Consider the following 57,671-nt stretch of genomic DNA (forward strand, 5'->3'; position numbering starts at 1 on the left):
CTATTGCCCAAGCTATTGCCAATATGTTCGACCTCATCTTGGTCAACAGCGGGAGTTTCTACCGCGCATTAGCCAAGGCGACACTCGATGCAGGTCTCTGGCCTCCAGATCCGGAGTGTATTCCGTACTGCCTGACAGTCGATCTAGCAGTCGACCGGGGTGTGGTATGCGCAATCAATGACATACCAGTCTCGATGAACGAGCTGAAGGCCCCCGAACCAAGTAATCATGCTTCAACGATTGGTGTGCACGGCGCGGTGCGTACATACGTCAATCAAACCATCCGACAGTACGCCAATTCCCTTTCAGCCGTCGGGCTTATCTGCGAGGGACGAGATACTGGAACCGCCATCTTTCCTGATGCAGATCTCAAGCTCTACTTCACTGCACGGTCCGAAATTCGCGCCGCGCGTATGTCCACCGATACCTATACCTGGGCAGCTGAGCAGATCATAGAGAGAGACCAACGAGACATGTCGCGCGCAGAGTCACCATTGTTGAGCGCCGAAGATGCCGAGCAAGCTGGCTATATAATCATCGATACGAGCGGGCTCGATCAGAGCGAAGTTCTGCAGCGCTCGAGTGCCCTCGTACAACACATTTTGGTCATTTAACACAAGACCCCCTCTAACGAGGGGGTTGTTCTTTTGAATAAACATTTTCCATGATACTGCATGTATTACCCAAGGTAAAAATCTGCTGCAAAATAAAGGAATCCGCAGAGCAATATGATGCTTAAAGCAAAAGAAAAAGCTTGCAAATATCCTGGGGCAAGCTTATATGAGTCTGGCCTATGCCGCATCTTCAAAAATAATAGTTCTATAGTCTCTCTATATAACCATACCATAGTGCCAATAAATCGGGTCACTAAACTGAAGATGCCATACAGCGGCGTGAGTAATATCAGATACCAAGCATCCTTCTTCCCCATTGCAAACCACGTCACAAAATCAAGCATAGCGTACAGTACAAAAACCACTATAAAGATCAATGGATTCACTATCAGAACCGGCAAAGCCGCAATACGTAATGGGTCTATTAACAGATTGAGGAGGTTGTAAAGAGAATCGACTCTCAATCTCCATGCAGTATTTCGACTTAATATCAAACCAATCAGCAAACGAGTATTGGCAGCAAATCCAGGATTCCACCCCAAGCAACGTTGTTTAAAGAGCTGTCCAAGAGTTTCTGGCACCTCGGTCTTCACGGTATCAGGCACATATGTGACGCCACGCGAGCCGATTGAATGATGTATCAATAATGTTCTCTCAAGATCCTCGCCACTAAACTCCCCACTATGGGTATCGACTTGAGCTTTGAGTCGTTTTGTTCGAAACAAGCCGATTGCCCCAGAGATACATAGCACTGTCCCATATGGAGCATGATAATTCTTCCCGATTTGCATACTTTTTAGATACTCATGTCTCTGAATATCCGCCCAAAATCCTTCGCCGGTAGGCACTACATTAAATGCCACTGCATCGTAGCGATCGAGCAACCCGTATGGCAGCGTGCTGTTTTCTAGTCGCATGTCGTCATCCATGATCAAGACATATTTTGTTTTAACATAATCTAATGCGCGATGAATTGCGCCCACTTTCCCCCTATTAAAGCCAAGTTTGAGCACCTTTGCACCACTCTTGAGTGCGATTGTCGAAGTCCCATCCTTCGACGCATCATCGGCAACGATGATTGTTACTCCGGGCAAGCAAGCACGTACAGATTCGATAGTGGGTGCGATCTTATTAGCTCCTTGATGACAAGCAATCACAACCGTGAGATTGCGGTGATCCCTGTCAGAGAATCTTGTATTAATCGGAATCCGTCGAGATATCACAAACAATTCAAAGGATATCTTAATTCCATCAATCAGCAGTGTAAAAATCAGAACACTCGCTAACACTTGTATCAAATCAGTACTACTCCTGAGGCTGCCTGAAACATACCATACATAATATCCCAATAATCAGGAGCATCACTAATGATAAGAGATGGTCATGCGGTGCAAACCGTGAAACTCTACGCATAGCAATATATTCTATACTTCGATCACGACTGGCAGCACAATTGGATTGCGCTTCGTGACCTTGAAGAGATAGTTGGCAATCTCATCACGCATACGCGTCTTGATGATCAGCGAGTTGGCTGGAAGAGCCTTATCTCGCTTATCAAAGATGTTTTGTACGATCTGACGACTGCGCTGCACCAGCTCAACGTTGTCCTTCATGTAGATGAAACCACGCGAGATGATGTCAGGGCTCGTAACAAGCTTGCCGGTCCTCTTATCGACCGTCGCGACCGCCATAAAGACGCCGCTCTCGCTCATTGCCAAGCGATCCTTCAAGACGATCTCTTGCACGTCACCAATCCCCGCGCCATCGATGAGCACTGAGCCAGCCTGTACTTTTGGACCTTCCTTGACCGAACCCTTATCGTCAACCACCAATGTCTGGCCGTCTTCAATCACGAAGACATTACTATCAGCAATACCTTCCGTCAATGCAATTGCCGCATTGTGGAACATATGATGCATCTCACCGTGAATTGGCAGGTAATGCTTCGGTCGAGTAAGCTGAATCATCTCTTTGATTTCTTCGATGCTCGCGTGCCCCGAGGTGTGCATAGTGCCAAGGCCGTCGAGCTCAGCGGTCGCTGGCTGATAGACATATGTACCCCAACGGAAAAGATTGTCGACCATACCCCAGACTGACTTCTCGTTACCAGGAATGATCGAAGCCGAAAGCACGACCACGTCGGTTTCTTTGAGCTTCACGTCGCGGTGGTCGCCAGTGCCCATACGCTGCAAAGCCGAGAAAGTCTCACCTTGCGAACCCGTCGACACTACGACGAGCTGTCCATCCTGATACTTCTCCATGTCCCGAGCCTTGATAAGCAAGCCTGCTGGAATCTTCACATAGCCAAGCTTCACCGACAGCTCAAGGTTATTGAGCATGCTGCGGCCTACGACGACCAGCTTGCGTTTAGCCTTAGCAACCGCATCGATAATGATCTGCATACGCGTAATCTGACTCGAGAAAGCAGCGATAATGACGCGCTTATTGTAGTTGCGCACCAAAATCTCATCAATCGTATCAACGATCTCGCTCTCAGAAGCCGAGCGTCCGGTCTTCTCGCAGCTCGTTGAGTCACACATCAACATCAACACGCCTTCGTCACCGATCTGCTTCAGGCGCTCTTTGTCTGATGGCTTACCATCAACTGGATTCTCTTCGAAGCGCCAGTCACCGGTGTTGATAATCGTCCCAACTGGTGTGCGAATGACGAGCGAGCAAGCATCAGGGATGGAGTGTGTGATGCGCAAGAACTCGATATTAAAGACCCCGAGCTGGATGCGATCGTGCTTATCCTGATCTACGATATGTAGCTCTGGTTTAAATGGCAAACGATATTCTTCGAGTTTGCGCTCGATGAACTTAATCGTAAACTTAGCGGCATAAATCGGTGCCGGAATCTTTGGCAGGAGAAATGGGATTCCCCCAACGTGGTCTTCGTGAGCGTGCGTAATCAGGATACCGCGAATCTTATGCTTACGCTGTTCAAGATACGCTACGTCAGGCACAACGAGGTCTATCCCCGGCTGATCTTCGCCTGGAAACGAAAAGCCCATATCCATGATGATGATGTCATTCTCATACTCGAGAGCCATGATGTTCTTACCGATCTGGTTGAGACCACCAAGCGGGATGATCTTGAGCTTGCCTGCATCGGTCTTACTAACACCAGGGATCGATACGGCCGCCTTAGCAGCACCATTACCGTTTGTATTGAAGCTGCCAGTTACGAATGTTTGTGGACCTTTTGGCATACGCATACGAGGTGGGCGTCCGAGGCCACCGCGTTCTTGACGCTGACCGTTCTTGTTGCCGCCGTTGCCGTTTTGGCTACGGCCTCGCAGCTGGATATTCTGCTGACCGCGACTATTTGAGCCACCTCGACTTTGACCCTGACCGGATTGTCGAGTATTTGTATTACTGCCAGGGGCTTGATTGCGGGCTGGTCGAGGCGCTCGTACTTCTTGCTTCGCAGGAGATGCCTGCACCCTAGTTGATTGTTTTGGCATATCGTCGGCCGAGAGCGGTCGACTGGTTAATTTATCTGGCATTAGTTTTCCTTTCTGGTACTAATTGGTTTTATTGAATAAAAGCTTAAGATAATTTCTGAAGGATATCTGGGATACTGGCAAAATCTTGCTTCAGAGTTTCGCGCATACCGCCATTATAGAGGGCGGCTGCGGGATGATAGAGCGGCAAAAACACTTGTGTGCGCTTCTGGCCTGCATGCGTGTACGTGCGCTTCATGGGTTGACCATGTACGGCACTAATCTTCTTGTCAGGAAAGAACACCGACATCGAGTGGCGACCAAGAAATGCCACAAGCTTAGGCTGAATGATGTCAATCTGCTCTAGGAGGTACGGGAGACAGGCTTTGATTTCGTCAGGAAAAGGATCTCGATTGTTCGGCGGTCGGTATTTCACGATATTTGTGATATAGACTTCTTCGCGAGTCAGCCCGATGGATTCGAGCATTTCTGCGAGAAACTTACCAGATGCGCCAACAAACGGTCGTCCTTGACGATCTTCCTCTGCCCCGGGGGCTTCACCCACAAACATAATGTCTGCTTCTGGGGAACCCTCGCCGGGCACAGGGTTTGTGACTGATTTACATAATTCGGTACATATTTCACACGAGGCTATGCGGGCAGCGATTTCGTCTAGTCGATCAATTTTTGTTTGACTGTGAACTACTTCGTCGCCCGCCATATTGAGCCTATTCGGATTGAGCAGCTTTTTTACTCAAATTGAACCTTCCCTTGTCGTCTTTTTCGACAAGCTTCACCTTTATTTTATCGCCTTCCCTCAATTCATCACTTACTTTTTCGACTCGGTGATCTGCGATTTGACTGATATGTACGAGCCCTTCACGACCGGGCATGAACTCTACGAAGGCTCCAAACTCCATGAGTTTCACGACCGTACCATCATAGATCTTACCGACCTCAGGCTCTGCGGTAATGGCTTCAATCCACTCTTTGGCCTTTTGAGCCTTCTCTGCGTCTTCTGAGTAGATCATCACTAGGCCAGAGTCTTCGATATCAATCTGGGTTTCAGTCTCTTCGGTGATCTTGCGAATAGTCTCACCGCCTTTACCGATCACTTCCTTGATCTTATCTGGATTGATTGTCAACTTAGTGATACGAGGCGCGTATAGTGAGAGTTCAGGTCGCACTTCCGAGAGAATCTTCATCATCTCGCCCATGATATGCGCTCGCCCTTCCTTCGCCTGCGCCAGGGCTGCACGCATAATCTCCACGGTAATACCCTTGACCTTGATATCCATCTGCAACGCAGTAATGCCTTCGCTCGAACCGGCAACCTTGAAGTCCATATCACCGGCAAAATCTTCGGCCCCCTGGATATCAGAGAGAATGATGTATTTTCCTGGGTTTGCATGATCTATAACCAGACCCATCGCAATACCAGAGATTGGACGCTTTAATGGCACACCTGCATCCATCAATGACAGCGTCGAGCCACATACGGAAGCCATACTCGTAGAGCCGTTTGAGCTCAAGATCTCCGATACGACGCGACTCGCGTACGGAAAGTCCTCGATTGACGGAATCATTGGCTCGAGTGCACGTTCGGCCAAAGCGCCATGCCCGATCTCGCGACGACCAGTACCGCGCAATGGTCGCGCCTCACCCGTCGAATACGGTGGGAAATTATAGTGGTGCATGTAGCGCTTGCTCGTATCCTCTTCCATGGTGTCAATCAGCTGTGCGAAGCTCGTCGGTGCCAGCGTCGTCAAAGTCAACGCCTGAGTAGTGCCGCGCGTAAAGATCGCCGAACCATGGGTGCGTGGCAATACACCAGTCGCGCCAGAGATAGGACGGATTTCTGTCGTTTTGCGTTGATCTGGACGCTCGCCATCTTCGAGAATACCCCGTCGAATCTCATTATCGATTGCCTTCGTAAAGGCTTCTTTGACCCGACCAGCTGGGAAGCGTTCTTTGTCATCTTCCATCTCGGCAGGGAGTGGCCCAAACTCTGCAAGCACCATCTCACGAAGTTCGTTAATTGAATCTTGGCGCTTCAAGCCATCAGTGTGACGCACATACTGACCCAGCTTGCCGTCAAGAAACTGCTCGATCTTCTCGGTCAGTTCTTCATCAGCCTTAAAGAGGTCGTACTTCTGAGGCTGTACGCCCATTTCTTGCACCATTTGCTCCTGAAGTTCGATAACTGGCTTCCATGAATCAATCGAAAGCTGTAGAGCTTCGAGCATCGTCTCTTCACTCACCTCTTGCGCAGCGGCTTCCACCATCATAATGGCGTCCTTCGTGCCTGCTACCGTGAGATTGAGTGTACCGTTATCTTGCTCGCTGTTGGTTGGGAATGGCACAAGCTTGCCGTCGATCTGACCGATACGAATACCAGCGACTGGGCCTTCAAATGGCGCACCAGTCAGCATCAGCGCACTAGAGGCAGCGATAATGCCGATGATATCCGGCTCGTGCTCCATATCGACTGAGAGCGGCATGACAACAATCTGGACGTCATTACGATACCCCTTCGGGAAAAGAGGTCGAATCGGACGGTCGATCAATCGAGCAGTCAGAATCGCCTTTTCGCTCGGACGACCTTCGCGCTTGATAAAGCGACTGCCGGAAATCTTGCCGGCAGCATACATGCGCTCTTCGTAATCAATTAAGAGCGGGAAGAAGTCTTGATCTGGCTTTGGCTCTGGTGCAACAACCGCTGAAGCAAATACCACCGTGTCACCGTAGCGCACAGTCACTGCTCCAGTTGCTAAGAAGGCCAGATTACCGGTCTCGATTGTAAGTTTTTTACCTGCAAATTCAGTTTCGTAGGTAGCTTGCTTGCCGCCAAACGGATGGATGATATTCATTTGTATCCTTTTATTCTTTCTCTAAGACTGCACCGACTTTTTGTCAGGTGCCAGAGAACATATGACCAAGGCGTCCATGACGCATGATCCTATCTACTCTTTCACCTGCACACATGTGTGCAATCGCTTAAATTATCAATATCTACAATACGTATTTTACTACAAATCGCAGACGATCGTTAGTTTCTGGGCGCTAAGACGCACTATACGGTGATGAAGTGCAAGGCGGCTTTAAGGAGCGAACCGAATCGTACTCAACAGTACGACGAAGGAGCTCCGCAGAAGCCAACGCTGCAATTCGCACCGTATGTACGTCGATTAACGACGGAGTTTGAGCTTCTTAACGATAGCTTCGTACCGCTCTTGTGAAGACTTCTGCAAGTAGTCAAGCAGGCGACGGCGCTTCGAGACCATAGCCAACAAGCCACGGCGACTGTGGTTGTCTTGCTTGTGCTTTTTCAGGTGATTAGTCAGCTGAGCGATCTTTTCAGTAAAAATCGCAATCTGAACCTCAGCGGAGCCAGTGTCCTTGGCGTGCTGACCATGTTTTTTTACGAGTGCTTTTTTGTCGAGTTGTGCTGTAGTCATAATGTTTAACCAGTATATCAGATAGAGAGAAGATTTTCAAGCCCTACGGCACCCTGAACGCTATACTCCCCTATCTTGGTACGTCGGAGCGCACTCAGATATGCTCCTGTGTCGAGCATTTCTCCTAGATCTCTCGCCAGTGAGCGAATGTATGTTCCGCTCGATACGGCCACCGTCGCCTTGAGAAGCGGATACTCATAATGCACATCTATCCAGCCATACACCTCGACCGGTCGAGACTGGAGCTCTACTGAGGCGCCCTGGCGAGCCAGCTTATACGCGCGCTGGCCCCCTACCTTCATCGCACTATAGATAGGTGGCGTTTGCATAATCCGCCCTGTCAGCTGCTTGATTACCGTCTCTACTTCCTCAGTACTTGGCCGACGAGAGCTCACCGCCGTCATCTCTCCTTCGAGATCATCGGTAGACGAATTAGCCCCGAACGTAATCTCGAGCTCATATTCCTTATCAAGCTTAAGAAACGAATCTACCTGGCAGGTATATTCTTTTCCGACAAGAACTAGCAGTAAACCGGTGGCTAGTGGGTCGAGCGTACCGGCGTGCCCTACTTTCTTGATGCCGGTAAACTTTCGTAAGACGTGTACCGCCCAAAACGAACTCTTCTTGTACGGCTTATCAACTAGCCAGAGGCCAGTAGGTTCAGTCAATGTGCCGCGTTTTATCATGAGTACAAATATTATGCGCTTTTCGCGTCTGGCATGCGAGTTTATTGTGCAATTTGGGCTGGCCGCATAACCTGATCTTGCCCAACTTCGAGGGATCCATCAGATTGTTTCATCTGCTCAGCTGCTGCCTGTAGCTGCTGCAAAGTATCACTTGGGATAGCTTGAGCAACCGTTTTTGGCTCACTCTTTTCTGGAGTTTTTTGTGCACCGTAGAGCACTTTGACGATCTCCTGCTGACGTGCCCCATTACTCATAAGCTGAGCGGCCATCGTGAGCGACTTAGCAGTTGTCGAAGCAGTCGTGAAGCGATTGGTGGCCGACATAATCCCTGCCAAGAGGGCTGTAGCGATTTCGTGGTTCATAAGTCCTGTGCCAATCGAATCAATTGTGCCTATAAGCATCTCGCAGACACTCGTCGCATTCGTATCGAGATAATTGACACTCCCATACTGTTCATTTACACGATGAAAGTCATAATTAATCAGATGAAGACCATCAAACAATGTCGGGTTTTGTTCAAGTAATGCATCAATCTTAGAAATTGACAGCACACCCACCACTACGACTAGGTCGAACTGGAAAGCCCCATACGAGAAACTCGCGTCTTCTGGTTTAAAGTTGCCAGCGTGAGGCGTAATCGTCACGTTGAGCTTATTATCGGCGATATCGTACTTGAGCTTTTCGACTTCAACATGCGCCAGATCAAGCGACACAATGAAGTCGCGTACGCCATCAAGTGAGCGTGATATCTTCCCTGTATCCACAACATTTGCAGACAGTGGTAGCTCATCAGTAATCACTGCATGAGCCTTCTTGCCTGCTGCGGCGAGTGCACTCTGCAACGCAAAAACGCCCATCACCTGATCGAGTGACGGTTGGCGGCCGGTGACAATCAGTACACTTTCTGCCTGCTTAAGAAGCTCCGTAGCTTGCTGCTTAGGGGTTATTTCCGTATTCATAAGTGATAATATTCTTTTAGAGAATAGATTATTGTACCTTATTCAATATATTCTGTCAATAGCATAAGCTTGATCAGATAGGATTCTCGAGAAAACTTTTGACAAATTATCAGGTTTGAGCTATGATACATCGGTCTTATTGCCCGCCCTTATGGCGAGCACCGAATGTTAATCAAGGACTACATATCTTATGCCAATCATCAAATCAGCAATCAAGCGAGTACGTCAGCAAGCGAAGCGTCGTTCCCGAAACTTAGCTGCCAAGCGCCGTATCAAGATTGCCAGCAAGCAGACCCTTAGCGCACTCGAGGCTAAAGACCTCAAGATCGCACAGGAATCGCTCAAGCAGGCTATCTCACAGATCGACAAGGCCGTTAAGAAAGGTACGCTACACAAGAATACCGCTGCGCGCCGTAAGAGCACCCTCACCCGCTCATACAATGGCGTAAGCGAGAAGGCCTACGGAACCGAAGCTGCAACCAAGAAAGCTGCTCCAGCTAAGAAGCCAGCTGCGAAAAAAGCTGCCCCTAAGAAGCCTGCGGCAAAATAGCTCTAAAAACCAAGCGTTAAGCTCAGCACCAGATCAGTCATGGCCTGGTGCGGTTTTTTTATGCCAGACTTCATCGCTACATCAGCATCTAATAATGCTTGGTATGACTGTGCCAGCTGCGCCTCAGTACATCGAGTCGCCTGCTGCTGTGCGCGACTCGCCGCATAGGGCTTCACGCCGCAAGCCGATAATTCTGCCGGTGTCGCTCGGTGATACACCAGCGTCAGTACACGAAAATGCCACTGGAGCATCGCTAGGAGCTGCTGCTCACTCGCACCCCCCTTCATGAGCTCATCGTAAAGTCGAATCGCTCGCTGCGCATCACCTGATTGCACTGTAGCAATCAGATCAAATACAGAGCTCGTAGGATCAGTACTCACAAGCTCTTCGATGTGCGATCGATCTATCGTCCCGCCAGCCACGGTGAGCTTTGTGAGTTCGTGGTGCAACCGCCACTGGCTCATCCCGGCTCGCTTGATGAGCAAATGGGCCGTAGCTCGATCGAGATCTGCGCCAGCTCGCTTCGCCTCCTTGATCAGCCACTGCACGAGCTTGCCCTCGCTCAATGTCTCGTACACCTTCGCTGTAGGTATGGCCGCAAGTGACTTATACAGCTTCGAGCGCCGATCCATGTCACGCCCATCAAGAACCGCGACTGTAGACTCGGGAATTTCTTGTAGTAATGCTAAAAAGTCTTCAATATATGCCTGCGCTTCGACTAATGATCGGACCGTAACAAGACGATGCGAGTAAAACATAGGTAGTGCGAGAAGCTGCTGCTTGAGCGCAGGGAGCGTAATTTGTGTCAAGTCGCAATCTACGGCTTCCAGTGCATCTGCATACTTGCGCCTATACTGATCTCGTAGCTTAGCGATATGCTGAGCGATTGCGTAGTCATTATTGCCACCCAAAAAAACAATCATCGCTTCACCTCTCGCTGGCACTTCGGGCAAATGTGCGTCCCACGCCCTGCTACGCGTAGCTTCAGGATCTGCGTACCACAGCGTTCGCATGCTTGTCCCTCTCGACGGAACACCTTAGCAAACGTCAGGTAGCTCCCCTTCTCGCCCTCCGCATCAACGTAATTTTTGTCACTCGAACCACCAAGCGAAATCGACAGTTGCATCACCTCACGCAGTGCTTCGTACAGTCGCTTGAGCTTCACGGCACTCACTCGCTCAACAAGTGTCGCAGGGTGAATGCGCGCCGCATAAAGACCCTCATCGGCATAAATATTTCCGACTCCTGCCATCACCGACTGGTCCATGATGGCCGCCTTGATGCTCGTACGTTTACGACGCATGAGCCGCTGCCTAAAACTTGCAAAAGTAAAGTCCGGACTCAAAACCTCTGGTCCCAGCTTGGAGATAAAGCTATCCTCGGCTACTTTTTCTGTCTCGACGAGCTTCACCCAACCGAATTTACGCTGGTCATTAAAGAATAGTCTTGAGCCGTCCTCGAAGCCAAAACTTACCCGGGTACTCCTATCTGGAAGCCTGCCGATGAGACTGTCCGTCGGATGCCCTCCCCCAAACCCTTCCCGCGCCCCTGTCTTAGTATGAAAACGAAACACCAGCTGCCCCGTCATCTTGAGGTGGATCAGGAGTGAATAGCCCGTATCGAGACCAATAATTAAACCTTTACCGCGTCGATCGACATCAGTAATCTTAGCGCCAATCATCTGAGCATCGACAATATCTGCATCATTTGGAAAACTCTTCGGTGTCTCGACTTCTACAGAAGTAATAATGAGACCTGGAAGCATCGAAAGAAGCCCAAGTCGAATCGTCTCGACTTCAGGTAGCTCTGGCATATACCCCTCTAGCACTATACATTACTCAAGCTCTCCCCAATTTTTGCCGACCACCTCCCCTACCTCAATTGGCGCTGCAAGCTTAATCACGTGCTCCATAGTGTCCCGCAGAAGCTGCTTTACTTCATCAACCAGCTTCTCATCACATTCGACGATCAGTTCGTCATGAATCTGTAAGATCATATGCGCATCGCCATCCAGCCTTGCTAATTTTGGGGCCAGTCGAATCATCGCGAGCTTCATCATATCGGCAGCTGTACCCTGGAGTGGCATATTCACCGCCTGACGCTCAGCAGCAGATCGAACAATAAAACTACTCGACTTTATATCTGTGCACGGTCGGCGTCTAACAAATAGTGTTTCGGTATACCCTTCTTCATGAGCCTGTTTTTTAAGCTTTTTGATGTATTCTGCTACTCCCTTACGCAGCTCAAAGTACTTATCGATGAAGTCTTTGCTTTCCTCATAGCTCATACCAGTTGCCACCGACAGGCCATGGATATTCATACCGTACAGGACGCCGAAGTTAATTGTTTTCGCACCATAGCGCTGATCCTTCGTCACCTCTTCCGGCTTCACTCCGGCCATTTGTGCCGCGGTCAGAGTATGAATGTCTATACCCGACTGAAAATCTTCGATCATTTGCTTGTCATCCGCCATCGCGGCAGCCAACCGCAACTCGATCTGACTATAGTCTGCCGAGACAAAGACCTTGCCCGTATCGGCTACGAAGCCCTTGCGTATCTCGCGACCCAAAGGGGTGCGCACCGGGATATTCTGCAAGTTTGGATTATTGCTCGATAAGCGCCCAGTCTGCGCAATCGTCTGCTGGTAACTCGTATGTACCCGACCAGTCTTCGGCTGTACGAGTAGTGGCAAGGTGTCGACATATGTGCTCTTGAGCTTCGTGACCTCCCGATAATCAAATATCAAGTCGATTATTGGGTGCTTCCCGCGCAGCTTCTCAAGCTCGCTTGCGGCAGTCGAAGCCCCGCCCGTCTTCACTTTCTTGAGACCTTCACCATCAATCTTGAGCTTATTAAAAAGAACCTCCTTCAGCTGCTGCGTAGAATTGATGTTGAATTCCTCACCCGCGAGGTCATAGATTTGTTCAATTGTCTTCGTGAGTCGTTTATCAAGATCCTTCGAAAACTTTGCAAAGAAATCCGCGTCCAACTTAACTCCTGTCAGCTCGATGTCCCCAAGCACGGGTATGAGTGGCCACTCTAGCTGAGCTGCGACTTCTTCAAGCTTGCCTATAGATTGCAGTTCATTACTCAGCCGCTGATACAAGCGCCAAGCAATATCGGCGTCTTCGGCAGCATACTTAACCGCCTCATAGATTGGCACTTGATCGAAGGTTTTCTGATTTTTCCCGCGCTGACCAATGAGCTCGGTAATCTCGATCATCTCAATCCCCAGCTCTGCGAGCGCCAGACCAGAAAGCGTTTGTGCGCGCCCGAGAGGATTAATTAAGAACGCCGCTACCATTGTGTCGAAGCAAATCCCCTGCATAGTGACGCCAGCACACTTCAGAACCTGATAATCATATTTGATGTTGTGACCAATTTTGCCGATCTCAGGGTCCTCCAGGATAGGTTTGAATGCAGCTATCACCTCAGCAAGAGCTAGCTGCTCCCCATCAGTATGCCCGACCGGAACGTAATATGCCTTGCCTTCCTCCCATGAGAGAGAGATGCCGACTAAATCAGCTGCGATTGGCTCGAGTGAGGTAGTCTCCGTATCAATAGAGAATACTTTGTGCTGCGCAAGCTTCGTCACAAGTTCGTCAAGTTGTTGCTTGGTCGTCACACCTTTGTACTGAGCTGTCTGTAAATGGGTCCGCAACCGCTCATGATCACGCGTATCGACGTTATATATCTCATCAAAAAGATTTTTTTGTTGCCCCACTTCACTCTGTGGCAACTTTGCAATCAGCGAGCGAAACTCTAGCTTATGCAAGAGCTCTATGACCTTATCGCGGTCATAGCGATGAAGGCGTGCTGCCTCGAGCTCAAACTCACACGGCACATCACGGACAATCCGCGATAGCTCGAGTGAACGATAGGCATCATCCCGACCAGCCTCGAGCTTAGCTCGTAGTGCAGGCTTAAGTTCGTCCAAGTGCGCGTAAATACCATCGAGCGTCTTGTACTTCACGACTAGCTCGGCAGCCGTCTTCTCGCCCACACCTTTTACGCCCGGGATGTTATCACTTGAGTCTCCCTTAAGCGCTTTTGTAACTAAGAATTCTTCTGGCGTCACTCCATAACGATCCTTCACGGCAGCCGGGTCATACAGTACCGTATCCGAGAACCCACGCTTGAGTGTGTAGATACTCACATGCTCATCTACAAGCTGGAGCTCATCCATGTCCCCGGTCACGATCACAATTTCATGCTGCCTCTTCAACTGCTCTGCGAGTGTACCGATCACATCATCAGCCTCGTACCCTTCTACGCCAATCACGGGGATCTCAAAGGCCGCCAAAAGATCTTTAGTCACATCAAACTGCGGCACAAGATCCTTGTCGGTTTCCTTGCGTGTGGCTTTATATTTTTCATCGAGATCATGACGGAATGTCTTACCGGGCATATCCCAAGCCACGACGACGTATTCTGGCTTCAGCTCCTTGATCGCGTTGAGGAGCATCATCGTGAAACCATACACGCCATTAGTCGGTGTGCCGTCTTTGGTACTCAAAAACGGTATGGCATGAAAGCCACGGTGCAACAGGGCGTGCCCATCGAAAATCGCTACACGTGGTCGATTTGTCATACCTGATATTATACGCGCTTTTCAGATAAAGCAGAGTCCGGGGCAGACTGCATCTCGGCTCGCAAGATCTGAAAGAGCTGTCGCATACTATCCGCTATCTGTTGAGAGTGAATCACGGTACCAAAAACTTCCTGACCATAGCTCAAATAGGCCACTTTATCAGCATAGATATTGATTTCAACCGGCATACTATAGCGATCAGAGTCATAAAACGTATGCTCGATGAGATGCGCCTTGTGTTTTGCAAGCGTCCTGGGAAGCGTGAACCCTTGCGGTGTGAGTGCCTGCACCTTAATCCCCATGCGGATACGAGTAGCGACAAAACCATCAAGGTATTCACTCCCCAGAAAATCATGCTGATTTGGAGAAATGATGAGCATCACATCGGCTTTGGTCTGCAATATGTCATCATATATATCCTTCAGTCCCTCGATACCCTGATACTGTCGCACGGCTGGCTGCTCGGTGAGCTGATGATAGCGCTGCGTGAGAGTTGGCAGAAGTGACTTAAAGCGATATTCGTTATTGAGCAAAATATTTCTTCGCTTCTCAGCGAGCATTTCGATTTGAATCGGATTGGCTGGCAAATAGCTCAATCGCTTACCCATCTTTGACTTGGTTATGAGGTTGAGCTGCTCAAGGCGCGCAAGGATCGAATATGCATTTGTACGAGTTTCGCCAAGCTTTTCGGTCAAGAGTGCCGGTGTGATCTCACCGATATCTAGGGCCAATAAATATGCTGCAGCTTGATTCTGCTTGAATCCAAGCCCCTCCAGAATGCCGATATCGCTTGGTTGTTGTGGATTTGTCGATTTCATTTCGACATAATTATAGCAAATATATATCTGTAAGTCTAGTGTTTTGCCATTTAATATTGACTATTCATGCTATTTACCCCATACTGTGCCCATCAAAACAAACCGCACCTCACAGCGCTTAACAGTCCCCCACAAAGCCCTATAGGCAGATGAATTATCACCTCTCTCAGGACTTTACGGCCTCCCCGCAATAAACCATTCTTTAATCTCGGCAGCAGCTTCGGAACTGCTGCCGGGATCACAAAGATCTCGGGTGTGAAAACCCGGCGTAATTCCGAAACCGGACTCATACAGCAACGGCCCAGTGACCGACTCACTGAAACAGCACCTACCTATGCAAGGAGAAATCATGGCCCGTGAGGGTTTCATCAGCCAGGACGATCGCCGCAAGGTCGCCTCAGACACCATCTGGGGACTGTCCCGTGGCACATTCGTCATCGTGGCAGTCATCATCGTGGCCAGCGTCATCGGCGCTGCCTCTTGGGGCATCAGCGTCGCTATCAGCGACGTGCGTGGTGCCGGGGATGTCGTGCAGCGTCGCAATGATGCCAACAACCGCATCGGCGCGCAGGCCTTCTTCGAGGACACCTTCGCCAGCATCAAGGCGCAGGACCGCAAGTTGACCGATGCACGGGCCGATCTGGACGAGTTCTTGTCCACCACGCCGCAGCCCTCAAGCTCGGACTTGGTGCAAGCACAGCTCTACACACAGCAGCTCAAGGCCAAGCAAACGACGGTGACCGGTCTCCAGCAGGCCTGTCAGGACGCCGTCGCGCGCTACAACGCCGAAGCCCGGAAGACCATCCGTGGCGAATGGCGGTCCGAAGACTTGCCGTACCAGATCGACACCACGTCGACCACCGACGAGACGGACTGCCAGCCGGCAGCCTGATCGAGTTCGAGTCCACCCATCCACACCCCGGGAGGGGGCAAGTCGCCCCCTCCCAACAAACCAGAAAGAGACTCATGAAAAACCTGAAGAAATACCTCATCCTGCCGCTACTCGTCGCATGTGTCGGCTTCACCGCCGTGGCCTGCAGCGATGGCCCAAAGGCGGACTCCGCCCAAGGAGCCACCCAGAAGGTCGCTGAGGAGTACAGCAAGGCGGGCCGTCCAGGCCGTTCCCTACCCGCTGCAGGAGATGAAAGAGGGCGGCTGGCTCGAGCGCATGAACTTGCGTGAGCGCCTCATCCGCTACTCGGATTCGAACAAGATCAGCTACATCTACTTGTTCTCGGATCAAGGTCAGCTCCTGGCCAACTACACCGTGAAGGGAAAGGTGTCCAACACCAGCTCCCAGATGACCACCGCTCAAACGGTCGACGACTACTGCGGATCGGGCAAATACTGCCCGATGGCAATCGACGCCCCGATGGACGATGGCACCTGGGGTCCCTCCGAGGACGCCATCTTCTTCTTCACCACCGACGGTGTGATGGTGCAGTGGTCCGGCCAGTACGTGCTGGCCGATGCCCCGCTAGACCTCACCACCCAGCCGGTGCTGGTGTACAACACGGGCTCCAAACCCACCTCGGTCGCCGACGAAAAGAACTACGGCGGCTAACTCCCGTATGACAATCGAGGGCCTTTTGCCCCTCGTCTGATACTCGAGCAGCCTCTCGAGTCACCCACCCCTTGCAGCATAGGGGTGGGCTTACCCATATTTGCATAATTACCGATACTACCAGCATAATGAATTCATGAGTAATGTAGATGACGAACCAGGACGCGAGCTTTCTGCCTATGAGGAGATCGTCGGTATCGATACTCCAGATGGGCGCGAACAGCTCAAAGAAGCTCTCCAAGGTATGCGCGATCTGGCAGTACAACATACTCCTCGTGACGAATCAGATCCAGACTGGCGACTGACCGAAGAGGAAAGAGCAGCTGGTCGTCGAGGTGTGCAGGAAGCACGCGCCGCCATTCGAGCAACTGAGTCGCCTACCGAACGACTTGCACGCGAAAAACGAGAGCGAGAACAACCCGGCTCTCAGCCAGAAAACGACCCACAATAAGCGGGTCGTTTTCCTTTTATTCCCTGCTGTTTATTGCAAGTAATCTTTGAGACGCCTAGAGTCTTTGTGCTTACGCAGCTTCGCCAAAGCTTTCGCTTCTATCTGGCGAATACGTTCACGAGTCACGCCAAACTCCTGGCCGACTTCTTCGAGCGTATGACTTCTGCCATCCTCGAGTCCAAAGCGCATACGCAAGATCTTCTGTTCTCGCGGCGTAAGTAGCGATAGCGTGTTGTTGATATGCTCCTTCAGAAGCTCATACGTCGCAGCATCGACTGGAGAGACTGAGTCCTGATCCTCGATGAACTCTCCCAGAGTAGAGTCTTCATCTTCACCAACTGCAGCGTCAAGCGAAGTGGTGTCCTGACTAATCTTCTGAATATGCAAGACTTTCTCAACATCCATCTCCATCTCTTTTGCCAGCTCTTCGGGGCTTGGTTCGCGGCCAAGCTCACTGGTAAGTCGACGCTGCGTGCGAATCAGCTTATTGATCGTCTCCACCATGTGTACCGGAATGCGAATCACACGAGCCTGGTCAGCGATAGCGCGGGTAATAGCCTGTCGAATCCACCAGGTAGCATAGGTCGAAAACTTAAAGCCTTTGGTGTAGTCGAACTTTTCGACAGCTCTCAGTAGACCCGTATTTCCTTCCTGAATGAGATCGAGCAAATCTAGACCGCGACCAATATACTTCTTCGCAATCGACACCACGAGACGCATGTTCGCTTCCGCCAGAGCATCCTTAGCTGACTTGTCGCCAGCTTGAATCCGCTTCGCAAGCGCAACTTCTTCTTCAGCATTAATCAGCGGGATCTTACCGATCTCACGCAAGTACAGGCGTACGGAGTCATCTGCGATATCCTTGATAGCTTCTTCGCTGACAGCATTCTCGACATCCTCTTCTGGCTCTGTCTGCCAGATCAGTTTATCTTTTTGATCAACCACTTCGATACCTGCATCGATCAAAGCCGAGTAGAGGTCGTCTAAGAGATCGACCTGATCTTCTGCCTGCGGAATAGCTTGTAATACTTCTTGTTGAGTAACAAATCCTTGCTCGCGGCCCTTCGTGACAAGTCGCTCGACAGCTGGCTTAAATTCTTCTGGGATGTTTGGCTCGAGGTTACGGCCTTCGGCAGGTTGAGCTTTTTTGCGTGGCATAATATCCTTCCACTTATTTAGTGCATTATGATAACAATCTGATTATAGATAGGTGCTTTCATCTTCCAGGAGGCGCTGGTACGCTTTGAGAAGTTCGCCGGCTGCCGCACTATCACCTTTTTGTTCGGCGACGGCTAATTGGCGTGATAATTCCCGTTTCTTGAGACTAAATATATGTTTTTGCACTGTATGCACTTGGGTAAAGGCTTCGAGCCCTCGTTCGTTCTCGCTTAAATGCGAGTATTCATGTTCACCCCGTAGTGAAAGCATCTTAACATGATTTGATAAGTCTGGCAAGGCTTTTAAGAGCTGCTTCTCAGTTATTTCCGGCCGGTCTATGAGAAGCTGTATGAGTGGCTTATTTTTTTCTGTCGCATCAGAGATATTGAGGTCTTGTAAAACAATTCGTGTGTCAGCGAATGCGACAGCCATCTCCATGAGCATATTTTCGAGCTGCTCTTGGCGTGATATAGGGCTAGGCAGGTGAGCAGCATTCGTCGTATCCCTATTGTCTATCAGCTCAACAGCTTGAGCTACTTTTGTGCTCGTTGTATTATTTTTTCTACCTACCTTACGCATTTGTTCTCGAAGCAATTGCACATCTACTGCTAGCATTGCCGCGATTTGCCTGACATAATGATCTTGCTCAACTGCATCTCGCAAGCGCGCGATTGTCGGCAAAACGAAGGCTGCAAATTTCTTCTTGCCATCACCAGTTGAGAGGTCAAACTGCTGCGCACTAAAACTAATAATGTAGTCGACTGCATACGTGGCGCCCGCGTAGGCTTGTTCCCACAGCTTGCTGTCTCGCTTAATGAGTTCATCCGGATCCTTTGCTTCGTCAAATCGAATAACCTCCAGCCTGATCGGTAAATCGGCAGCCAGATCTAAGGCTCGCTGCGTGGCTTTTATGCCGGCCTCATCCTGATCAAAGCACAGCTTCACATGCGTTGCGAGCCGACTCAAGCTGACTAGCTGTTCCTGTGTCAATGCAGTACCGCTGACCGCCACGACCTGCTCATATCCAGCCTGCCAGACACTCATCATGTCCAGATGCCCCTCAACAATGATTACTTCCTCTTTAGCACGAATCGCTTTTTTTGCCTGCTTGAGTCCAAAGATGGCTGTGGTTTTATGATAGATCGGTGTATCAGGTGAGTTGATGTACTTCGCAGCCTTTGCATCACTTAACAAGCGCCCAGAAAAACCGACTGCCCTTCCTCTCGCATCATAGACAGGAAACATAATACGATCGCGAAATAAGTCATAGCCCGTCTGCCTCCCTGCTTTTTGAGCGCTTAGGCCCGCCTGCTTGAGCTCGGCGAGTATATAACCTTTCTTGAGAGCATAGTCAGTAAAGCTAGACCAGGGGTCTGGGGCATACCCGAGCGTAAAAGCCTTGATCGTCTCAGCCTTCATGCCACGCTGATCCTTGATATAACGCAATGCGTCAGGCGATTGAGATAGTTGCAGATGATAATACTTTACAGCTAGCTCCATGAGCTCATACAGCCTATTCCTATCATCTCGGGGACCAGATGCTTTGCGGCTCAACGTAATGCCAGCGCGATGAGCGAGCATCTCAAGAGCCTCCGGAAAGCTCAGACCTTCTATCTTCATAACAAAACTAATCACATCACCACCTTCGCTCGAACCAAAGTCATGCCAAATCTGCTTGTCGGGACTCACGAAGAAACTGGCAGTACGTTCGTCGCGAAATGGCGAGCGAGCTTTGTAGTCCTTGCCGGCTTTCTTGAGCTCGACATATCCACCAACCACATCTACAATATCGAGCTTTGACTTTACAAGTTCGGCGTCATTCATGCGTTCTATTATAGCTTGCTCATTCTAAAAAACCGATCGTCGTACGAAAATTCTTATGTGCGCGTGGTAGCAATCTTACACATACTCCAATATTTCCGGGAACTCATACATCCCCTTCGAACCTAGAAAATGACCGTGGCCCTCCAATTCAACCAGTTCTGCAGATAATTTGCCGGCCAGTGCACGCGTCCGATCAGGTGCAACTATCTGATCATCTCGGCTCAATATACATATCCAATGATCGACTGTTGATTTGAGCAAGCCCCAATCAGGCTCGGGCCTAAAAAAGTCATGGGCTCGTGGATCCGAAGCATCATAGAAGCCCGACACAAGCACTGCCGTGCGCAGCCTTACCTTCTCCCCCGGTAGTTCAAGCATCCTCAGTATCTGCCAACACCCCAATGAGTGCCCAACAGCCACAGCATCATCCTGCATTTCATATCGCACCTCCTTTAATGCCTCATGCCAAGCACCGATATCGGACCGTCTCCGTATGGTCGGAAAGTGTGGAGCCAAGACATCGTATCCGCGCACTCGCAGCTGGTCACCAAGCCAACCAACCCAACCACGGCTTGGGTCGTCATCCCAACCGTGCATAATCAATGCTTGAGTCTGTTTTACTTCCATGACCATGTATCAATCACATGGTCGAAGGTTTTGCGACTATAGCTATCGTTGTACGCACCCGTAATAGTAAAGGCGATAAAATTCTTCTCCGCAAACTGCTGATCGGACTCGGGTAGTACAATGAAGACATTCACATAGACCGGGTCACCCCCCGCTTGCGCCGCGCCCACTACCTTCACAGCATCAATATTGCCAATCTTAATATCTTGCCGTGCCGAGATAGCCTTGCCGGTGGTCGCATTTGTGATCAATGCATCAAGTACCCTCTTCGAATCAAACCGCTGAGCCGAAGGTGATGAAGAAGCCTGGGTAGTATCTTCGGCGACAAAATCAAAATCACGAAATGTAGACACAACCACTGACGATACCTTTTGAGTACCATAGAAAACTGAGAGCTGGCAGTCTTTATTCACATCCACTCGAGGCTGGTTTGGTATTTGCAAGCTATAACAAGCAGTTTCCAGACGCTCATAACCACTCGCTAATGCTTTCACGGCAGTATCGCGCACTGGTGTCACAGCCGTGCTCGGAGTAGGTTGTACGACAGCGCGCTGTTGGTATACTCGCCAGCCAACAAATCCGCCGATGAGCAGCACAAAGACTACAGCAAGTATGATCAGCAATCGACGTATCGGATGCTGCTTTGGTACATTTGTCCTGGATAAAGACGCTGCTTGATTAGTCGTCCCCTGGGCGGGTGCAGTAAGATGCGGTGGCACATTAGTTGCGGGGAGCGGGAAGCTGCCGGTCTTTGGGTCTTGGGCAAGTCGTACGGGTGCAGGCTGAATCGGTGTCGGATCTGGAATAAGCGGAGTATCAATATCACTTTCCGGTCCAGACGCCGCACCAGGTACATCAAATAACGCAGCAGGAGTAGCGCTTGATTCAGATGGAGGAATCGATACCAGTGGCGTTGTAGGAGTAGTTTGTTGTGAGGAGACTACTGGCTGTGGTGCGGCGTTTACATCAGTGGTCGGTTGAACAGGTAGGCTCTGCCCACTCGTCAGATCTGGCAATTGAGCGGTCCGATCGGTATAGCCTTGGGCCAGCGGATTATGAAAAACCGGCGGTGTAGCTCCCGCTGGCTGCGAATTTGTATCACTAGACTGATTGGTATCCGGCTGCATGCTACCTCTCAGTATAGCAGAGTGTTATCTTGCATTTGTGCATGCTTATCAGATCAAAACCGCCATTGCCAATCACGCACTACAGCATCTACCACGTCACGATCAGACTGAGATGTATACCAGGCTCGCAATTCAAATTGCTTGAGCTTATAACCACTCTGCAGCGGTAGCGGATCACGCAAGGTCAGTAAGAACGTCACCATTGATTCGCTATTTTGAGGATATTGTTCAACAAGCTTGTCGGCAGTTTTGTTCCCCCACTGCACCATTTCACGCGACTTCAATTGTGCTTCTAGCCCACTCCAACGATTGCGCCAGTCAGACTCCGCATCCCGAACCTCACTGTCTATGTATGTATTGAGCGTGATATAGATATGCTTCCTTGGACGCGAATAGGCAGAAAAGCTACACGTATCTTCAGCCGTGTGCCACTCAAAATCCTCTGGCAATGCCAGCGCACTACAGTCGGTAACTAATAGCTTTTGCCCGGCTTGGGCAGCGACACTCACGGGCTTTGGCTGCAACTTCACCTCAAGCCTATGTCGCCACGCATCAGGGACAACGAAGACCCAGAGTAAGTAAAATGCTACAACAAGCACCGACACTATTGTGGTCGCTTTCGCTCGATCGGAGTGCCAGAATGATGTCTTATTCATGATGCAAGTAGCGCGTATAACTATCCCAGCGAATACCCAGTAGATGCGCTAATAGCTCAATCGCTAAATCACCGGTGCGGCCATCGATGTCACACATAGGATTAAATTCGACTAGGTCAATCGCGATAATATTCTCTGCCGCCAGTTGGCGAGCAATGTAGACGGCTTCGCGATAGGTAAGGCCACCCTGATTCTTGATGCCTGTACCAGGCGCGAATTGCTGATCAATCGAGTCTATATCAAAGCTCACATGGATTGGTCGCCCCGCAGCCCATTTTCGTACGTCACGCATAACGGCTCCAATACCCGAAGCGATCACATCGTCCATGGTTGCATGTGCCACACCTTCTATATTTATCCAGTCGGCCTCTGGCTGATCAATATCTTTGATAGCGACATAATAAAAATCCTGAGGCTTCATGTAGGGACCATAGAAGTGCTCGTACAATGCACCGCCTGTCGCAACTCGCACCGGCATACCGTGCAGATTATGAGTCGTAGATGTGCCGGGAGCCTGGGTGTCTGGATGAGCGTCGATATATACACACACTGCGTCTGGATGACGCTCTCGCGTTGCGAGCAAGCTAGCTACAGCTACTGAATGATCCCCACCCAACACAACTGGTAGCGCGCTCGATTCTGTTACAACGATTGCTTTACGTAAGCCAATCAACCACGGAATCAAGCGATGTGCATTACGTACACCCTGAGCTTCCTGGGCACCGACGTGAAGCGAATCGACCGACCACTGCACGAGCTCTATCGATGATGCGCATGGAGCAAGTACCCCCTCAAGCCCTCTCTCTAGCAATACTTCAGGCCCATCTTCGGCCCCATAGCTGAAGCTCCCAAGATTCGTGCCGGCTGCGAAGATTCGTATGTCTTTTTGCATAAGTAGTTTAATTATACCTGCCCACGCAGCTGTTGACGACGATCTAGCGATAGACTACGATGCAAACGACGTCGCGTATATCGAGCATTCCCGTCGTTCCCAATCCCCTGCCACTCGATGCCGGCTGACGCCAGGGTGGTTCGTTCAGAAGTCCCACCAGTCCTTCCCGGACCACCCTGGCACTTTCGCCAAAACTAACAGCAGCGCCTCTCATCTAGGCCCATACTGTTCGCATCACTGAGTCATTGACTCCCCTCCCCGAGGCTTAACGGTCTCGGGATTTTCTTATTACGCCGGCTTTTTAGGCAAAAAACAGGTACAATATTAATATGCTTTCCAGAATAAAAAAACTCGTGCCCAAAAAAGCCATTAACGCTTTTCACTATACTGAAGCCCTCGCAGCCAGCTTCGCCTATCGCAACCCTAGCAAGCATATGATTGTCATTGGGATCGTAGGCAGTAAAGGCAAAACCACTCTAGCCAATCTGCTCTGGGCAGCGCTCAGTGGCGATGGATCTAAAGTGGGACTGATTGGCACTGCCAATATACGTATCGGCAAAGATGAGCAGCTCAACCCATACCACATGACAATGCCAGGTCGCCATCGTCTACAGAAGACCCTGGATGCCATGCGACGTAGTGGTTGTCAGTACGCGATTATGGAAGTTCCATCCGAAGGCCAAGCGCAGTGGCGACACGTCGGCATTCATTATGACGTGTTAGTTTTTACAAATGTAACGCGTGAGTTGATGGCTAGCCATGACTATTCATTAGACAAATTACACGATCACAATCAGAGAGTATTCAGGCAGGTCGCACACCAAAAACCAAAATTGATCAACGGACGTGTTCAGCCAAAAATCCTCGTTGCAAATGCCGATGCAGAACATTTCCCACAATACTTCGCCCACTTGGCCGACATTAAGCGCAGCTATAGTATCCGAACCAAGAGCAATTACCGCGCCACTCGCTTACTCGTCCAAAATCAAAAATCTTCGTTTGTGATCAATAAACAGGCGTACACCATCCCCCTTCCTGGAGCAGTCAATATCTCAAACGCCACAGGCGCAATTGCTACCGCTCTGGAGCTCGGCAAATCAGCCAGCAACATTCAAAAAGGCCTCCGAGCACTAGGCGTTATTCCGGGTCGGATGGAGCCGATCAAGGCAGGCCAGAAGTATACTGTGCTGGTTGATTACGCCCACGAAGAAACAGGTATGGAAGCCTTGATGCAGACTGCCGCTGCGATGCGTACGAATGCCACACAGCGCATTATCACTTTGCTTGGAGCCGAGGGCGGAGGCCGTGACGAACAAAAACGCCCTATCATGGGCAAAATCGCCATGCAGGGTAGCGATTTCGTGATTCTCTCGAACGTCGACCCCTACCGAGATGATCCCGACGCTATCATCACCGATATTGCGAAGGGTGTCGAAGAAGCAAAGGGCTTACGTAATCACACATACTTCGCTATACCAGATAGGCGTGAAGGAATCCGCAAGGCACTTAGTCTCGCTAAAGCCGGCGACATTGTTCTCATCACCGGCAAAGGAGCTGAGCAATCGATCATTATTGATGGCAAGAAGTCCGCCTGGGATGATCGAGCGGTTGTGCGCGAGGAATTAGCGCGCCTGCAGAAAAAACCAACTACCGCGAAGAAGCGATAAAGCCGATCACCGTCGCAGTCCACCAACAGAGCTGCGAGAGACTAATCGCAGCTACAGACAAAAGCTGAAAAGGTCGTGGCATTTTCCAGAAGTCATCTTGCTTATACGCCAACATCTGCTTACGTATACGATCAAACACTACGCCATTGATCACTAGGATCAGAACCGCCGCTAACTTAATTTTAGTGCGGATCGTCACGTATTCAGGGTCAAGCAGTATACTGCCGCTGATAACCTGAATGACGACCGATGCCCATATAAGCTTCTGAGCGATGCCCGTGAGCCATCCGAGCTGTGAGACTTTCACTTTTCGAAATACCCATAAAAGCCCGACTGTATCGACTAATAGTACCGACCCAAAACCAATCGCAAATCCTATCAAGTGCGTGAATAAAATTATGTTCATGTCCTAAGTGTCCCCTTTCTTACCGCCCCACTGCCAGCGTGGCGGTTCACCTTTCTTATATGATATGTAGATTAATACACTTGCCCACACAAAGCCGATCAATATAGAAAATACCGGCCCCTGCCACGAGCCATTAAAGCGCAGGTCAAGCAGCGCAATAATTCCCGCAAAGATCGCCGACCAAATGGCTACTATTAACCAAGCTTGCCATGTGACCGGCACCCAGCCCCAACCATATTTTTTGGCTCGAAACCAATAGTGCTGCTTCATCTCGGGCTCCGTATGTATATTATGCTTACTCATCCCTACTCTCAATTGTAACCCGCTTGCCCGCTCGACTCAAAAACCCCTCGACAACCAGCTCATCAACCACCTCAATACCTTGGCCACGTCCTGTTCGAGCTGTCGGGCTAGGTCAGTAAGGGTAATGGTCTGCACTCGCAATACAGCCACCAGAATCGCCCCGCACAACTACCGATAAGAGCATTCAAACTTTGACTGGCACACATAATGCCAGCTCCAACAATTTGGATTTACCACTTGCTTTGACGGCCAGGCGCCATAACCCATCAAGGCCCAATACCATTGGCGTGGATGCTCGCGATCCAATGCGGTTTCGACATATATCATCAACTCAGTATCGCTCACGTCGTCGGCATCGGTAAAGAATTCGTGCAAAAAGACACGCCGAATATTTGTCTCAATAAATAGTGCCAGATGATTGAAAGCATATGCGAGGATGGCTCCAGCAATATTCGGGCCAATGCTCGAAATTGGGTCAGATCAGACACACTAGTCGGCAGTTTGCAGGCATATTCGGCTACTACTCTCTCCGCAAGCTGCTTGAGCCACAAAGCACACGATGATTGTAGCCGAGCCCCTGCCAGGCCCTCAGCACTTCTTCGGTAGTAGCACGAGACAATGCCTCGAAGTCTGGCCAGGCCTGCACCCAAGACTGAAACTTCGGACGCATCCTATCGACCTGTGTCTGCTGTAGCATCACCTCACTCGCCACAACATTGTGGGGTGATGGGTTATCACGCCACGGCATCTCGCGTCCATACTGCGCATAATGATCCCAGATTAGCTCACGAAGCTGCTGGATCCTTTTCTCGTCATGCATGATTTGCAGTATAGCGAAGTCTTGTCCGGATATGTAACACAAGCCTGAGTAACCGAGTATAATACACTATATGCCAAAGGCACCCAGGCGGCATCAACCCGCCGATTCGCATCAGCAACATCGCGCCGAAAGAATACCCTTTGCCCTGAGTAGCGAGCGGTCCTCGCAATCAATACCAGCCCTAACGGAGGAATCCCCTACCGATATGCCAAAACGCGACCAGTCAGTACGGCCGGACTTTGTCTATGATCCCGTTCATGACAAGCGCCATAATTTGCAGCGTTTCACACGCGAAAAGCCAAAGAAACCATGGTGGAAAAAAACTCTCATGGCCATACTTATCATCACTCTCATTTCGGGTGCTTGGTTTGCGTTCTTTGCCGTGCGCAATATCACGAAGATTGCACCAAATTTCTTCAAGTTTTCGCAGAAGCTCAAGGGTGAAGATGAAGGCCGCGTCAATATTCTCTTACTGGGTGTCGGCGACCCAGGCCACGAAGCAGCTGGCTTAAGCGATACTAACATTCTCGTCAGTGTAAATACAAAAGAGAATAAAGTCGCGTTGACATCCATCCCACGAGATACGCGCGTCAAAATTCCTGGCTATGGTTTTGCCAAAATCAATAATGCCAACGCCTATGGAGACATACCGCTTGCCAAACAGACCGTCAGCAATTTTCTCGATGAGCCAATTCAATATTATATCCGCACTGACTTCACTGGCCTGAAACAAGCTGTGGATGCTGTGGGCGGTATCGAGATCAACAATAAGGACTACCTCTCCGACCCAGAGTATCCCTGCGACAATAATCAATGGCGCAGCTGTGGCTTCACGCTCAAACCAGGCACATACAAAGCCGATGGTGCACTGGCGCTCAAATATGCTCGTTGTCGCAAAGGCACTTGTGGAGATGATTTCGGACGTGCAGCCCGACAGCAAGAAGTCCTCTCGGCCATTCGCTCTAAGGCTATGTCGGCCGGAACTATTCTCAATCCAGCCAAACTCACTTCGCTCATTTCGGCAGCCGGCGATAATGTTCAAACTGATATGTCGGTAGGTGAAATCATGCGCCTCAATGAACTCACCAAAGACATCCCAAACGATCAATTCATCAATGTTGTACTTTCGCTCAAAGAGAATGGTTTCCTCAAGTCAGCTCCCGACGGAACATCAGATCTCGTACCGGTTGATAGTACGCTTGCAGCTATTCAGACCTTTGAAGACAACATCTTCGCTTGGGGACCAATCTGGAAAGAAAACCCCTCAATCACTATTCAAAATGGAACTGCGGCGGCAGGCATAGGTGGTAAACTCCAAACTAAGTTCGAGAAAGATAAGTACCCAATCGCAATCTCTCAGGTCACAAATGCGCTTAACAAAGATTATTCAACCACACGACTCTTCGACATGAGCTTGACCGACGCAAGCTCAACGCCGAAAAGCTCAAACTCCAGTGCGCGCGCGAGCAAGCCCAATACTCGGTCATACCTTGAAGGGTTATTAAAAGTGCAGGCAAGCGCACCAACTCCAGGGGTCAACTCTAGTAGCGATTTTGTAATCATCATCGGTAGCGACTACACAAACTATCTGCAGATAGTAAGTCCAGCGCCAGTCCAATAATTTTCTCTCTTTGTTCGCAAGTCCAGGTATACTATAGCTATGCCAAATAAGCCACACACTTCTCCTGCTGACTCACGACCAGAGTTTCGTCCGCTCGCCGATCGACTGCGACCGAGCTCGCTCAAAGAAATGGTCGGACAAAGCAAGGTCATCGGTAAAGGTCAATTCGTACGTGAACTCATCGAGCACGACGAGATCACTTCGATCATTTTTTGGGGACCACCAGGATGCGGCAAGACGACTCTGGCGCGCATCATCGCAGCGTCCGGCAATTATCATTTCGTCGAGATTTCAGCCGTCACTGCAGGTAAGGCAGATGTTCTCCGAGTGATCGAGGACGCGCGAGCGATGCAGAGACTCAATACGCGCACGATTCTCTTCGTCGATGAAATTCATCGCTTCAATAAAGCCCAGCAAGACGCCTTTCTCCCTCACATAGAGAATGGGACTATCATCCTCATTGGCGCCACCACCGAGAACCCCAGCTTTGAGGTTATCACCCCACTCCTCTCGCGCAGCCGTGTCATTGTACTTGAAGGTCTCGATCACAAAGAACTGGTGACCATTCTCAAACGTGCAACCAAGCTCTACCCACAACTCAAAGTCCAAACCAATGCTCTCGATGCCTTGGCGGATTTTGCAGCTGGCGATGCGCGAGCCGCACTCAATGGCCTCGAGGCCGCAATCCAAGTGTCCCCCACTAAGTTGTCTGTGGAATCCGTTAAGCAAGCAATGCAACAGGTCAACTTAAGCTACGACAAGACAGGCGACTTCCACTACAACCTTATCTCGGCATTCATTAAATCGATCCGCGGCAGTCACGTCGACGCCGCGCTCTACTACCTCTTCCGCATGCTCGACGCTGGCGAAGACCCGAAGTTTATTGCTCGACGCCTGATTATCCTTGCCTCGGAGGACATTGGTATGGCCGCCCCCGCAGCACTCAATCTCGCCACAAGCTGCTTTCTAGCTGTTGAGCGCGTTGGCTTGCCCGAATGCGAGTACCATCTCGCTCACACGACTGTAGCACTGGCAAAATCACCCAAGAGTCGCGCGGTTGCCGATGCGATGGGACGAGCCAAGAAAGCAGTTAGAAGTTACCCTGCAGCACAAGTCCCACTTGAGCTACGTAATGCCCCGACCAAACTCATGAAAGAACTCGGCTATGGCAAAAACTACAAATGGCAGGCTGACTTTCAAGCACCAGGAGGCTTCCTGCCGGAAGAGCTCACCGACGAACGTTTTTACTTTGACGATTAGTGAGTGAGAAGGTATAATCCTCGCATCGTACCTACGAGAAGAGATGTGGCAATATGCCGACGCAAACGTAAGTTCGTACACTACTCGCAGAAGATCAGCCTGGCCGGTGGGAGTTGAGCCAGGCCATCATGGAGCTCTGCATGCCCAGCGAGACAGAGCTTGAGCGCGTACAGTAAGCCACTGAGATGCATGTTCTGATGCTGCGCCACAACAAGCAGGAGCAGCTCACCGAAGAGGAGATGGAGAAGATTTTCGATTTTCTTCCACGACTGTACAGAGCTCATCACTACGGGGTGATCGATGGCCGCAAGATCGAAGTCATAGTGACAGCTCGGCTGGGAGATCCGGTCGGTGGCTAATAAGCACCAGGGCAAAGCTTGCTCCCGCCTGATAACGCTTGTGCTTTTGTGTCCTAGCGTCACCTGTTAGAATAAGTTTTCCGAGACATGGGGGTGTCAATGAACCTACGCACACGAATCAATGCCGCCCGATCGATCTGGCACTCATTCGACGTGGCCATGCGTGAGCAGCAAAAGAAAATGCGCCTAGTCAAGGACGCACACGATGACCATGCACTCCGCCGGTCGCCACAAGCACCACGCCAGAACTTCCTAGCGATCCATCCACGAGAGGCATATAACCTCGAGTGGCAGAGACGCGCTGCACTCAAGCGTGCTCGTTCGCGTCAATCGCTAGGCTCGTTCATTCGGCCGGGATCTCCGTGATCTCGGCTATTTATATTAAGCCCTTGAGATATTTCTTACGTAGTCCCGGCTCAAATCGTTCGATCGCATACCGCAGCATAGTCCGAGGCATGGCTTTGTATCTGTCACTTTCGCACAACCATGCCTCTTCTACGTCTTGTCCAACTCGCTTGCCAACTTCACGCAACATCCAACCAACCGCTTTCTGAATCAGATCATGAGAATCATGTACTAGGATGGTTGCTACACTCAAAGCTAGCTCAGACTTGCCCTCGCAAATAGTATAGAAACAAGACAGCATGGCAATACGCCGCTCCCACAGGTCATCCGAACGAGCCAACTTCTCCAGCACCGGCAACGCGTTGCCACCCAGATGTGCGCCTACGATATAGCTGGCTGAGGAATCAACGAGGTCCCAATTATTTATGCGCTTCGTGTTCTTGAGATAAAACTCATATACAGCTTGCTTCTGATGCTCATCGCCTCGCTTGTACTGTTCGACCAGAATCAGGCAGGCGCACAATCGGACTTCATGATACTCACTCTGTAAGAGTTTCTTCACTTCTCGCAGGGGCAAAATCCGATACCTTCGAATGAGCTTCCGCTGATTAGGCACCGATACACCATAAAACTTGTCACCATGACCGTACTGCCCTGGCGCAGTCTTAAAAAACCATGCCGATGCCCGCGCCCTCTCAGAGGTTCCAATAGCTCGGAGTTCTGCCTTAAGCGCATCCGCACGCATACGGCCTAGAGTCCAATCTGAGCGTGCTTGTAAATGTCGAGGGTCTTTTTGTCTCCATCGGCACGCACATCAGCCACACGACCGCGATTCATAAAGAGCAATATAAACTCAGGCGCTTCAGCTGTAAGTGTCAGTTCGTGTGGATCCGTTCCACGTCCTCGTCGCGCCACATACACATCGCCAGTCAGGCTATCCACCAACGTCACACGCACTGATGGGTCGAGCTTGCGCAAACCCAAACGCGCCATGGCCGGCACGAAGCTCGCGAGGCCTGCGTAGAGATCGTCTGATATGTCACGAGTCCGCTTGAGCTGACCGCGCAAGATATCTTCGTTATGAACAAAAAATTCGATCAAATTGTACCTGAAGTTTTTGCCCCGCCAAGGAATGTGTTCAATCTTGTCGATCAGTATCTGGTGGGCAGCGCTCTTTTGGGCACCAATCGCTTCATTATGTCTGTCTGCCAGAGGTGGAAAAATGATGCCAATTCGCGCCAATAACGGACCTCCGTCACGCACAATAATATGCGCCACAAGATCCTCAATATCCCAGCCTTCACACAAGGTAGAAGTCTTCCACTGCTTGGGCTTAAGCTCTCGCAGAAGTTGGGCGAGATACATTCGCTCGGCAATAATGAGCTGTTCGTAATCCATAGTTCCTACCTTCATACCAAGTGTACCATTTCGCTTATGACATATGTCGAGTAAAATATGGGCAAGTAACGCACTATGAACTCTTTTTTCTCCCCCCTCACCAGACCACTCATCATTGCGCACCGCGGCGCGTCTGGCGATGCCCCCGAGAATACCATGGCTGCATTCCGTGAAGCGATCAAACAAAAGGCCGATGCGATCGAGCTTGATATACAGCTCACACGAGATAATCACCTTGCGGTTATTCATGATCACAGGATCGATCGTACCACCCGTGGTCGTGGGAGAGTAGCGAACCAACTCCTGCACGAAATTCAAAGGCACTCGGCCGGGAGCTGGTTTGGCCCCGGTCATACCGCAGAGCGCGTCCCCACACTCGATCAGGTTTTTGCAGAATTTGGCACCAAAACCAACTATGTCGTCGAACTGAAATTTTATGAACCAAGGTATAAATATTTATCTGCACAAGCCGTAGCAACCGTCATGAAACACCAGCTACTTGACCACTGCTTATTTCTTTCATTTAGCCCCTTCATCCTACGAGCCATAAAGCACCTCCAGTCGAACGCGAAAACCTGTCTTGCCTTTCGTCCAGTCGGCGGCCTGCGACCGCCACGAGCCAGCCTCAAACATGCCGACAGCATTGCACTGGCTTCTCACTTCACCGACACACCCTATATTGAGAAGCTTCGCTCACTTAATCTGCCGATCAATATTTGGGCGAAGACCCAGCGACACGAAGACTATAATCACGAAATAGCCATGGGGTCAGACATGATCACAACAAACCATCCCCGTATACTGCGAGAACACATTCGTGCCGCTAAATAAGACCCGCTTTGAACGACTACCCTCCAAGTCACGTGGTAAGCACTTCATGCTTCTTGCTAGCTTCAGTGTAGCGCTTGTGCTTTTTATAGGTATTGGAATCTTTATTTATTTTCAGCACACGAGCAATGTCGAACCGCCAACATATACCGTCGTAACACGACCAAAGATAACATACGCATTTGACGATATCCCTTCCGGACGACAGCCGGGTATCATCCAATTATTGAAGATATTAGCAGACCACCAAAACAAAGACCTTGCACCAAGCAAGACGGATGCAGCCGACATACTCGTTACCTCCATGCCGCACGACAACGATCTCGTTTTCACCACTTCAGGCAAGACGCAATTAAATAACATCACGAGCAGTGCGCCATTATCTACGACCACGGAGAAGTTTGGACTGCGACTAGCTGATGTCTCGCGCACTAAACCAGAGGACATCACAAAAGCGCTCGCACCCACCTACTCGCCAGCTCCACCATCATGGACCTACCTCGCCGTAGGCGACATCATCCCCGCCCGTGACGTCTACACCTACTCGAAGCGATATGGCTTTCTCTACCCCTATACCAAGGTCAGCGACACACTCAAGCAAGCCGATCTCACTGTTGCAAATGTGGAGACCACCATCGCCGATGGTCAGGCCAATGGCGAGGGCGCTGGCATGATGGTTTTCACGGCACCAAGCCAAGCTTTCCAGGGCCTTGTTGAGTCGGGCATCGACGGTATTAATCTCGCAAATAATCATGCGATGAACGGTGGTGGTGCAAAAGTCACCGAAATGCTTGCTGGTCTCGATGCTCGCCAGATCGGGCACTTTGGCGTCAGCACCACAAATGGCGTAAATACCTGGGCTACCACAGTCAAAGGCATCAAGGTCACTCACCTGAGCTTTAACACTGTACCGGGCAGCATTGAACCTACAACAAGCACACCTGGAGCACGACGAATTTCACTCAAGCCATGGGGAAGCTTATCCGATAACGATATAGCCCTCGTGCAAGAGCAAATTAAAGCTGCTAAACAGTCATCCGATGTAGTCATCCCTTGGTTTCAATGGGGTACCGAATACACACATGATGCCAACGATGAACAACGCCGTCTCGCCCACGCCGCAATCGATGCCGGCGCCGAAGTCGTCATCGGCACTCACCCACACTGGACGCAAGGCATCGAGTGGTACAATGGCCACTTCATCGCTTATTCTCTCGGCAACTTTATCTTTGATCAAAACTGGAGCGACGAAACTCGACGCTCATTTACCGTCCAGCTTGCATTTACTGGCACGAAGGTCACTGGTGTACGACTCTTCCCTGCTTATATCGAGAATTGGGTGCAGCCCCGCTTCTTGGCGCCATCAGAGAGCCTGTATCAACAAATCCTTGCCGACATTGCTTCCCACTCCTGGTGGGAGTAGTACGACATCTGGCAGACACTTGAAATTCTTACGCTAATCTGCTAGAATAGTAGCTGTCACTCCTTTGTGACTCCTATGAACAACACAACTCGACAAACATCAAAAAATCGCACAAACCCCTGGGTATTTGAAACATCTCAGGATAACGCACTGATTGCAGCAGCTGTCATTTCTACGGCTCTTGTAGTGAGTGCGCTTTTTATTCCTCACTCCAGCACAAATGCTCAATCCACCAATGAGCTCAATCTAGAATCAGCCCACGCTCTCTGTATGCAAGCAAATACCGCAGCTGAATGTGACACACTAGTGCAAGCAATTACTAAGCAGAAGCCGAATCAGCTCCCAGGCGACCCAGTACGCCCGTACAAGACATTCTCAAGCTGTCGTGACGCAGTTGATTACCTCTTCAGTGACCGTACAGACCACCAACGCGCGATTGGGGTCGTGTACCGAGAATCTACCAACAATCCAAATGCGCGCCGACCTGGCAGCCAGTATGCCGGATGTGCACAGCTATCATCTACACTGCAAGCCACCTTCTTGCGTGGCCCGTGGAATGATGCATATTATAACGTCCTCGCGATGCGTGATGCGGTTGATGACCCACGCTGGGGCTGGTGCCATTGGGATCTTGTCAACTATTGTGAATACGGTGGCGAGTTCTAAGTATGATCTGGATTATCTCAATTCTTCGGCCCCAACTACCGATGACTCCAATTCGAGCACGCCATGGACCATAAGAATCTAGCCACAAATATACTTGCAAAAAATTCGCAAATCTGTTAGAGTACATAAAGGTTGTCAAACCAGTCTGAATCCCTCAGGGAGTACACCAGTACGCAAACCTGAGAGACTGAGACCTTGAGCTTAGTCACGTTTAGAACCTCGATCCTATCGAGCCAGAAAATCGAGACGTGGTAAGGATAGCTCACAAGCTGACGACCAACCAAGAAGGAGGAGCAACCCCCGCTCCCCTGTGTACCTGGGAGGTTTCCCACCATGAGTACCCCAAAGAGGCCCCGAAGTAGTCGCTTGACTGCGCTACTCCTGATTGCCGTGCTCGGTATCTTCAGTAGCGCATGTCGATACCACCCCATCGACGGCTTCCCGCTGACAGACCTGCGAGCATTCAACGCTCTGCATGGCTCAAATGTGAGCCCCGAAGCCGCGAAGACAGCCTGCGAGACTGCCGACGCGACCCAGGGGCCTGGAACCTGTCAAAGGTTCATCGAGGCCATCAACACCGCCCGGCTGAACGAACTGGCTCGGGCCAAGTTCGCATCAATCGGCGGCCTGACGGACGCACAGCTGGCCCGATTGGCCAAATGTGAGTCCGGCGGCAACCCGCGTGCTCGCTCGAGTAGCGGTCGCTACACCGGCCTGTACCAGTTCGACCGAAGCACCTGGAACGGCGTGGCTCGGCGCATCGCCCCGGAATACATTGGCGTGCTGCCTGGCGACGCTCCGCCCTATGTGCAGCATGCCATGGCACGACGGCTCTACAAAGAGCGTGGCCGACGGCCTTGGCCGATCTGCGGTAGGCGCATCTGATCCCTGGCGGGATCCTACAGGGTGAGAGGACGGCAACGTCCTCTCACCCTTCACTTTTATTGAGACCTTTTCTTCAAATTAAGACTGGTAGAATTAATACAAAATCTCTGTCCTGTCGTTTCTTTTGGCCCGTCCTCAAACATGTGCCCAAGATGTGCACCACATCGACTGCAAACCACCTCTGTACGGCTCATACCACGATCCTCATCTGAGCGCATTTCGACACCCCCAGATACTGCACGATCAAAGCTCGGCCACCCAGATCCAGAATCAAATTTGTGCTCACTATCAAAAAGTAGCTGACCACATACCTTGCAGGCATAGGTGCCGTCTGCATGTTCATCCCAGTATTTTCCAGAAAATGGGGCTTCCGTCCCCGCATGCTGCGTTATCTCATATTCTTCGGCGGTCAGTTGCGAGCGCAGGTCGTCTTCACTCATGTGCTGCTGATCAGCCATTACTGCAAACCCTTAACCCAGGTCTTGATAATCGCAAAACCGCCGCGCCAGAAATCAGCACTCGCCATGTCAACGCCAACTTCCATTAAGACCTTATGCGGATCGCGCGAACCGCCGACCTTCAGAATATTCTCAATCTTCGGCACAAATGACCGCCCTTCTTGCTTATAGCGCGCATATAGCGACAAACTCAGTAACTCACCAAAGCTGTAGGCATAACAATAAAACGGCGTATGCACGATGTGCGGGATGTAGGCCCACTCATGACGAAACACGTCGTCAACCGCCACTGAGTCGCCAAACTGAGCATGCAGGGTGTCAAGCCACAACTTCTCTAAGTCTTCGACCCCAGCCCCTTCAGGAATCACTTTGTGTGCTTCAAGCTCAAACTTCACGAAGTACGTCTGGCGACAAATGGTGGCGTAACTGTCGGCAATCTTTTCAGCAATCATCGCTTGCCGCTCAGCCGGATCATCGAGAGCATCGAGCATATTTTCAAAGAGCAGCATTTCACCAAAAGTTGAAGCAGTTTCTGCAAGCGGAAGGTTTGCGTGCTGTACGCCGATCGGCAAGTGGCTCGCGTAGAGCGAATGCACACCATGTCCGAGCTCATGGGCGAGCGTACTGACATCACGCGCCTTGCCAGCGTAATTGAGCAATACATACGGCGCCATCGAGGGCGTAACGGTGGCGCAGAAGGCTCCTCCACGCTTATTTGGATTCGGGTGCGAATCAATGTGTTGCTCATCAATAATTCGCTGAGCCTTCACCGCAAAATCTGGTGAGAAGTCCATGAAGCTCTTCAGCGTCAAATCAACTGCCTCGGCATAGCTAAACTCATGCTGGCTTTCGCCAACAGGCGCGTAGATATCAAAGCGGCGTATTTGTTTGAGGCCAAGTTGTTGTTGCTTCCATCGAAAGAAATCTTGAAACACTTTTGACTCGTCCTCACACACCTGCAGAAGCGTCTCAATCGCCGTATCTGGAATGTGATTACCGGCGTTGCGCATCGAGATAGTACTATCGTATCCGCGTAATGCAGCCTCATACGCCCAATCTTTTACCACCGCCTGATAGACCTTAAAGAACTTTTGCTTCTCGCGCTCATACGGTACGTATAGTGCCCGATATGCCACCTCGCGCTCGTCGGCGTCAGCAGCATACACATGCCGCATCAGCTCCGAAGTCGTCTTGTAGATTTGCTTCTTGTCCGCCAGCTTCAGTGAATACTCAAAGTCTGCCTCGATCGCATCGCGCAAATCCGTCAGTACGCTCGTACCAGTCGTATCCTTGTGAGTAATAATGCTCTCTGCCTCGAGTGAGAGTGTAAATTTCGCCATCCTGCGAGAGTGCTGCAGCGAGTATTCGTAGTCGGGCAAAGCCGCAAAAAGACGCGTGGCGTTTTTGTCATCGAGCACTTCCATCCCCTCGACTTCCTTACCCTTAAGCCACATCCCGATAGGTCGAGTAACTTCAGCAATTTGTACACCTAGATCTTGGGCGCGGGCCTTCAGACGAGCCGGCTCGCCATCCTTGATATCAGTCGTCTCCCACAAAGCAACACGATCTACTAAGCGAGTAAATTTTTCGCTAACTCTCGTGCTCCACTCAACATGTTCGACAAACTGCTCAGTCGCCATATCGGGCTTTAGCTTCTTCTGCCACGCAGTATATTTCGGGATCTCGGATTCGATTTCAGCATAAAGTGCGTCAAACTCCTTCAGTGGAAGAATTTGCTCGAGATCCCACTGCACTGCTTCGGTATGATCTGCCTTCATGCTCGCCCCTAATTAATCAACTGGCGGAGAGGGTGGGATTCGAACCCACGGTACCCATGAAGGCACACTTGTTTTCGAGACAAGCCAGTTCAACCACTCCTGCACCTCTCCGTAATGTCCTATTGTACCAGATATAGATCAAAAAATGCGCACCGCGAGAAGTCAAGCAGGAGCTAAGCGGCGGTAGGCGCTGTCGGAGCTGCAGGGTTTGGCGCGGCTGGAGTGGTGGGTGGCATCTGTTGCGAGCTGTTTTTTGCAATCCAAACGTACAGGAGAGGGATTGCTGCTGAGTAGAGGATCACTAGCACGACCGTTACCAAAATACCGATAATTGTAATGATTGGGAGAAGCATAACCAGGTATGCGCCATAGATACCCAGTACCTTTCCGACATTGCCCCTCGTAAGCTTCCAGCTCTCCTTGACAGCGTCCATGCCGGATAGTTCCGGACGGTCAACCAGTACATATGAAGCCAAAGATAATCGAAGTCCGATATACAATCCTGGAATGATGAGCAATATCAATCCTGCGATCACGGCCAGAACTACTAGCAAATTAGCTACGAAGAATCGCAGGAGGTTCTTGAGGGCATAGCTGAAGGCTGATCCTACCGATTCTTTCACACCACGCACAGCTTGCAGCAGCATAAAAGCAATCATTGGTCCAATGAGCAGATTGACGACAAAATTCACCAGCTGACCTATCAGCTTGGTACTTGAGTAGCTCCAGTCAAGACTATCCGACGTCATAGTCGTTTGATAATTGCCTGTGAGTAGACCTAATACGATACTGATCGCAATAAGGATACCCCAGAGAATCGCAAAGTTTGCCAATTCAAGACGAATCGCCTGTGAGCTTGGCTTAAAGAGCCCAAAAGCGCCGGGATATGCTCCGGCAGTCACCGTATCGGCGGCACTTTGTGCCACTGCTGGGGCTGGAGCTGCAGGCTGAGTTGGTGAAGTAGGTGCTGGTGTTGGGGTTGGTTGTGTGGTTGCCATATTGCTTACAATATAGCACACGCCTGTCTAGACAGTCTAATTTCTAAGTAAACACCCCCTGCTCAAATCTTATCTGAAACGCGCCATACCCACAGGTGTGCTTCGTAGCCGCACTCTCGGGGCTCGCGATGATGCAGCTCTTCAACGAGCCCATACTGCCCTACCCAACGTTGCACCTTTCTCGGAGTGAGATAATTCCATGGCAACACAGTTGAAAATTGGCCGGCATGTTGATTAGCACGATAGCAGGCCCAAACCATCGCTGCGTAAGCGATCGGCTGACGCGCCACGGTGTCGATCAGAATAACATGCTTGCGTGCCACACGCACCATCTCACCCATCATCCTTGTCGGCCGACGAGTGTGATGGACCGTCATACTGCAGATCACTACATCAAAGCTCCGATCTGGAAACGGTAATTCTTCACCATCTACATAAACCACATCCGGATCATCTAGTGAGTCTGGGTGTCGCATAATGTCGGTGCTAACCACATGCGGATTCACGCTTTTCACAAGCTGCGTCACGTAGCCAAGTCCATAGCCAACCTTCAGTATCTTCCCAGAATCTACAAAAGGCTTATAGTGCGCAAACCAATGCTTATCATCTCTCAAAAAAGACCGCTGAACCTGCTTGCGAATGCGCGTAGGCATTAGTCAGTGCTTGATTTACCAAGTACCCCCAGCAGACCCCAGACGATAAATCCCGCCCCGACCCCAATCAATAATCCCGCGCCTGGCTGACCAAATACCAACCCAATACCGAGCCCGAGTAATGTCCCGCCGGGGATAAATAGACCACCTGCGTCGTTTTTCTTTGACTTCTTATCCATAATTACAACACCTCCTAACACTAGGATACTACCTTGACGGAACTAACTTGAGCAAAAAGAAAAACCGGTGTGAGCCACGAAGGGCCCACACCGGCAGGCTGTCTCTCCGCTTCCCCGACGGATTAACAGCTTGTGCAGGAGGTCGGACTCGAACCGACAACCTTCCACCCGAAGGTGGCTGCTCTACCATATGAGCTTCTCCCGCTATCGATACCGACAGCATCTGCTTTTGGCGGGTTGGCAAGCCGCCGGCAAATTACTGTACGTTATCGATATGCCCCTGAAAGGCCAGTCGCCGCTGAAGGATTTGAACCCCCGACCTCTTGCCTTGTGAGCAAGCGCTCTGCCAACTGAGCTAAGCGGCGCGTCCATGCAGGACTATGATGCAGATGCATCGATTGTGGTCAGGCAGGGTTTCGAACCCTGGACATTCCGCTTTTCAGGCGGATACTCTGCCAACTGAGCTACCTGACCTGGTCGGGAGAGAGGCCCCTCAGACCTCAATCCCGGAAGTTCCCCGCCCTTCGCAGGGTTATTGCTCGTCAACGACGGGCCACGGGCACTCTACTCCGTGTGTGACATGCTTGACTCATTTCATTGGCCAAGTACAGTATCGGTGGACCATGCCGCTGCAGCTGAGGGCTGCCCAGGTTTTACAATCAGCCACAAGCCCTTATCCTGGAAAAGCTTATCTATCCCTAGGCGCACGTTCAACGCGAAGGTCAGGCTGAAGGGCGGAGCTACGGAAGCTCCACATCTATTATGAAGGTACGAGGGTTGCCGTGCCCGAGCGCTATGCTCACACGAGACGGCGTGCATCCTAGTTCAAGGAATGAGGGCACGGGCCCGCTCACTTACGCAGCTTGGCCATATAGTCGCCTCCGCTAGTACATCGCTACTTTATCGAGCGTGTTTTTGGCGAATATTGGCGTATCGCTTAGGCTGATTATTCCCTTAACGCGAGTGAGCTTTTGACCTGTAAGAATATTCTTGGACAGGACGAGCCCTCCATTACGGAAAGGCTCGTTGTGTACAAGATGCATGGCGCGCTCGGCAGGATTATCGCTGTCGATATAAGTCGCGTCGCTCGAAAAATCTCGAAGTTTACTTCAGACTTTTCTCACTCCTTACTTATCGAACCTGGTTTCGAATCCAAGGAAAGTACCATATAGACATTTTCTTACGTGTAGATACTGAGAAATTTATGGCGCGCTCGGCAGGATTCGAACCTGCGACCTCCAGTACCGCAAACTGACGCTCTATCCAGCTGAGCTACGAGCGCACACCGATGACTTACAGGTTATGAGGTACGCGAGACCGCGATGAGAAACAGGGGCTATTTTACCGAATTTTTGCTTATCTGTAAAGACTTAAAACTTCAGTCGCTTGAAGATCGATTCTCCGAGATAGCCCTCTGGTTCTGATTCTGGCAATACTGAGCTTAATATCTCAGCAATGTCATCCGCTACATCATGCGTGCCGTGCAGCGTCACGAGGATTGAGAAGCGCTTCAGTGGCACCAGTTCAAACACCGGCACGCCATCATTTTCGACCCCGAAGAATGACTTGAAGGAGTCGTAAGGGTAATGCTTGCCATCGATAACCACTCCATATGTGGTGAGCTCGTAGCTGTGTGCCTCCGTCCCCTTAGCGCCATATTTCGTCAGGGCAATTGGCACGAGTATGCCGAGCGGAATGAAGAACCAACTCTGGAGCAAAATGGCAGCGATAATCGATCCGGCAGCTACAACGCCCATGACGATATACCACTGCGTTGGGCGGTGTTGTCCCGACTGCTGGGCATTTTGCCAAGCCAAGAGAACATTATCTTCGACAGCAGCCGCCTCCTCATCAAGCTCCTCATCACTCATCATTGCGTAATCACTTTCTCCTGCCATATCTGCCTGTGCAGAAACTGACACCGGGTCTGGTTGCGGCTGAGCCCCAAGCTGAGGTCCTTGTGCAGGTCGGATTCCAAATTGAGGCACCGCAGCTTCAGTCATCCCTTGTGCTGGAGCTGGGGCTGTCTGAACTGGCTGTGCTGGCTGCACCATATGCTGTTCACCCGGAGCGAGACTAAACCCACCCGATGGCCGTGCGGGCTGCTGTCCGAGCTGGGCTTGAGTGTCCTGATCTGGCTGCATAGTCATTACTAATTATGGCTTACTCTTCTCAAAAAAGCCACAACACTTATGCTTTTGAGCTGCCTATTTCTTATCTTTGGCTTTGTCGAGCTTATCGAGTCCAATGAGCTTCACGCCTACGTAGACCACACCAGCAATGATCGCGAAATCGATCAGTGTGGCGAGGAAGCTCCCATAGGCTACGGTCGCCTCTCCAATCCTGAACGTTGCCCCCTTCATACCTTCAGCTGAGCCTAGAGCGAGCCCGACGACCGGGTTTACGATATCCGTCACAAGCGAACTTACCACCTTAGCGACTGCGCCACCGAGAATAAAACCAACTGCGAGACCTACAACCCCTTGCTCGCGAATGAAGTCCATAAAGCCATTGAGATGCTTTTTCATAATAATTCCTTATTTACCTACCTCTATTGTACTCCGTACGACAAGTGGCGTCTGGAGATATGCAGATACTATCATTTTATCGAGCTGGCGGAGAGAGAGGGATTATGCTGAGCATATAATCATCGTCGCTCACATAATGTCGAAATAAACTCCACATTATCTTCGCTCCTCGATTATCGAACCCGGGTTCTCGGTCCCTATTCATCAGCTCGAGCGAACGACCTATCGGTCATTTTCTCGAGCTGGCGGTATTTTTTGGACGAAGTTCGAACATTTTTTGAGGAAAACCCCCAATAAGGAAGCCAGAAACTACGAAATGGAATTTGGCCCGCTTGGGCGCCACTTGGTTATGTAAACGACAAAAACGCCCGCTGTATCGCCGTGGACAAAGAAAAGGCAAAGTATATCAAGCGAGCTTTTGAAATGTACTCAACTGGCGAATATCCCCTCGCTCAAATCCGAAAGATTATCAATTCCTTGGGCTTGGTTGGCAAAAAGAATAAGGTGCTTTCCGTCTCAAATTATCAGTATATGCTGAAAAATAAAATCTATTACGGAATGATTGAATATAACGGCGAATTATATGACGGAAAGCATGAACCGATTATCACAAAGAAACTTTTTGATTCCGTTCAAGAAGTGATGATGAGAAAATCAAAGCCGAAAACGCCAAAATTGAAACCGTATGTGTACAGAGGATTTTTCCTTTGCGGAGAGTGCGGCTGTTTTATAACGACCGAAACACAGAAAGGTCATAACTATTTGCGATGCACCAAGCGGAAAAATCCTTGCACGCAAAAATATGTCCGCGAAGAAATCATCACTTCTCAAATAAAAGAAGAAATCAAAAAAGTTTCTTTGTCTTCCGCTTGGGCAAATGCTTCAATCAATTATTTTGAAAATGAAAAAATGAAACTTGCCAAAGCGGAAAGCTCTTTCGCCCAAAAAGCGAGAAATGAGCTTGTAGAGATAGAAACAAAACTTGATCGTTTGCTTGATTTACAACTGGACGGCAATTTATCGCAAGCGGAATATACCGCTAAAAAGCACAAGCTCATTCTCGCTAAAAAGGATTTGGAAGAAAAAATCTCCGCTTTTGGGCGAAAGAGCAATAATCGGTTCGAACTTGCCATTGCCTTTCTAAAAGACGCCAACCAAGCCGAAAAATGCGCTCAACAAGAAAATCCCGAACGGATTCGGGATTTTCTCAAAAAGATTGGTTCGAACTTCCGCATTGCCGACCGCACTTTGTTTTTGGATTTCAAAAATGCCTTCAAAATTGCGGAAAAATACCATGCCGAGGCGCTTTGCGCCGAGGCAACATCTTTCAATTTCGCTGAATGTAAAACTTGGCGGAGAGAGAGGGATTCGAACCCTCGGTACGGTTTCCCGCACACACGCTTTCCAAGCGTGCTCCTTCAGCCACTCGGACACCTCTCCAAGAATCACATCAATCAATACGACTTCGCATTGTAACAACTCAGTAGGTAAAAAAACAGCCTGACTCTCAGGCGAGAATCAGGCATTGAACCCATACGGCTAGGCTACACGTTCGTGAACGAGGCCATCAATGGACATCACGCTGACGAAACGGTGCTCTAGCGAACCAGGCAGAGTTCTGTAGCGGCGACCCATCCGCTTCCCGAAACCAACCACCGTACACGGGATATGTGCTAGCTCGAGCTCTCGCACCTCGTGAGCGAAGTTGTTCCTGTCATGCGACACGATGATGACCTTCGCAAGACGATCAGTGTCCCAAACTTGATACAGCTTAGCCACCATGAGATCGTCGACATCGTCAGGATTGCCCTCGCGCTTGTAGTTCATGTAGGTCTTGAAGCCTACGAAGCGAAGGTGTTCCTGCTGCTCGAAGCGCTTGGCGATCGGCGCCCGCTCCTGATTCAGGTAGGCCCAGGCTTCCAGTTCAGTACCGCCAGCCTCTACACGCAACCATTCCAGTAGCGCATGCCAGTTCGGACGATTGCGAGTCACTTCTGCGAACTGAATGACGATGTTTGGCACATCGACCAGTGCTAGTGTGATCGGTCTCTGCATGTTTTCACCTCCTTAGCAGAGATGGGGAAGGTACATATGGTATATTATAACAGAATGATCTATGTTGTCAACTATCTACGACAGCCTTGGTGACGGCCTTCGTTTGCCTAACCAAGCTTTTTCTTGAAGACCTCGACCAGCTCTACAGGTGTCGGATCGATTTCATTCATCATACCGAGATATGAAGACATATAGTCCCCAAGTAGAATCGTCCAGAGAAGCTGCTGAAGTGGCGTCGTTCCCTGCGCCTCAACAACGATAGGCTCGTAGCCGTGCCCTTTGAGTACCTCGGCCATGACATCGATGCGCTTGAGAATACGCTCGTGCTCGAGTGAGCTTCTCAGCACCACACCTGTGACTGTTTTCTCGGACGAGAAGAGCCAGCCCTGCATTTCGTTGTGGTTTAGTTCTGGAAAAGCATTACACCAGGCTTGTTGCTTAGCGTTTTCATTGATGTCAATCTTCCACTTATAGATAGCCGAGCGAAGCGCCATACCGCCATAGATCACTACCGGCTTACCGACTAGCTGCTCAGCAATATCCAGAGCTAGATTCTTGCCGTCGACGTCATCTTGATTAAACTGACTCTTCTGGATATCGAGCCAATCAGCGACATCCAGAAGCTCTCGTCGCAGATCAGTGCCTTCTGTAAGCCCTGCGTCTTCGAGTAAGCAAGCAAGTGCCTTGAGCCCAGCAAACACACTAAGGCGTGGCTGCGACACTTCTGGAAGCTTCAGGAGCATATGCCCTGCTTCTTCAGCCCGCTTCAGGAGCTCTCCCCCGGCCGTCATCACGACGATACGCGCCGAGCGCTTCTTCGCATCCTCGTAAGCCGCTAGTGTCTCCTCCGTATTCCCCGAATAGCTCGAGAGAATCACCAGACTATGCGCCTCGACATACTCCGGCAAATTATACCCGCGTACGATCTCAAATGGCACCTTCAGCCGACTTGCTAGCCAATTACGAGCCATATCAGCCGCTAAAGCCGAGCCTCCCATGCCAGCGAGCGCGATGTGCTGCAATCCCTGCCCCCAGGATGGCGTGATATCTTGATCCATACTGTCAGCGAAGTTCAGTCGCAGATGAGCCGGCTGAGCATCAACCGCCCCGAGAATGTTGTGTTTGTCGTGCGCGAGGAGGGAATCAAGATTTTTCATATGTCGCTATTATACTGATCTCCCCACCGGATGTCAGGTAGCACACCGACAGATCGCGCAATGTCTTGCGAAATTTTGTAAATAATGGTAGTATCAACAAATCGGTTTTGTGCCTTATCAACGGCGATATAAGCACAAATACGACTGAAAAGCACCTACTAGCACCTACAAGGAAGGCAAGACATTGGCTTTCAAGACCACACAGGAGAACTGGCTCAGCGAGCTTCGCAAGCGAGTCAACCTAGACAAGGGCAAGAAGCCCACCAGCCTGCTGGATGCACAGTTCTCCGACTGCCAGGACTGCTGGGGATCCGTCATCCGACAGGAGCCCGAGTACGTCGTTCAATTCCTGATGAAGTACATCGTCACCAAGCCCTTTCAGCCGATGACCAACTCGCAGTACCGCCGCCTCAAGGAACTGCTCATCGCGGTCTGCGAGCGCGCCGCTTTCCTCCGAGAGCGCGGCGGCGTCATGCGAGGTTTCGACGAACTCATGCAGGCTCTCGCCACGCACATGCCGGAGCTCAACCGCGACCTGCGGGAGCACGAGGAGTCACTGCAGCGCGAGTCGCTCGACCCCATCGCCTGACAGGCACCACTTCGTGTGGGTAAGGCTTCGGGACCTGCACACACCGCCCCGGGACATCACGTCCCGGGGCACTTCTTTTATTCATAAGATTATTATAAAAAAACAGGGTGTTGATCTGGAAATAATCCAGACCAACACCCAAGTGGGATCATCAGCTCACGCCGACGAGCTCCCTTGTGTCGTCGACCTCATCGAGATCGTCGATCTGATCGATGCACTCGGCATCCTCGCTCAGCTCGGAGCGATGGAATAACACATCGTCGAGATCCCTCAGTGCCTTGAGGATCGCCGCCATGTGGACCTGATTCAGCGGCCTGCGCGACCCCTGCCCTCGATCCAAGTCGAGCCACTCCTGCTGTTCGTGCGGAAGCCGCTCGAAGGCAGATGCGTACTCGGGATGCTGACGCGTGGTACTGAACTCAGAAGTCGGGCCCAGGATGAGCAGCGCCCACTCACACCAGACTTCCCAGTAGTCAGCGAGCTCCTCGCGCATGACGAGACCCTCAGCAACCACCCAGGCCTCGTGTGCCTGACGGAAGAACTCCAGCCCGATCACCTTCTGAGGCGTTCTGTCCGAAAGCAGTGCTTCGCGGATCTTGTTCTTCATCAGATCGTTGGAATGGATCCTGCGGTAATGGTCGAAGTTGAGCTCATCGCGATCCAGAGCCAGCAATGCGACCACGGCCAGCTCATCGATCAGGTCAGCCTGTGTCAGCTGACGGACTTGCGGTAGGCGTGGGGAAGACTCCACGGTACCCCTTTCGTTTCTCTTGTAGGTGCTTTTTTGGTTGCGGCTAAGACGCCGTTGTCAGATGCCGCGAACTTCTAATGCTATCAAAAAATCACTATTTTGTCAAAGGGTAACATTAGAATAAGGCAACAAAAAGATGAAGCGCCAACCCGATGACAGGTTGACGCTTATTTGTGGTGTAGCCGAAGGTGGCTACAGAGCCGTCACTTGGCCCCCTTCTTGACCGAGGCGGGCGGAGCAGTCGGTGCGATGGCTCGGAGTGGGAGCTCCTGATCCCACACACGGGTGGTGAGCCCCTGGGTGGGGCGCCGGTGATCGGCGCAGAACTGCTGGCTCTTCATCATTGAAGAAATCACATCCTTTCGGGGAAGTAGGTGCGGATGAGAAGTCTAGACGGTGCTCGTGTGAGCTCCTTCGAGACCTCTCCCGCAACACTCTGGTCTATCTGATCACAGAGTGCTCTGGGAGAGGGCAAAACGTTTGGAAGTTGGTCATGAGACCGGGGAGTAAGGTAGTACCCGGGACGAACCCAGATATACCCGTATGCGACAAGCTGTCACATACCTCCCCGGCCTCAGCTGCGTACTAACCGCTACCGACGGCCGCCCTGGGGCTTCTGGCCCTTGGGCTGCTGGCGCTTGGCCCGCTCAGCCTTGTCGCGCTCGGACTTTGCCGACTTCTTGGTGGAACGCCGCCCACGGCTCTTACCGCCACCCGCGTTGGGCACGTGCAACTCGCCGAAGAAGCGCTTCGACAGGAAATCGAGCCGGTCCGCCACCGCCTTGAGGGCGTTGGGGTGGAGCTTCTCGCCGCGACCGGCGAGCACCTCGTCCAGCACCTTGACCCGCCACTGCGGATCGTTGGCGTTCGGACGGGTGTCCACCAGGTCGGCGCGCATCGGGGAGGCCACCATGGTCTCCGCATATCTGTAGACTATCTGCTCAATCAGATGCGCACCGGATTGGCTCCAGACAAGAACAGATTGGCAACAGATATGAGTCAGATAGGTATCAGATACGCGGAGACCAGATATTCACCTGGTATATTTCCAAACGTTTTGTCAAAGTAAACCTGGCAAATTGCTAGGATTTACATACTATCACAGATTATTATTTTTGTCAATATATATGGACATTTAAATCTCATTCGATACATGGCTCATATATATGAGCCATGTACTAACGCTGTGTTATAGTAAAAATATGAATACACATCTATCAGAAGCGGAGAGCAAGCCTAGCTCCACATTAGTTCAGCACAAGCCCGAGAACCAACCTGAATTACTGGACACTAATATCCCAGTAGAAGAGCTGCGAACAGAGTTTGATATGGAATTCAACGCCTTTATGAGTAAAAGAAGGGAGTACAAGCAAGAAGCTATCGACCTGAGACATCCGCAGCCGGCTCGTTACGCCGAAAGTAAGCTTTTTAAAGACCGGGTGCTGAACCCTGATTTCGCACAGCTTGGCGAATTTTCAGATATCCTTTTTCAGTGCCCTATTGCAGGAGATTTGCAAGAACGCATTGATCGAGCTCGATATCAACGTTTGACCATAGACAATGGCGCAAGAGATCGCGAATTAACACCTTCAGAAAAATTGGAGATTTCCCAGCTCAAGGAAGAAATCCGGTCATTAAGGGATCAATTAATCCCTTTCAACCATATGTTGAGAAAGCTACTCGTCGAGAACCCTGATGCATTTACTGAAGAAGGTCTCGCGAATTACCTGAGTGAAGCCATGGGTAAAAAATACAAGACGGCACGTACTTTAATTGCAGGCGTAGGGGCAGAAGTTGCCACATATAGATTGCTTAGCGAGCATAATGTAGCAGTTGGACTTAGTACTGCAGCGCAAGAGCCTAAAGGGATAGACCTGCTCGTTCAAGATAAAGGCGTAGTGAAACTCATTGATGTCAAAACCGGCGGGAATCAGACTGATGGCAACGTACGTGATCAGAAGCCAAATCACTTTACACTCAATCTAGATCGCTCTATGTATGAAGATTTCAAAATTAAACCTGAGTACGAAGACGAGATATTGTCTAAGCTAGAAATTATATAATATGCTTGACTTACTAAGTATATTATGAGATTATAATTCAGCTTAGATTACCGAGGAGGTGATTATGGCTGGTACCTTGGGCTGCCAAATGGCTACCCCAACACTATGGGATATCCTGGAGACTCCTCCAATCAATCCCGCAGCAATCGACGCATTTTACGCACATCTCGTCAACTGTCCGACCTGTCGGGCAAAGTTCGATGATCTGGATCTGCCAGATCCGGACGACATTGCTACTGCGTCACCATAGTGACCAGGCGACTCGCTCGCCTGGTCACTTCCCCTTTATATTAAAAAAGGACCCGATCATTGGGTCCTTTTTGTAAGGTGATTTTACATCATGCCGCCCATGTCAGGCATTCCGCCGCCACCCGGCATTCCGCCGCCTGCAGCATCCTTCTCTGGGGTCTCTACAACAGCAGCTTCGGTCGTAAGAAGCATTGCGACCGCAGAGGTAGCATTTACGAGTGCACTCTTGGTGACCTTCACAGGATCAATGATACCGCGCTCGAGCATGTCGGTCTGCTCGTTCTTCGCGAAATCCCATCCGGTGTTGTCGGCCTTCGAGACTGCCTCGAGAATTACTGCAATGTCTGAGATGCCGGCATTTGCAGCGATCTGGCGCAATGGAGCCTCGAGGGCCTTCGCAACCAAGCGTACGCCGATCTGCTCATCACCGTCGAGCTTCACGCTATCGAGCGAGCGAGCGATCTTCGCGAGTGCTGCGCCACCACCAGGTACAATGCCTTCTGCGACAGCGGCCTTAGTGGAGTTGATCGCGTCTTCGATACGGAGTTTCTTTTCCTTAAGCTCTACTTCGGTAGCTGCACCAACTTTGATCACAGCTACACCTGATTCGAGCTTAGCAATGCGCTCCTGGAGCTTCTCCAGCTCGTATTCGCTAGTGGTCTCCTGAGCTTGTGCCTTGATCTGAGTTACGCGATCACGCAATGCCTGCTCGTTACCCTTACCTTCTACAATCGTGGTGTTGTCTTTATTCGCAATCACTTTACGAGCTTCGCCAAGCATCTCGACAGTAGCTTCTTCGAGCTTGAGGCCGAGATCATCAGTGATTACCTGTCCGCCGGTCAGAATTGCGATATCCTCGAGCATTGCCTTACGGCGATCACCGAAGGCTGGGGCCTTGATGGCCAGCGCATTGAATGTACCGCGGAGTTTGTTGAGGATAAGCGTCGTTAGTGCTTCACCTTCGACATCTTCAGCGATAATGACGAGGTCTTTCTTGCCCTCCTGAGCAAGCTGCTCGAGGAGTGGCAGAATCTCCTGGATTGAGCTGATCTTCTTATCGGTGAGCAAGATAGGAGCATTCTCGAAGACTGCTTCGAGGCGAGTCGTGTCAGTCACCATGTATGGTGACACATAGCCCTTATCAAATTGCATACCCTCGACAACTTCCTTCTCGAGACCCATAGTCTGGCTTTCTTCGACAGTCACGATGCCGTCTTCGCCGATCGTCTCCATGACCTCAGCGATGAGCTTGCCTACTTCTGGATCATCGGCCGAAATAGCAGCAACGTTCGCAATCTCTTCCTTCGCCTTCACAGGCTTCGCCATCTTGTCAAGCTCAGCTACAACATGGTGAGCAGCCTTCTCGATACCACGGCGAAGCGCCATTGGATTTGCGCCAGCAGCGACGTTCTTCACACCTTCTTCCATCACGGCCTGTGCGAGCACGGTTGCGGTAGTCGTACCGTCACCAGCCATGTCGTTAGTCTTGCTTGCAACTTCGCGCACTACCTGTGCGCCCATGTTTTCAAAGGCGTCCTCGAGCTCGATTTCTTTCGCGATCGTCACGCCGTCGTTGGTGACCATCGGGCCGCCGTACTTCTTCTCGAGTACGACGTTACGGCCCTTTGGACCAAGCGTTACTTTAACGGTATTAGCAAGCTTATCAACGCCGTCCTTGAGCTTTTTACGAGCGTCCTCTGAGTGCAGAATTTCTTTTGCCATTATTTATCCCCTTTCACTACTGCGAGTAGGTCTTCTTCTTTGCCGATCAGGTATTCTTTCCCATCGACCTTCACTTCATCTGGACCATAGCTCTTGTAGATCACCCGGTCACCAGCTTTGACTTCCTTCACGTCCTTGCCAACAGCGATAACTTTTGCCATCTTTGGCTTTTCTTGAGCGCTCCCGGGGAGCACGATGCCTGAAGCGGTGGTTTCTTCCGCTTCGAGCTGTTCCATCACGATACGATCTGCAAGTGGTTGCAGGTTCATACCACCTCCTACTTCTTATTATTTGATTACTCGATTGATTTTACTAGTGCCTCTGGTTGTGACAGAAGCATTAGCACTCTCAATGCGTGAGTGCTAAATATTAGTATAGGTAGATCTGTTAGGGGCGTCAAGCATCTACGATTGCCAACACAAAAATATAAACGCCACCCACATACCAGACGTGAGCGGCGAATTGATCTATGCGGACCGCAGTCTAAGGAAGCCCTTTCTACGCCCATGCTCGATAGCGGGCTTCCTGTGCGGGGGGTGAGCGGCCTGGATTCGCAGCGGCCGCTGGTGGTGAGGACTGACGTGTTTCGTCCGCCATGATGACTACCGATCTAGTAGAGGTACAATGAACTGGCGGCTATTCTACCAGGATTTCACTAGATTGTCATCAGACTGAAGTACGAGGAAGGGTCCTGTAATATAGTTATTTCTTAAGACTCGGTCTCATCGGGTCGCGCTTCTGTATGTCGACCAAGCAAATATATCGCGCCAATTAACGCACCGACCCCAATTACGCCAAACCATACCCAGCCTGGAAGCTGGAAGATAAAGCCGGCGGTCTTATACAGTACGATCAGTACAAGTGTCCCGATTCCCCAGTCTCGCACCAAACGATAGTGCATTCCCATTCCTGCGACAATCAGGACGATACCGAGCCCCATGATACTTATCGTATACCCGCCGGTCGTGTCATTGAGTGCCTCAAAAGCCAGTGGCACCGTCGATACGAAGAGTGCCCCTGCGGTCAGTGCATCTTGGGCCTGCCGCTCACCGCGCTGATACTGTCGATATGCCAGGGCAGCGATATAAACTGCCGTGGTCTGGACGTAAACCTGAGAGATTGTAATACCGAATGCATCATAGAGCCTCAAGACACTAAGCCAAAACAATCCTGAGCCAATATATTTACCAGTTCTATTCTTTTGACGATAGCTCTCCGAGATTGTCATACCTGCTGCCAACGCACCCACCGACACCGACCACCATTCGACCTGTGCTGGCCTCGATTCACCAGCACTCATCGCAAATGCAATACTACCACCCACGACTGCCGACAGACGTGCAACTGTGCCACGCCCATCCTCCACTGGCCATGCCAGGATATATATCACCGCCGACCACAAACCAATCGTCAAGAATGTCGACCAGCCATAATGATCCGCTACCGACATCATGACGATATAGCTGCCAGCCACAGCTAGCCCTGTCGGCACACGCTTCTCTCGTTCTACAAACGAAGTTGCGAGCGTCAAAATAACCGGCACAAGAGCCGCTATACGCATCGCAATATGTGTATCGCTTAACGCTAATCCAAATGCTAGTAACAGTCCTGCGCCATAGCTAACTCCCATGAGCCGTGGTCGATTTTTCAGGCTCGGCAAAGCCTTGTAGAGCGCGTAGAATCCGACTCCAGACGCCAGCGCGAGCACATATCCGATCGCAGGCTGCCAATTGTATTGCGCGCTGGCAACAATAATGAAGGCGTTAATCCCCAACATCGCCCCGATAATCATCTGTGGACGTCGCTTCCGCGCGAGTAAGAAATAGCTCATTGATGAAGCGATTAGTACGCCCGTGCCCCAGTGATATGGATCTATCGCAACCGCCATGACGCTAGCAAGCACGGTCCAAATTACCACCACTGCATCCTGCATTTCTGCAACAGCATCGTCGATCTTACTCAATACGAATTCGCTCACTACGCTCAATATGATCGCAAGCAATGCATAGACCAGCGCAATCTGTCCAATCGCCCACCCGATCGGCATTAGATAGGTAAGGCAGATATACGGTAGGCTAGTCAGAACCAATAAAAACACCGCATACACTTCATGCCGCCGAGTCAAAACATAGTGGGACAAGAGTATTGCTGCTGAACCTAGTGTGAGAACAGAGCTTTGCTGCCCATCAAAAGGCAGCATCGGAGCCACTAGGCTCAATGCGATAGCCAGCGCGGCATAAATCGGCTTATGTCGTGCTTCTGGTGCGTATTTGTCACCAACCACGTAACTCAAACCGATCAGGAGAAGAAGTACCGCTATCACCCACATCGGGACTTGTCGACTATGTAATACGAGCCCAAAGCCAATTGGGAAAAGTGTGGCAGCCAGTCCGAGATACGTGACCTCTGCATCTGACTGATCAAAATCGCGTAAACCTGCACAGACCAGATAAAACGCAGCTGTGAGTACGAGCTGCGTACCGATCGCCCAGCTCCCGAATTCTTCCCAACCAAGCAGCGACAACACTACAGAGATTGGCACAAAGACCTGCGCACTTACATCGAGTGCTTCGACCAATTGCCTGTCCTTCATGACTCGCGCCAGAAAGATGTACGCTAAGCTCGTCAACATCATTACCCATCCATACCAGTACACCGGTGCTTCCAGAGTAGCGGTCAACGACTGGAAGAGAGAGACGGTGGTGAGGGCCGAGAAATACACGATATAGCTCTTACGGATCAGGGCGTATGTCAGAAGCTGAAGTACGAGCGCGATTGCTGTCGTCGCGAGCCAGATCGGCGCAGCTGGCTGACCATCGTAGAGTAGAGTCTGTACCGCCAAGCCAACGAGCGGCACCATCAGAAGGCCGATAGCCGCAAATGTTATTCCTGCCGGCTGAAAGCGCTTTGTGAGCCGATACAGACACAGCCCCGAAATATAAAAAGCAGCTGTCAGAGCGCCAAGCATAACGACCTTGGTCATACTATCGATCGAGCCATAGTTGCTTCCGACAAACGTACCAGCCGCTATAACAATCAAGAACGCGCCAAGGTACAACAAGACATTAGCATTTTGCATCATCTTGCGGCTACGCTCAGCTAATGATGGTACAGGTGGCTTGGGTGGCTCAATAGTAACTGCCTTGAGGTTCGCCTGCTGATGCACGGCGGCTGGCGCGATCTCCACAATTTCTTTCGAAGCCTCCGTCAATTTGACGCCCTTGGCAAGTAGGGTTTGCATGCCAGCCCGAATCGATCGGGCTGCGCGATGCAATACCTCTGACTCCGCCGCAGTCTTCGCGCTCATTGCCAAGCGCTCCACCCTATCAGCGATCACCTCATCGGTCACTTGATCAAGTATCGGATTCGGGGGCTGATTGAGATGCTGTTGTGAAGGATTAGGTTGACCACGATGGCGATTGTCATACCAGATGAGACCTACGACCGCAATGATCATCAGCAAAAAGACCAACACAATATACCCTCCAAGTTGTTACTTTGAAGTCTACGCCTTCGGGGAGGTTTGTGCAAAAAATCAGCTTGAGCGACGCGCGCGCCCTCGATGCGTTCGGTATGGCGGTTTGTTCTTCAGGCGTTCATAAGAATCAGCGATACGTTCTGACGCATCAAGTGCATGCAGATTGATGATGTCGGGTCGAATGCGCACGAAGGCTGCGGGCTGCTGATTCTTCGGCTGTTGACTCGTGTGCTTCAGATGAATCCGATACCCACGATCATCCCAGGAATCAAGAAATCTCCAGCCGCTTTTGTCGATGGACTTCCCCCCACGTGGCCAGAGCATATGTGGCGTGCGCGCACGCACATACGGTGATGTCTGTAGGATCTCCGCCCATATCTTCGCGCCGTAAACTGGCGTGGCAGTGAGCAGCCAGTAAATCAGGTGCGGGTCATTAATAAGCATAATATCGCGCTCAAGCGGCACACCCCGCGTCGTCATAAACATACCGAGACTGATTTTGCCCGCCTTGCGCTCTTCTGTCTCCAATACTCGAAGCCACCGACTGAGCTTCCACAAAAGACCCTTTGCAACGAAGATCCTTCCGGGGGTCGTAACAATCAAAAGATCGATGTCGCTGTCATCATGTACATTGCCAATCGCGACACTATTTACAACTACCACTGCCCGTACAAATGGCAAGAGAGCCATAAAACGCCCGATGCGTCGTGCGCGCTTCAGGAGCGCCTCGCGCGCTAATTCACGAGAGTCCACGCGCACGTACCGCATCCCACGAAGCCCATACCTATCACCGATACGCTGGATCTTAGTCTCGAGTATCAATTCGCGCACCGCCCCTGCAACAGCCAGGTGGTTAGCGCGGACTGGCAAGTAATTTACCAATCGCTCCATACTTACAGGTACATTAAATACTGCGAAGTACGTCACCATATCGAGAACGGCTTGCTTGATATCAGCGTGTTTCTTGGCGGCATCCATCCCTGTATCTTATCTGGTGTCACCACAAAGAAAAAGCCTCTCTCCCGGTATTTCGAGAGAGAGGCTGTAGACTACAAAGCCAGGAGCTTCTGATGAGCTTCATGTGTACAGAGCTCCATCCGCTCACGCACATGACTACGCAATGCCGGGAGGTTAATCGCGTCCCACGGATTGCGTGCTGGCGTCATACTGAAGTCGGTAGGATCGATCGGCCCCCCGAAGACCGCCACACAGCGCCGACGCAAGAACCGACGCTTCACCAGTGCACCGTTCTTACGCTTGCCAGTACCCGCCAAACCAACTGGCACGATCTTGACATTGGCATTGATCGCTAAGCGCAGAGGGCCGGTCTTGATGTCCTTGACAGCGAGCGGGTCATCACGCGTCCCCTCTGCGAAGACCATGACCGAGTAGCCATCGTCGAGCATCAGATGAAGATGCGGCAAGGCATCGTCGCCCAGCAGTCCATAGCGAAACTGTTTGCCTGTTGCAATCTGATCAATGTCTTTGTCTCGAAAAACAAACACGCCGCTCAACCAGATCAGAACGCGAGAAAACCCGTAGATTTGACCCAACGGAGACTTCACCATCCAACCCACCACTCGCCTGATCGACAGACCGACCACGAAGATGTCGCGGATCGAGACGTGCTTGACCGCAAAGACCACCGGTAGGGGTAGGCGTTCGACATACTCATGCCCAAAGGCTGAGATATGCGGGACTGAAGCCATGGGCAGATTATCGAGACCGTACACGTCCCAGCGGCAGGTGCGGCGAAACACAAGCTCGACTAGCCGATGTGCAAAGGTATAAAAATTGGGATACACGCCGTACTTCGGTTGACGTCGACGTGCGTAGTCGCCGGTCCGCCTCACACGCTTGAGTACCTCTGGCGGATGTTTCAGCTTCTGACCGGTCGGATGATGTGCTCTGGCTTGATTCATGATCCCCCTGGATATGAAAGGTGCGAGTAAAAGTAGTGCTGATTGTAACAAAAACTCGTGCTTTGCGCATCAATAAATATGCAAAAGGGGCGGGGTACCGTGACTCCGCCCCCCGTGAGGCGCCGTTTGAGATCAGGCTTCTTTTTTCTCGCCCATTCTCTGCTGTCTGTAGGGTTGCCTGATGCATAGCCGGGTGCGACCCGCCTATGCATTTGGTAGTTCCAGATTACAAGGGGGCGACCCTCAGCAGAGACAAATTCTCTCCCCGGCTAGGGTATGAATTGGTGCATTATTAGGTGCTCCTCCCCCATAAGACATGTCGAGTGCGCGGCTCTCGGGCCCCGCGATCTTCTGAGTCGGCAACGGAACCATCCATTGATTTAGGATGGCTTGGCTCAAAGTTTTACTTCCCTGAGCTCCATGAGAGAAGTGGGTCGGCTACGCCGGCTTTCGGCCCCCGCGGGGCTTGGCGTGGACGAAGGTCTTCAAATTCACCTCCTTGGAGGTCTCTGGGCAGTTAGCTGCCGACGAAACTCAGTGGCCGCCCGTGAGCAACAGAGCTGTGTGCTGGTGGGCGATCCCCCTGGACAGTCCGCGAACGGACATGAGTGGGATGACATCAGGATTATTAATGATTGTCAATACTAAGTAACAAGTTTAGTAAAACAGAACGGGGTGGCAGGGACCGAAGTCCCTACCACCCCTATGTGCCGTCCCCGCTTTCGCGGCTCTGGTTTGTCACCGCACGTTGACGCCGGTGACCGAGATAACTCACCTCCTTCTGCGAACATATCACGTAGAAGGCTACACGTTAGTTGCACTGGCGCTGTCGGCCAACGTCGAGGACATCATCGCAGCCCTCACTCCATCAAGCGGAGGTCTTGGGCTCGCGACTGATTGACCCTCAGGATTCACTTCGGACAGTCCCAGATGATACGTGTGAGGCAATCCTGCCCCGGAGCAGATTCCTTAGCACAGCTTGGCGTCAGGACACTGAGTGTCTACGCGGCACTAGTAGCCACTCGCTCAGATGCTTCGGTCGTGCGCACTGCTATACCAGCATCTCTCTTAGAACACGTTTCACCTACGACTACGATGTCCTGACGAATGCCTGATTCGTTCTCGGATTTCAGATGAAGCAGCCGGTCTCGTAGCTAGGCCGGAGACCGAGCGCAAGGCTGCACATGCATGCCCCCTGCGTTCATCAGACTCCTTTCGATCGGGTCGACACCTCGCCCTTGAACGAGGGCTAGATGCCGGCGAGCCTCGGGTTCATGCGGGTCCCGGTATTCTCGGGTGTGGTGCGAACCAGCTTCCTGTCGCTGTACTCGCCATCACGGGGGTTGTAGGTGCGGTCGGGCCCACGGATGCGGACCCCTGGCTTCTTGAGCACGAGTGCCCCTTTCTGCCAAGCTAATGCCCCTCATGGGCCTCAGCGGTTTTTATATACTACGCCCGGGGATTTCTATCGTCAATACACCTTTCGAGAGAATTATGCAGTGAACTTTTTCACCAAACTTGAGAGTTCTTGATGCGCTTTAGTCAGTACCGTCCTATTCTTGGCTTCGAGATTGATCCGTACGTATGGTTCGGTATTACTTGGTCGAATATTTGCCCACCAATCCTCAGCACGTATCGTGAGGCCATCTAGTTCGTCACATTTCATCTGGGAATAATGCTGCTTTAGCG

The 57,671-nt window shown here is 50.9% G+C and carries 57 protein-coding genes, 6 tRNA genes and 1 pseudogene (1 of these 64 running past the window's edge); 17 read left to right on the forward strand and 47 right to left on the reverse strand.

Features of this window, described 5'->3' with window-relative positions:
* Positions 1 to 614: (d)CMP kinase (locus tag IT415_02880; protein ID MCC7543630.1), on the forward strand; the 614-nt coding region annotated here is incomplete at its 5' end.
* Between the two features lie 65 nt (positions 615 to 679).
* Here IT415_02880 and IT415_02885 read toward each other — a convergent pair.
* From IT415_02885 to IT415_02915, 7 genes are all read right to left on the reverse strand, one after another.
* Entirely contained in the window at positions 680 to 1,903 is a 1,224-nt protein-coding gene (locus tag IT415_02885) for a glycosyltransferase family 2 protein (GenBank protein MCC7543631.1), read from the reverse strand.
* Between the two features lie 135 nt (positions 1,904 to 2,038).
* Positions 2,039 to 4,123: a ribonuclease J gene (locus IT415_02890; protein ID MCC7543632.1), complete on the reverse strand. Its 2,085-nt coding sequence runs from the start codon at positions 4,121 to 4,123 to the stop codon at positions 2,039 to 2,041.
* Positions 4,124 to 4,166: 43 nt separating this feature from the next.
* The gene (locus IT415_02895; GenBank protein ID MCC7543633.1) at positions 4,167 to 4,781 is read right to left on the reverse strand and encodes a uracil-DNA glycosylase; all 615 of its coding nucleotides are present in this window, start codon (positions 4,779 to 4,781) and stop codon (positions 4,167 to 4,169) included.
* Between the two features lie 7 nt (positions 4,782 to 4,788).
* On the reverse strand, positions 4,789 to 6,930 hold the full coding sequence (locus IT415_02900) for a polyribonucleotide nucleotidyltransferase (protein ID MCC7543634.1): 2,142 nt from the start codon (positions 6,928 to 6,930) through the stop codon (positions 4,789 to 4,791).
* Between the two features lie 318 nt (positions 6,931 to 7,248).
* Positions 7,249 to 7,518: a 30S ribosomal protein S15 gene (gene rpsO / locus IT415_02905; protein ID MCC7543635.1), complete on the reverse strand. Its 270-nt coding sequence runs from the start codon at positions 7,516 to 7,518 to the stop codon at positions 7,249 to 7,251.
* Positions 7,519 to 7,535: 17 nt separating this feature from the next.
* Entirely contained in the window at positions 7,536 to 8,204 is a 669-nt protein-coding gene (truB, locus tag IT415_02910; GenBank protein MCC7543636.1) for a tRNA pseudouridine(55) synthase TruB, read from the reverse strand.
* A 41-nt stretch (positions 8,205 to 8,245) separates the two neighbouring features.
* A complete protein-coding gene (locus tag IT415_02915) occupies positions 8,246 to 9,163 on the reverse strand; it encodes a hypothetical protein (GenBank protein ID MCC7543637.1) in 918 nt (305 codons plus the stop codon).
* A 190-nt stretch (positions 9,164 to 9,353) separates the two neighbouring features.
* Between IT415_02915 and rpsT the strand changes: the two genes are divergently transcribed.
* Entirely contained in the window at positions 9,354 to 9,713 is a 360-nt protein-coding gene (gene rpsT, locus IT415_02920) for a 30S ribosomal protein S20 (GenBank protein ID MCC7543638.1), read from the forward strand.
* Between the two features lie 2 nt (positions 9,714 to 9,715).
* Here rpsT and holA read toward each other — a convergent pair whose 3' ends face one another.
* Genes holA through IT415_02940 form a run of 4 tightly spaced genes read right to left on the reverse strand, consistent with a single transcriptional unit; the run spans position 9,716 to position 15,122 of the window.
* Positions 9,716 to 10,636 (reverse strand): DNA polymerase III subunit delta, encoded by a 921-nt coding sequence (gene holA, locus IT415_02925; protein MCC7543639.1) that lies wholly within the window; start codon positions 10,634 to 10,636, stop codon positions 9,716 to 9,718.
* Positions 10,633 to 11,526 carry a bifunctional DNA-formamidopyrimidine glycosylase/DNA-(apurinic or apyrimidinic site) lyase gene (mutM, locus tag IT415_02930; protein ID MCC7543640.1) on the reverse strand — a complete coding sequence of 298 codons (894 nt, stop codon included), beginning with the start codon at positions 11,524 to 11,526 and terminating at the stop codon, positions 10,633 to 10,635. Before mutM ends, holA begins: the two co-directional genes overlap by 4 nt.
* A 21-nt stretch (positions 11,527 to 11,547) precedes the next feature.
* Complete coding sequence (gene polA / locus IT415_02935; GenBank protein MCC7543641.1) at positions 11,548 to 14,304, reverse strand: DNA polymerase I; 2,757 nt, start codon at positions 14,302 to 14,304, stop codon at positions 11,548 to 11,550.
* Between the two features lie 8 nt (positions 14,305 to 14,312).
* Positions 14,313 to 15,122, reverse strand: a complete 810-nt coding sequence (locus IT415_02940) for a hypothetical protein (protein ID MCC7543642.1) — start codon at positions 15,120 to 15,122, stop codon at positions 14,313 to 14,315.
* A gap of 334 nt (positions 15,123 to 15,456) precedes the next feature.
* On the opposite strand from IT415_02940, the gene IT415_02945 reads away from it, so the two are divergent.
* The 3 genes from IT415_02945 to IT415_02955 all read left to right on the forward strand — a co-directional run bounded on the left by IT415_02945 (position 15,457) and on the right by IT415_02955 (position 17,137).
* Entirely contained in the window at positions 15,457 to 16,014 is a 558-nt protein-coding gene (locus tag IT415_02945) for a hypothetical protein (GenBank protein MCC7543643.1), read from the forward strand.
* A gap of 249 nt (positions 16,015 to 16,263) precedes the next feature.
* Complete coding sequence (locus IT415_02950; protein MCC7543644.1) at positions 16,264 to 16,686, forward strand: hypothetical protein; 423 nt, start codon at positions 16,264 to 16,266, stop codon at positions 16,684 to 16,686.
* A gap of 136 nt (positions 16,687 to 16,822) precedes the next feature.
* On the forward strand, positions 16,823 to 17,137 hold the full coding sequence (locus IT415_02955) for a hypothetical protein (protein MCC7543645.1): 315 nt from the start codon (positions 16,823 to 16,825) through the stop codon (positions 17,135 to 17,137).
* A gap of 30 nt (positions 17,138 to 17,167) precedes the next feature.
* On the opposite strand, the gene rpoD is transcribed toward IT415_02955, so the two are convergent.
* The 6 genes from rpoD to IT415_02985 all read right to left on the reverse strand — a co-directional run bounded on the left by rpoD (position 17,168) and on the right by IT415_02985 (position 23,421).
* On the reverse strand, positions 17,168 to 18,295 hold the full coding sequence (gene rpoD / locus IT415_02960; GenBank protein ID MCC7543646.1) for an RNA polymerase sigma factor RpoD: 1,128 nt from the start codon (positions 18,293 to 18,295) through the stop codon (positions 17,168 to 17,170).
* A 42-nt stretch (positions 18,296 to 18,337) separates the two neighbouring features.
* Positions 18,338 to 20,119: a DNA primase gene (locus tag IT415_02965; protein ID MCC7543647.1), complete on the reverse strand. Its 1,782-nt coding sequence runs from the start codon at positions 20,117 to 20,119 to the stop codon at positions 18,338 to 18,340.
* A gap of 75 nt (positions 20,120 to 20,194) precedes the next feature.
* Complete coding sequence (locus IT415_02970) at positions 20,195 to 20,746, reverse strand: alpha/beta hydrolase (GenBank protein MCC7543648.1); 552 nt, start codon at positions 20,744 to 20,746, stop codon at positions 20,195 to 20,197.
* Positions 20,737 to 21,873, reverse strand: a complete 1,137-nt coding sequence (locus tag IT415_02975; protein ID MCC7543649.1) for a hypothetical protein — start codon at positions 21,871 to 21,873, stop codon at positions 20,737 to 20,739. Before IT415_02975 ends, IT415_02970 begins: the two co-directional genes overlap by 10 nt.
* A gap of 53 nt (positions 21,874 to 21,926) precedes the next feature.
* Positions 21,927 to 22,529, reverse strand: coding sequence for a hypothetical protein (locus IT415_02980; GenBank protein ID MCC7543650.1), 603 nt, complete (start codon positions 22,527 to 22,529; stop codon positions 21,927 to 21,929).
* On the reverse strand, positions 22,522 to 23,421 hold the full coding sequence (locus IT415_02985) for an arginase family protein (GenBank protein MCC7543651.1): 900 nt from the start codon (positions 23,419 to 23,421) through the stop codon (positions 22,522 to 22,524). The genes IT415_02980 and IT415_02985 overlap by 8 nt, the downstream gene beginning before the upstream one ends.
* A gap of 329 nt (positions 23,422 to 23,750) precedes the next feature.
* Here IT415_02985 and murE point away from each other — a divergent pair, with 329 nt between their 5' ends.
* Positions 23,751 to 25,088: a UDP-N-acetylmuramyl-tripeptide synthetase gene (gene murE / locus IT415_02990; GenBank protein MCC7543652.1), complete on the forward strand. Its 1,338-nt coding sequence runs from the start codon at positions 23,751 to 23,753 to the stop codon at positions 25,086 to 25,088.
* Here murE and IT415_02995 read toward each other — a convergent pair.
* The 3 genes from IT415_02995 to IT415_03005 all read right to left on the reverse strand — a co-directional run bounded on the left by IT415_02995 (position 25,069) and on the right by IT415_03005 (position 26,617).
* A complete protein-coding gene (locus tag IT415_02995) occupies positions 25,069 to 25,494 on the reverse strand; it encodes a hypothetical protein (GenBank protein ID MCC7543653.1) in 426 nt (141 codons plus the stop codon). The genes murE and IT415_02995 overlap by 20 nt on opposite strands.
* Before the next feature lie 3 nt (positions 25,495 to 25,497).
* Positions 25,498 to 25,764 (reverse strand): hypothetical protein, encoded by a 267-nt coding sequence (locus IT415_03000; GenBank protein ID MCC7543654.1) that lies wholly within the window; start codon positions 25,762 to 25,764, stop codon positions 25,498 to 25,500.
* Positions 25,765 to 26,317: 553 nt separating this feature from the next.
* Entirely contained in the window at positions 26,318 to 26,617 is a 300-nt protein-coding gene (locus IT415_03005) for a hypothetical protein (GenBank protein ID MCC7543655.1), read from the reverse strand.
* Positions 26,618 to 26,822: 205 nt separating this feature from the next.
* On the opposite strand from IT415_03005, the gene IT415_03010 reads away from it, so the two are divergent.
* A complete protein-coding gene (locus tag IT415_03010; GenBank protein MCC7543656.1) occupies positions 26,823 to 28,238 on the forward strand; it encodes an LCP family protein in 1,416 nt (471 codons plus the stop codon).
* A gap of 39 nt (positions 28,239 to 28,277) precedes the next feature.
* A complete protein-coding gene (locus tag IT415_03015; protein ID MCC7543657.1) occupies positions 28,278 to 29,498 on the forward strand; it encodes a replication-associated recombination protein A in 1,221 nt (406 codons plus the stop codon).
* Positions 29,499 to 29,578: 80 nt separating this feature from the next.
* Here the strand turns inward: IT415_03015 and IT415_03020 are convergent, their stop codons facing one another.
* On the reverse strand, positions 29,579 to 29,782 hold the full coding sequence (locus IT415_03020) for a hypothetical protein (protein ID MCC7543658.1): 204 nt from the start codon (positions 29,780 to 29,782) through the stop codon (positions 29,579 to 29,581).
* Positions 29,783 to 29,956: 174 nt separating this feature from the next.
* On the opposite strand from IT415_03020, the gene IT415_03025 reads away from it, so the two are divergent.
* On the forward strand, positions 29,957 to 30,223 hold the full coding sequence (locus IT415_03025; protein ID MCC7543659.1) for a hypothetical protein: 267 nt from the start codon (positions 29,957 to 29,959) through the stop codon (positions 30,221 to 30,223).
* Between the two features lie 10 nt (positions 30,224 to 30,233).
* On the opposite strand, the gene IT415_03030 is transcribed toward IT415_03025, so the two are convergent.
* Both IT415_03030 and IT415_03035 read right to left on the reverse strand, forming a co-directional pair.
* Positions 30,234 to 30,947 (reverse strand): DNA alkylation repair protein, encoded by a 714-nt coding sequence (locus IT415_03030; protein ID MCC7543660.1) that lies wholly within the window; start codon positions 30,945 to 30,947, stop codon positions 30,234 to 30,236.
* Positions 30,948 to 30,952: 5 nt separating this feature from the next.
* On the reverse strand, positions 30,953 to 31,615 hold the full coding sequence (locus IT415_03035) for a maleylpyruvate isomerase family mycothiol-dependent enzyme (GenBank protein MCC7543661.1): 663 nt from the start codon (positions 31,613 to 31,615) through the stop codon (positions 30,953 to 30,955).
* Positions 31,616 to 31,675: 60 nt separating this feature from the next.
* Here IT415_03035 and IT415_03040 point away from each other — a divergent pair, with 60 nt between their 5' ends.
* The 4 genes from IT415_03040 (at position 31,676) to IT415_03055 (ending at position 35,402) form a co-directional block, all read left to right on the forward strand.
* Entirely contained in the window at positions 31,676 to 32,431 is a 756-nt protein-coding gene (locus IT415_03040) for a hypothetical protein (GenBank protein ID MCC7543662.1), read from the forward strand.
* On the forward strand, positions 32,418 to 33,851 hold the full coding sequence (locus IT415_03045; GenBank protein ID MCC7543663.1) for a CapA family protein: 1,434 nt from the start codon (positions 32,418 to 32,420) through the stop codon (positions 33,849 to 33,851). The genes IT415_03040 and IT415_03045 overlap by 14 nt, the downstream gene beginning before the upstream one ends.
* Before the next feature lie 75 nt (positions 33,852 to 33,926).
* Positions 33,927 to 34,517: a hypothetical protein gene (locus IT415_03050; GenBank protein ID MCC7543664.1), complete on the forward strand. Its 591-nt coding sequence runs from the start codon at positions 33,927 to 33,929 to the stop codon at positions 34,515 to 34,517.
* A 366-nt stretch (positions 34,518 to 34,883) separates the two neighbouring features.
* The gene (locus tag IT415_03055; protein ID MCC7543665.1) at positions 34,884 to 35,402 is read left to right on the forward strand and encodes a transglycosylase family protein; all 519 of its coding nucleotides are present in this window, start codon (positions 34,884 to 34,886) and stop codon (positions 35,400 to 35,402) included.
* A 56-nt stretch (positions 35,403 to 35,458) separates the two neighbouring features.
* On the opposite strand, the gene msrB is transcribed toward IT415_03055, so the two are convergent.
* The 12 genes from msrB to IT415_03115 form a co-directional block, all read right to left on the reverse strand.
* Positions 35,459 to 35,860, reverse strand: a complete 402-nt coding sequence (msrB, locus tag IT415_03060) for a peptide-methionine (R)-S-oxide reductase MsrB (GenBank protein ID MCC7543666.1) — start codon at positions 35,858 to 35,860, stop codon at positions 35,459 to 35,461.
* Positions 35,860 to 37,638, reverse strand: coding sequence for a M3 family oligoendopeptidase (locus IT415_03065; protein ID MCC7543667.1), 1,779 nt, complete (start codon positions 37,636 to 37,638; stop codon positions 35,860 to 35,862). The genes msrB and IT415_03065 overlap by 1 nt, the downstream gene beginning before the upstream one ends.
* Positions 37,639 to 37,659: 21 nt before the next feature.
* Positions 37,660 to 37,749 (reverse strand) — tRNA-Ser (locus IT415_03070).
* 62 nt (positions 37,750 to 37,811) lie between these two features.
* On the reverse strand, positions 37,812 to 38,636 hold the full coding sequence (locus IT415_03075; protein ID MCC7543668.1) for a hypothetical protein: 825 nt from the start codon (positions 38,634 to 38,636) through the stop codon (positions 37,812 to 37,814).
* A gap of 62 nt (positions 38,637 to 38,698) precedes the next feature.
* On the reverse strand, positions 38,699 to 39,289 hold the full coding sequence (locus tag IT415_03080; protein ID MCC7543669.1) for a class I SAM-dependent methyltransferase: 591 nt from the start codon (positions 39,287 to 39,289) through the stop codon (positions 38,699 to 38,701).
* Entirely contained in the window at positions 39,289 to 39,468 is a 180-nt protein-coding gene (locus IT415_03085) for a hypothetical protein (protein MCC7543670.1), read from the reverse strand. The genes IT415_03080 and IT415_03085 overlap by 1 nt, the downstream gene beginning before the upstream one ends.
* Before the next feature lie 133 nt (positions 39,469 to 39,601).
* A tRNA-OTHER gene (locus tag IT415_03090) sits at positions 39,602 to 39,673 on the reverse strand.
* An 87-nt stretch (positions 39,674 to 39,760) separates the two neighbouring features.
* Positions 39,761 to 39,833: transfer RNA gene (locus IT415_03095), tRNA-Cys, on the reverse strand.
* 36 nt (positions 39,834 to 39,869) lie between these two features.
* Positions 39,870 to 39,942, reverse strand: a tRNA-Phe gene (locus IT415_03100).
* 731 nt (positions 39,943 to 40,673) lie between these two features.
* A tRNA-Arg gene (locus IT415_03105) sits at positions 40,674 to 40,750 on the reverse strand.
* An 88-nt stretch (positions 40,751 to 40,838) separates the two neighbouring features.
* A complete protein-coding gene (locus IT415_03110; GenBank protein ID MCC7543671.1) occupies positions 40,839 to 41,612 on the reverse strand; it encodes a hypothetical protein in 774 nt (257 codons plus the stop codon).
* A 63-nt stretch (positions 41,613 to 41,675) separates the two neighbouring features.
* Positions 41,676 to 41,996 (reverse strand): MscL family protein, encoded by a 321-nt coding sequence (locus IT415_03115; protein ID MCC7543672.1) that lies wholly within the window; start codon positions 41,994 to 41,996, stop codon positions 41,676 to 41,678.
* A gap of 531 nt (positions 41,997 to 42,527) precedes the next feature.
* On the opposite strand from IT415_03115, the pseudogene IT415_03120 reads away from it, so the two are divergent.
* A pseudogene (locus IT415_03120) lies at positions 42,528 to 42,845 on the forward strand (recombinase zinc beta ribbon domain-containing protein).
* A 291-nt stretch (positions 42,846 to 43,136) separates the two neighbouring features.
* On the opposite strand, the gene IT415_03125 reads toward IT415_03120, so the two are convergent.
* The 4 genes from IT415_03125 to IT415_03140 form a co-directional block, all read right to left on the reverse strand.
* Entirely contained in the window at positions 43,137 to 43,292 is a 156-nt protein-coding gene (locus IT415_03125; protein MCC7543673.1) for a hypothetical protein, read from the reverse strand.
* A gap of 54 nt (positions 43,293 to 43,346) precedes the next feature.
* Positions 43,347 to 43,436 (reverse strand) — tRNA-Ser (locus IT415_03130).
* A 99-nt stretch (positions 43,437 to 43,535) separates the two neighbouring features.
* Positions 43,536 to 44,051, reverse strand: coding sequence for an NYN domain-containing protein (locus IT415_03135; GenBank protein ID MCC7543674.1), 516 nt, complete (start codon positions 44,049 to 44,051; stop codon positions 43,536 to 43,538).
* 107 nt (positions 44,052 to 44,158) lie between these two features.
* On the reverse strand, positions 44,159 to 45,208 hold the full coding sequence (locus tag IT415_03140; protein MCC7543675.1) for a bifunctional phosphoglucose/phosphomannose isomerase: 1,050 nt from the start codon (positions 45,206 to 45,208) through the stop codon (positions 44,159 to 44,161).
* Between the two features lie 184 nt (positions 45,209 to 45,392).
* On the opposite strand from IT415_03140, the gene IT415_03145 reads away from it, so the two are divergent.
* Positions 45,393 to 45,797 (forward strand): hypothetical protein, encoded by a 405-nt coding sequence (locus IT415_03145; protein MCC7543676.1) that lies wholly within the window; start codon positions 45,393 to 45,395, stop codon positions 45,795 to 45,797.
* A gap of 151 nt (positions 45,798 to 45,948) precedes the next feature.
* On the opposite strand, the gene IT415_03150 is transcribed toward IT415_03145, so the two are convergent.
* Positions 45,949 to 46,548: a hypothetical protein gene (locus IT415_03150; GenBank protein ID MCC7543677.1), complete on the reverse strand. Its 600-nt coding sequence runs from the start codon at positions 46,546 to 46,548 to the stop codon at positions 45,949 to 45,951.
* Between the two features lie 592 nt (positions 46,549 to 47,140).
* Positions 47,141 to 47,461 carry a hypothetical protein gene (locus IT415_03155; GenBank protein MCC7543678.1) on the reverse strand — a complete coding sequence of 107 codons (321 nt, stop codon included), beginning with the start codon at positions 47,459 to 47,461 and terminating at the stop codon, positions 47,141 to 47,143.
* Positions 47,462 to 47,750: 289 nt separating this feature from the next.
* On the opposite strand from IT415_03155, the gene IT415_03160 reads away from it, so the two are divergent.
* Positions 47,751 to 48,611, forward strand: a complete 861-nt coding sequence (locus IT415_03160) for a hypothetical protein (GenBank protein ID MCC7543679.1) — start codon at positions 47,751 to 47,753, stop codon at positions 48,609 to 48,611.
* A gap of 88 nt (positions 48,612 to 48,699) precedes the next feature.
* A complete protein-coding gene (locus IT415_03165; protein ID MCC7543680.1) occupies positions 48,700 to 48,861 on the forward strand; it encodes a hypothetical protein in 162 nt (53 codons plus the stop codon).
* 83 nt (positions 48,862 to 48,944) lie between these two features.
* Here IT415_03165 and groL read toward each other — a convergent pair whose 3' ends face one another.
* The 6 genes from groL to IT415_03195 form a co-directional block, all read right to left on the reverse strand.
* Positions 48,945 to 50,582: a chaperonin GroEL gene (groL, locus tag IT415_03170; GenBank protein MCC7543681.1), complete on the reverse strand. Its 1,638-nt coding sequence runs from the start codon at positions 50,580 to 50,582 to the stop codon at positions 48,945 to 48,947.
* Positions 50,582 to 50,851, reverse strand: coding sequence for a co-chaperone GroES (locus IT415_03175; protein ID MCC7543682.1), 270 nt, complete (start codon positions 50,849 to 50,851; stop codon positions 50,582 to 50,584). The genes groL and IT415_03175 overlap by 1 nt, the downstream gene beginning before the upstream one ends.
* A gap of 440 nt (positions 50,852 to 51,291) precedes the next feature.
* On the reverse strand, positions 51,292 to 54,057 hold the full coding sequence (locus IT415_03180; GenBank protein ID MCC7543683.1) for a hypothetical protein: 2,766 nt from the start codon (positions 54,055 to 54,057) through the stop codon (positions 51,292 to 51,294).
* 60 nt (positions 54,058 to 54,117) lie between these two features.
* Positions 54,118 to 55,038 carry a hypothetical protein gene (locus IT415_03185; protein ID MCC7543684.1) on the reverse strand — a complete coding sequence of 307 codons (921 nt, stop codon included), beginning with the start codon at positions 55,036 to 55,038 and terminating at the stop codon, positions 54,118 to 54,120.
* A gap of 71 nt (positions 55,039 to 55,109) precedes the next feature.
* Positions 55,110 to 55,982: a 1-acyl-sn-glycerol-3-phosphate acyltransferase gene (locus tag IT415_03190; protein MCC7543685.1), complete on the reverse strand. Its 873-nt coding sequence runs from the start codon at positions 55,980 to 55,982 to the stop codon at positions 55,110 to 55,112.
* 1,492 nt (positions 55,983 to 57,474) lie between these two features.
* Positions 57,475 to 57,671, reverse strand: the end of a protein-coding gene (locus IT415_03195) for a phosphomannomutase/phosphoglucomutase (protein ID MCC7543686.1). Its footprint extends 1,198 nt past the window's final position; the window shows 197 of its 1,395 coding nt (coding positions 1,199-1,395); its start codon lies beyond the right edge, outside the window; its stop codon occupies positions 57,475 to 57,477.

The organism is bacterium (assembly GCA_020854115.1).
In the GTDB taxonomy this organism is placed as follows: Bacteria; Patescibacteriota; Saccharimonadia; order CAILAD01.

Bases quoted from the DNA above. Each gene is read 5' to 3' on its own strand.
- IT415_02890 (MCC7543632.1), bottom strand. From the start codon at position 4,123: ATGCCAGATAAATTAACCAGTCGACCGCTCTCGGCCGACGATATGCCA.
- IT415_02895 (MCC7543633.1), bottom strand. From the start codon at position 4,781: ATGGCGGGCGACGAAGTAGTTCACAGTCAAACAAAAATTGATCGACTA.
- IT415_02900 (MCC7543634.1), bottom strand. From the start codon at position 6,930: ATGAATATCATCCATCCGTTTGGCGGCAAGCAAGCTACCTACGAAACT.
- rpsO (MCC7543635.1), bottom strand. From the start codon at position 7,518: ATGACTACAGCACAACTCGACAAAAAAGCACTCGTAAAAAAACATGGT.
- truB (MCC7543636.1), bottom strand. From the start codon at position 8,204: ATGATAAAACGCGGCACATTGACTGAACCTACTGGCCTCTGGCTAGTT.
- IT415_02915 (MCC7543637.1), bottom strand. From the start codon at position 9,163: ATGAATACGGAAATAACCCCTAAGCAGCAAGCTACGGAGCTTCTTAAG.
- rpsT (MCC7543638.1), top strand. From the start codon at position 9,354: ATGCCAATCATCAAATCAGCAATCAAGCGAGTACGTCAGCAAGCGAAG.
- holA (MCC7543639.1), bottom strand. From the start codon at position 10,636: ATGATTGTTTTTTTGGGTGGCAATAATGACTACGCAATCGCTCAGCAT.
- mutM (MCC7543640.1), bottom strand. From the start codon at position 11,526: ATGCCAGAGCTACCTGAAGTCGAGACGATTCGACTTGGGCTTCTTTCG.
- polA (MCC7543641.1), bottom strand. From the start codon at position 14,304: ATGACAAATCGACCACGTGTAGCGATTTTCGATGGGCACGCCCTGTTG.
- IT415_02940 (MCC7543642.1), bottom strand. From the start codon at position 15,122: ATGAAATCGACAAATCCACAACAACCAAGCGATATCGGCATTCTGGAG.
- IT415_02945 (MCC7543643.1), top strand. From the start codon at position 15,457: ATGCAAGGAGAAATCATGGCCCGTGAGGGTTTCATCAGCCAGGACGAT.
- IT415_02950 (MCC7543644.1), top strand. From the start codon at position 16,264: ATGAAAGAGGGCGGCTGGCTCGAGCGCATGAACTTGCGTGAGCGCCTC.
- IT415_02955 (MCC7543645.1), top strand. From the start codon at position 16,823: ATGAGTAATGTAGATGACGAACCAGGACGCGAGCTTTCTGCCTATGAG.
- rpoD (MCC7543646.1), bottom strand. From the start codon at position 18,295: ATGCCACGCAAAAAAGCTCAACCTGCCGAAGGCCGTAACCTCGAGCCA.
- IT415_02965 (MCC7543647.1), bottom strand. From the start codon at position 20,119: ATGAATGACGCCGAACTTGTAAAGTCAAAGCTCGATATTGTAGATGTG.
- IT415_02970 (MCC7543648.1), bottom strand. From the start codon at position 20,746: ATGGAAGTAAAACAGACTCAAGCATTGATTATGCACGGTTGGGATGAC.
- IT415_02975 (MCC7543649.1), bottom strand. From the start codon at position 21,873: ATGCAGCCGGATACCAATCAGTCTAGTGATACAAATTCGCAGCCAGCG.
- IT415_02980 (MCC7543650.1), bottom strand. From the start codon at position 22,529: ATGAATAAGACATCATTCTGGCACTCCGATCGAGCGAAAGCGACCACA.
- IT415_02985 (MCC7543651.1), bottom strand. From the start codon at position 23,421: ATGCAAAAAGACATACGAATCTTCGCAGCCGGCACGAATCTTGGGAGC.
- murE (MCC7543652.1), top strand. From the start codon at position 23,751: ATGCTTTCCAGAATAAAAAAACTCGTGCCCAAAAAAGCCATTAACGCT.
- IT415_02995 (MCC7543653.1), bottom strand. From the start codon at position 25,494: ATGAACATAATTTTATTCACGCACTTGATAGGATTTGCGATTGGTTTT.
- IT415_03000 (MCC7543654.1), bottom strand. From the start codon at position 25,764: ATGAAGCAGCACTATTGGTTTCGAGCCAAAAAATATGGTTGGGGCTGG.
- IT415_03005 (MCC7543655.1), bottom strand. From the start codon at position 26,617: ATGCATGACGAGAAAAGGATCCAGCAGCTTCGTGAGCTAATCTGGGAT.
- IT415_03010 (MCC7543656.1), top strand. From the start codon at position 26,823: ATGCCAAAACGCGACCAGTCAGTACGGCCGGACTTTGTCTATGATCCC.
- IT415_03015 (MCC7543657.1), top strand. From the start codon at position 28,278: ATGCCAAATAAGCCACACACTTCTCCTGCTGACTCACGACCAGAGTTT.
- IT415_03020 (MCC7543658.1), bottom strand. From the start codon at position 29,782: ATGAGCTCTGTACAGTCGTGGAAGAAAATCGAAAATCTTCTCCATCTC.
- IT415_03025 (MCC7543659.1), top strand. From the start codon at position 29,957: ATGAACCTACGCACACGAATCAATGCCGCCCGATCGATCTGGCACTCA.
- IT415_03030 (MCC7543660.1), bottom strand. From the start codon at position 30,947: ATGCGTGCGGATGCGCTTAAGGCAGAACTCCGAGCTATTGGAACCTCT.
- IT415_03035 (MCC7543661.1), bottom strand. From the start codon at position 31,615: ATGAAGGTAGGAACTATGGATTACGAACAGCTCATTATTGCCGAGCGA.
- IT415_03040 (MCC7543662.1), top strand. From the start codon at position 31,676: ATGAACTCTTTTTTCTCCCCCCTCACCAGACCACTCATCATTGCGCAC.
- IT415_03050 (MCC7543664.1), top strand. From the start codon at position 33,927: ATGAACAACACAACTCGACAAACATCAAAAAATCGCACAAACCCCTGG.
- msrB (MCC7543666.1), bottom strand. From the start codon at position 35,860: ATGGCTGATCAGCAGCACATGAGTGAAGACGACCTGCGCTCGCAACTG.
- IT415_03065 (MCC7543667.1), bottom strand. From the start codon at position 37,638: ATGAAGGCAGATCATACCGAAGCAGTGCAGTGGGATCTCGAGCAAATT.
- IT415_03075 (MCC7543668.1), bottom strand. From the start codon at position 38,636: ATGGCAACCACACAACCAACCCCAACACCAGCACCTACTTCACCAACT.
- IT415_03080 (MCC7543669.1), bottom strand. From the start codon at position 39,289: ATGCCTACGCGCATTCGCAAGCAGGTTCAGCGGTCTTTTTTGAGAGAT.
- IT415_03085 (MCC7543670.1), bottom strand. From the start codon at position 39,468: ATGGATAAGAAGTCAAAGAAAAACGACGCAGGTGGTCTATTTATCCCC.
- IT415_03110 (MCC7543671.1), bottom strand. From the start codon at position 41,612: ATGCAGCCAGATCAGGACACTCAAGCCCAGCTCGGACAGCAGCCCGCA.
- IT415_03115 (MCC7543672.1), bottom strand. From the start codon at position 41,996: ATGAAAAAGCATCTCAATGGCTTTATGGACTTCATTCGCGAGCAAGGG.
- IT415_03125 (MCC7543673.1), bottom strand. From the start codon at position 43,292: ATGGTATTTTTCCGCAATTTTGAAGGCATTTTTGAAATCCAAAAACAA.
- IT415_03135 (MCC7543674.1), bottom strand. From the start codon at position 44,051: ATGCAGAGACCGATCACACTAGCACTGGTCGATGTGCCAAACATCGTC.
- IT415_03140 (MCC7543675.1), bottom strand. From the start codon at position 45,208: ATGAAAAATCTTGATTCCCTCCTCGCGCACGACAAACACAACATTCTC.
- IT415_03155 (MCC7543678.1), bottom strand. From the start codon at position 47,461: ATGGTGGCCTCCCCGATGCGCGCCGACCTGGTGGACACCCGTCCGAAC.
- IT415_03160 (MCC7543679.1), top strand. From the start codon at position 47,751: ATGAATACACATCTATCAGAAGCGGAGAGCAAGCCTAGCTCCACATTA.
- IT415_03165 (MCC7543680.1), top strand. From the start codon at position 48,700: ATGGCTACCCCAACACTATGGGATATCCTGGAGACTCCTCCAATCAAT.
- groL (MCC7543681.1), bottom strand. From the start codon at position 50,582: ATGGCAAAAGAAATTCTGCACTCAGAGGACGCTCGTAAAAAGCTCAAG.
- IT415_03175 (MCC7543682.1), bottom strand. From the start codon at position 50,851: ATGAACCTGCAACCACTTGCAGATCGTATCGTGATGGAACAGCTCGAA.
- IT415_03185 (MCC7543684.1), bottom strand. From the start codon at position 55,038: ATGGATGCCGCCAAGAAACACGCTGATATCAAGCAAGCCGTTCTCGAT.
- IT415_03190 (MCC7543685.1), bottom strand. From the start codon at position 55,982: ATGAATCAAGCCAGAGCACATCATCCGACCGGTCAGAAGCTGAAACAT.